General features: G+C 72.5%; 41 protein-coding genes (1 of these 41 running past the window's edge). 28 read left to right on the top strand and 13 right to left on the bottom strand.

Annotated elements, in window-relative coordinates:
* The 8 genes from ACZ3YL_RS26680 to ACZ3YL_RS26645 all read left to right on the top strand — a co-directional run.
* On the top strand, nt 1-513 hold the 3' portion of the coding sequence (locus tag ACZ3YL_RS26680; protein WP_465660105.1) for an enolase C-terminal domain-like protein. Its footprint begins 102 nt before the window's first position; only the last 513 of its 615 coding nucleotides appear in the window; its start codon lies off the left edge, out of view; it ends in the stop codon at nt 511-513.
* The gene (locus tag ACZ3YL_RS26675; RefSeq protein WP_465660104.1) at nt 510-1,274 is read left to right on the top strand and encodes an SDR family NAD(P)-dependent oxidoreductase; all 765 of its coding nucleotides are present in this window, start codon (nt 510-512) and stop codon (nt 1,272-1,274) included. The genes ACZ3YL_RS26680 and ACZ3YL_RS26675 overlap by 4 nt, the downstream gene beginning before the upstream one ends.
* The gene (locus ACZ3YL_RS26670; RefSeq protein ID WP_188304208.1) at nt 1,271-2,269 is read left to right on the top strand and encodes an aldo/keto reductase; all 999 of its coding nucleotides are present in this window, start codon (nt 1,271-1,273) and stop codon (nt 2,267-2,269) included. Before ACZ3YL_RS26675 ends, ACZ3YL_RS26670 begins: the two co-directional genes overlap by 4 nt.
* The gene (locus ACZ3YL_RS26665) at nt 2,269-3,009 is read left to right on the top strand and encodes a (Fe-S)-binding protein (RefSeq protein WP_465660103.1); all 741 of its coding nucleotides are present in this window, start codon (nt 2,269-2,271) and stop codon (nt 3,007-3,009) included. Before ACZ3YL_RS26670 ends, ACZ3YL_RS26665 begins: the two co-directional genes overlap by 1 nt.
* Nucleotides 3,006-4,493 carry a LutB/LldF family L-lactate oxidation iron-sulfur protein gene (locus ACZ3YL_RS26660; protein ID WP_465660102.1) on the top strand — a complete coding sequence of 496 codons (1,488 nt, stop codon included), beginning with the start codon at nt 3,006-3,008 and terminating at the stop codon, nt 4,491-4,493. The genes ACZ3YL_RS26665 and ACZ3YL_RS26660 overlap by 4 nt, the downstream gene beginning before the upstream one ends.
* Nucleotides 4,490-5,185, top strand: a complete 696-nt coding sequence (locus ACZ3YL_RS26655) for a LutC/YkgG family protein (RefSeq protein WP_188304205.1) — start codon at nt 4,490-4,492, stop codon at nt 5,183-5,185. The genes ACZ3YL_RS26660 and ACZ3YL_RS26655 overlap by 4 nt, the downstream gene beginning before the upstream one ends.
* The gene (locus ACZ3YL_RS26650) at nt 5,182-5,529 is read left to right on the top strand and encodes an L-rhamnose mutarotase (RefSeq protein WP_465660101.1); all 348 of its coding nucleotides are present in this window, start codon (nt 5,182-5,184) and stop codon (nt 5,527-5,529) included. The genes ACZ3YL_RS26655 and ACZ3YL_RS26650 overlap by 4 nt, the downstream gene beginning before the upstream one ends.
* Nucleotides 5,530-5,598: 69 nt before the next feature.
* Nucleotides 5,599-7,602 (top strand): alpha-amylase family protein, encoded by a 2,004-nt coding sequence (locus ACZ3YL_RS26645; RefSeq protein ID WP_465660100.1) that lies wholly within the window; start codon nt 5,599-5,601, stop codon nt 7,600-7,602.
* A gap of 21 nt (nt 7,603-7,623) precedes the next feature.
* Here the strand turns inward: ACZ3YL_RS26645 and ACZ3YL_RS26640 are convergent, their stop codons facing one another.
* Together ACZ3YL_RS26640 and xylB are read right to left on the bottom strand one after the other, a co-directional pair.
* Entirely contained in the window at nt 7,624-8,781 is a 1,158-nt protein-coding gene (locus ACZ3YL_RS26640) for an ROK family transcriptional regulator (RefSeq protein ID WP_465660099.1), read from the bottom strand.
* Between the two features lie 72 nt (nt 8,782-8,853).
* Nucleotides 8,854-10,284: a xylulokinase gene (gene xylB / locus ACZ3YL_RS26635; protein ID WP_465660098.1), complete on the bottom strand. Its 1,431-nt coding sequence runs from the start codon at nt 10,282-10,284 to the stop codon at nt 8,854-8,856.
* A 99-nt stretch (nt 10,285-10,383) separates the two neighbouring features.
* On the opposite strand from xylB, the gene xylA reads away from it, so the two are divergent.
* Nucleotides 10,384-11,556, top strand: coding sequence for a xylose isomerase (gene xylA, locus ACZ3YL_RS26630; protein WP_465660097.1), 1,173 nt, complete (start codon nt 10,384-10,386; stop codon nt 11,554-11,556).
* A gap of 61 nt (nt 11,557-11,617) precedes the next feature.
* Here the strand turns inward: xylA and ACZ3YL_RS26625 are convergent, their stop codons facing one another.
* From ACZ3YL_RS26625 to ACZ3YL_RS26605, 5 genes are all read right to left on the bottom strand, one after another.
* Nucleotides 11,618-13,756: an alpha-galactosidase gene (locus ACZ3YL_RS26625; RefSeq protein ID WP_465660096.1), complete on the bottom strand. Its 2,139-nt coding sequence runs from the start codon at nt 13,754-13,756 to the stop codon at nt 11,618-11,620.
* Nucleotides 13,757-13,888: 132 nt separating this feature from the next.
* Nucleotides 13,889-15,871 (bottom strand): glycoside hydrolase family 31 protein, encoded by a 1,983-nt coding sequence (locus tag ACZ3YL_RS26620; protein ID WP_465660095.1) that lies wholly within the window; start codon nt 15,869-15,871, stop codon nt 13,889-13,891.
* Nucleotides 15,872-16,009: 138 nt separating this feature from the next.
* Nucleotides 16,010-18,292, bottom strand: coding sequence for an alpha-xylosidase (gene yicI / locus ACZ3YL_RS26615; protein ID WP_465660094.1), 2,283 nt, complete (start codon nt 18,290-18,292; stop codon nt 16,010-16,012).
* Nucleotides 18,293-18,405: 113 nt separating this feature from the next.
* The gene (locus tag ACZ3YL_RS26610; protein WP_465660093.1) at nt 18,406-19,389 is read right to left on the bottom strand and encodes an acetylxylan esterase; all 984 of its coding nucleotides are present in this window, start codon (nt 19,387-19,389) and stop codon (nt 18,406-18,408) included.
* A gap of 165 nt (nt 19,390-19,554) precedes the next feature.
* Nucleotides 19,555-22,410 carry a glycoside hydrolase family 3 C-terminal domain-containing protein gene (locus ACZ3YL_RS26605; RefSeq protein WP_465660092.1) on the bottom strand — a complete coding sequence of 952 codons (2,856 nt, stop codon included), beginning with the start codon at nt 22,408-22,410 and terminating at the stop codon, nt 19,555-19,557.
* Between the two features lie 300 nt (nt 22,411-22,710).
* On the opposite strand from ACZ3YL_RS26605, the gene ACZ3YL_RS26600 reads away from it, so the two are divergent.
* The 9 genes from ACZ3YL_RS26600 (at nt 22,711) to ACZ3YL_RS26560 (ending at nt 36,899) form a co-directional block, all read left to right on the top strand.
* A complete protein-coding gene (locus tag ACZ3YL_RS26600) occupies nt 22,711-24,327 on the top strand; it encodes a type 2 periplasmic-binding domain-containing protein (protein WP_465660091.1) in 1,617 nt (538 codons plus the stop codon).
* Nucleotides 24,282-25,271 (top strand): ABC transporter permease, encoded by a 990-nt coding sequence (locus tag ACZ3YL_RS26595; RefSeq protein WP_465660090.1) that lies wholly within the window; start codon nt 24,282-24,284, stop codon nt 25,269-25,271. Before ACZ3YL_RS26600 ends, ACZ3YL_RS26595 begins: the two co-directional genes overlap by 46 nt.
* Nucleotides 25,268-26,239 carry a carbohydrate ABC transporter permease gene (locus tag ACZ3YL_RS26590; protein ID WP_465660089.1) on the top strand — a complete coding sequence of 324 codons (972 nt, stop codon included), beginning with the start codon at nt 25,268-25,270 and terminating at the stop codon, nt 26,237-26,239. The genes ACZ3YL_RS26595 and ACZ3YL_RS26590 overlap by 4 nt, the downstream gene beginning before the upstream one ends.
* A 114-nt stretch (nt 26,240-26,353) precedes the next feature.
* Nucleotides 26,354-27,382, top strand: a complete 1,029-nt coding sequence (locus ACZ3YL_RS26585) for a LacI family DNA-binding transcriptional regulator (protein ID WP_188307710.1) — start codon at nt 26,354-26,356, stop codon at nt 27,380-27,382.
* Between the two features lie 27 nt (nt 27,383-27,409).
* Nucleotides 27,410-29,395, top strand: a complete 1,986-nt coding sequence (locus ACZ3YL_RS26580; RefSeq protein ID WP_465660088.1) for a beta-galactosidase — start codon at nt 27,410-27,412, stop codon at nt 29,393-29,395.
* Nucleotides 29,396-29,430: 35 nt separating this feature from the next.
* Nucleotides 29,431-31,572, top strand: a complete 2,142-nt coding sequence (locus ACZ3YL_RS26575) for a glycoside hydrolase family 36 protein (RefSeq protein WP_465660087.1) — start codon at nt 29,431-29,433, stop codon at nt 31,570-31,572.
* A 169-nt stretch (nt 31,573-31,741) separates the two neighbouring features.
* Complete coding sequence (locus tag ACZ3YL_RS26570) at nt 31,742-33,505, top strand: cellulose binding domain-containing protein (protein WP_465660086.1); 1,764 nt, start codon at nt 31,742-31,744, stop codon at nt 33,503-33,505.
* A gap of 83 nt (nt 33,506-33,588) precedes the next feature.
* Nucleotides 33,589-35,100 carry a glycoside hydrolase family 43 protein gene (locus ACZ3YL_RS26565; RefSeq protein ID WP_465660085.1) on the top strand — a complete coding sequence of 504 codons (1,512 nt, stop codon included), beginning with the start codon at nt 33,589-33,591 and terminating at the stop codon, nt 35,098-35,100.
* A gap of 47 nt (nt 35,101-35,147) precedes the next feature.
* On the top strand, nt 35,148-36,899 hold the full coding sequence (locus ACZ3YL_RS26560; RefSeq protein ID WP_465660084.1) for a cellulase family glycosylhydrolase: 1,752 nt from the start codon (nt 35,148-35,150) through the stop codon (nt 36,897-36,899).
* Between the two features lie 285 nt (nt 36,900-37,184).
* Here ACZ3YL_RS26560 and ACZ3YL_RS26555 read toward each other — a convergent pair whose 3' ends face one another.
* The 6 genes from ACZ3YL_RS26555 to ACZ3YL_RS26530 form a co-directional block, all read right to left on the bottom strand.
* The gene (locus ACZ3YL_RS26555; protein WP_317621305.1) at nt 37,185-38,273 is read right to left on the bottom strand and encodes an aldose epimerase family protein; all 1,089 of its coding nucleotides are present in this window, start codon (nt 38,271-38,273) and stop codon (nt 37,185-37,187) included.
* 86 nt (nt 38,274-38,359) lie between these two features.
* Nucleotides 38,360-39,868: an L-arabinose isomerase gene (araA, locus tag ACZ3YL_RS26550; RefSeq protein ID WP_188307704.1), complete on the bottom strand. Its 1,509-nt coding sequence runs from the start codon at nt 39,866-39,868 to the stop codon at nt 38,360-38,362.
* A gap of 11 nt (nt 39,869-39,879) precedes the next feature.
* Entirely contained in the window at nt 39,880-40,548 is a 669-nt protein-coding gene (locus ACZ3YL_RS26545) for an L-ribulose-5-phosphate 4-epimerase (RefSeq protein WP_465660083.1), read from the bottom strand.
* On the bottom strand, nt 40,545-42,251 hold the full coding sequence (locus tag ACZ3YL_RS26540) for a ribulokinase (RefSeq protein WP_465660082.1): 1,707 nt from the start codon (nt 42,249-42,251) through the stop codon (nt 40,545-40,547). Before ACZ3YL_RS26540 ends, ACZ3YL_RS26545 begins: the two co-directional genes overlap by 4 nt.
* A 303-nt stretch (nt 42,252-42,554) precedes the next feature.
* The gene (locus ACZ3YL_RS26535; RefSeq protein WP_465660167.1) at nt 42,555-43,544 is read right to left on the bottom strand and encodes a LacI family DNA-binding transcriptional regulator; all 990 of its coding nucleotides are present in this window, start codon (nt 43,542-43,544) and stop codon (nt 42,555-42,557) included.
* A 441-nt stretch (nt 43,545-43,985) separates the two neighbouring features.
* Nucleotides 43,986-45,470, bottom strand: coding sequence for an arabinofuranosidase catalytic domain-containing protein (locus ACZ3YL_RS26530; RefSeq protein ID WP_465660081.1), 1,485 nt, complete (start codon nt 45,468-45,470; stop codon nt 43,986-43,988).
* 351 nt (nt 45,471-45,821) lie between these two features.
* Between ACZ3YL_RS26530 and ACZ3YL_RS26525 the strand changes: the two genes are divergently transcribed.
* From ACZ3YL_RS26525 to ACZ3YL_RS26480, 10 genes are all read left to right on the top strand, one after another.
* Nucleotides 45,822-46,964, top strand: coding sequence for a substrate-binding domain-containing protein (locus tag ACZ3YL_RS26525; protein WP_465660080.1), 1,143 nt, complete (start codon nt 45,822-45,824; stop codon nt 46,962-46,964).
* 44 nt (nt 46,965-47,008) lie between these two features.
* Nucleotides 47,009-48,517 (top strand): sugar ABC transporter ATP-binding protein, encoded by a 1,509-nt coding sequence (locus tag ACZ3YL_RS26520; protein ID WP_317621304.1) that lies wholly within the window; start codon nt 47,009-47,011, stop codon nt 48,515-48,517.
* Nucleotides 48,514-49,518, top strand: coding sequence for an ABC transporter permease (locus ACZ3YL_RS26515; protein ID WP_188307698.1), 1,005 nt, complete (start codon nt 48,514-48,516; stop codon nt 49,516-49,518). The genes ACZ3YL_RS26520 and ACZ3YL_RS26515 overlap by 4 nt, the downstream gene beginning before the upstream one ends.
* Before the next feature lie 624 nt (nt 49,519-50,142).
* Nucleotides 50,143-51,195: a LysR family transcriptional regulator gene (locus ACZ3YL_RS26510; protein ID WP_465660079.1), complete on the top strand. Its 1,053-nt coding sequence runs from the start codon at nt 50,143-50,145 to the stop codon at nt 51,193-51,195.
* A 407-nt stretch (nt 51,196-51,602) separates the two neighbouring features.
* Nucleotides 51,603-52,697 carry a multiple monosaccharide ABC transporter substrate-binding protein gene (chvE, locus tag ACZ3YL_RS26505; protein ID WP_188307696.1) on the top strand — a complete coding sequence of 365 codons (1,095 nt, stop codon included), beginning with the start codon at nt 51,603-51,605 and terminating at the stop codon, nt 52,695-52,697.
* Nucleotides 52,698-52,812: 115 nt separating this feature from the next.
* Entirely contained in the window at nt 52,813-54,360 is a 1,548-nt protein-coding gene (gene mmsA, locus ACZ3YL_RS26500; RefSeq protein WP_465660078.1) for a multiple monosaccharide ABC transporter ATP-binding protein, read from the top strand.
* Nucleotides 54,361-54,363: 3 nt separating this feature from the next.
* Nucleotides 54,364-55,599 (top strand): multiple monosaccharide ABC transporter permease, encoded by a 1,236-nt coding sequence (mmsB, locus tag ACZ3YL_RS26495; RefSeq protein WP_188307694.1) that lies wholly within the window; start codon nt 54,364-54,366, stop codon nt 55,597-55,599.
* A gap of 350 nt (nt 55,600-55,949) precedes the next feature.
* Nucleotides 55,950-56,480: a SigE family RNA polymerase sigma factor gene (locus ACZ3YL_RS26490; protein WP_465660077.1), complete on the top strand. Its 531-nt coding sequence runs from the start codon at nt 55,950-55,952 to the stop codon at nt 56,478-56,480.
* Nucleotides 56,477-57,256, top strand: a complete 780-nt coding sequence (locus ACZ3YL_RS26485; RefSeq protein ID WP_465660076.1) for a hypothetical protein — start codon at nt 56,477-56,479, stop codon at nt 57,254-57,256. The genes ACZ3YL_RS26490 and ACZ3YL_RS26485 overlap by 4 nt, the downstream gene beginning before the upstream one ends.
* A 115-nt stretch (nt 57,257-57,371) precedes the next feature.
* Nucleotides 57,372-57,590 carry a hypothetical protein gene (locus tag ACZ3YL_RS26480; protein WP_188302760.1) on the top strand — a complete coding sequence of 73 codons (219 nt, stop codon included), beginning with the start codon at nt 57,372-57,374 and terminating at the stop codon, nt 57,588-57,590.
* The last annotated feature ends 81 nt before the right edge of the window (nt 57,591-57,671 follow it).

Here is a 57,671-nt window from a genome sequence, read left to right as displayed (position 1 = left end):
CTGGACGGGTCCGACGCCATGAACCCCGACCCCGACTACTCCGCCGCCTACATCGTCCTGCGGACCTCCGAGGACGGCCCCGAGGGGCACGGCTTCACCTTCACCATCGGGCGCGGCAACGACGTCCAGGTCGCCGCCATCGACGTGCTCCAGCTGGACTCGGCCCGGGTCGGCGGTGTCAACGAGAACCTCGCGATCCTGCTGCTCGCCGCGAAGTTCGGCGTCCCGGTCTGCCCGCACGCCGGCGGCGTGGGCCTGTGCGAACTCGTCCAGCACCTGTCCATGTTCGACTTCGTCGCCCTCACCGGCACCACCGAGGACCGCGTCATAGAGTTCGTCGACCACCTCCACGAGCACTTCCTGGAGCCCGTGGTGATCGACGACGGCCACTACCGCGCCCCCACCGAGCCCGGCTTCTCGGCCGAGATGCACCAGGCCTCGCTGGACACCTACCACTACCCCCACGGCTCCTTCTGGGCCGAGGAGCTGGCACAGCAGGAGGCGACCGCATGAGCACGGCCGAACTCGACGGACTGACGGCGCTCGTCACCGGCGGCGCCCCCGGGATCGGGCTCGCCACCGCGACCCTGCTCGCCGAGCGCGGCGCGCGGGTCGCCGTGCTCGACCTCGACCCGAAGTCGGTACCGGAACCGCTGCTCGGCTTCACCGCCGACGTCACCGACGACGCCCCGGTGCGCACCGCCGTCCAGGCCGCGGCCGACGCGCTCGGCGGGATCGACATCCTGGTCAACAACGCCGGCATCGGCGCGGTCGGCACGGTGGCGGACAACCCGGACGAGCAGTGGCACCGCGTCCTCGACGTCAACCTGCTCGGCGTCGTGCGCACCACCCGGGCCGCCCTGCCGCACCTGCGCCGCTCCACCCGGGCCTCGGTGGTCAACACCTGCTCCATCGCCGCCACCGCCGACCTCCCGCAGCGCGCGCTCCACTCGGCCAGCAAGGGCGCCGTCCTCTCGCTCACCCTGGCCATGGCCGCCGACCACGTCCGCGAGGGAATCCGGGTCAACTGCGTCAACCCCGGCACCGTGGACACCCCCTGGGTCGGCCGCCTCCTGGACGCCACCGACGACCCGGCCGCCGAGCGCACCGCCCTCGACGCCCGGCAGCCGCACGGACGCCTGGTCACCGCCGAAGAGGTGGCCGCCGCCGTCGCCTACCTGGCCTCCCCCTCGGCCGGCAGCACCACCGGAACGGCCCTGCAGGTCGACGGCGGGATGGCGGGGCTGCGGCTGCGGCCGGAGCCCCGGCCGTGACCGCGCGTCAACGGCCGCTCGGACGGAGCGGAGTCGCGGCCACCGAACTCGCCTTCGGCGCCGCGGGCATCGGCAACCTGTTCACCCCGGTGACCGACGCCGACGCCGAGCAGGCCGTCGCCGCCGCCTGGGACGCCGGCGTACGGTACTTCGACACCGCCCCGCACTACGGCCTGGGCCTGTCCGAGCTTCGGCTCGGGCGGGCCCTGCGCGGCCGCCCCCGGGACGAGTACGTGCTGTCCACCAAGGTCGGGCGGCTGCTGCGCCCGGCACCGGAGCCGTCGGGCGACGACCTCGCCCACGGCTTCGCCGTCCCCGCCACCCAGCACCGGGTCTGGGATTTCAGCGCCGTGGGCGTCCGCCGCTCGATCGAGGACAGCCTGGAGCGGCTGGGCCTGGACCGGATCGACGTCGCCTACCTCCACGACCCGGACGACCACGCCGAACAGGCACTCGCCGAGGCGTACCCGGAGCTCGCCCGGATGCGCGACGACGGCTTGGTGGGCGCGATCGGCGTCGGGATGAACCAGGCCGAACTCCTCGCCCGCTTCATCCGCGAGACCGACCTCGACACCGTCCTGCTGGCGGGCCGCTACAGCCTGCTCGACCAGCGCGGGCTCACCGAGCTGCTGCCGCTGGCCGCCGAGCGCGGCGTGGGCGTGGTCATCGGCGGCGTCTTCAACTCCGGCCTGCTCGCCGACCCGAAGCCCGGTGCCACCTTCGACTACGCCGCCGCACCCGAGGAGCTGCTCACCCGCGCCCTGGAACTCCAGACCGTCTGCGAGAAGCACGGGGTGCCGCTGCGCGCCGCGGCGCTGCGCTTCCCGTTCGGGCACCCCGCGGTGGCGAGCGTGCTGGTCGGCACCCGCAGCGCCGCCGAGGTCCGGGACGCGGCCGCCATGCTCCGGCACCGCGTCCCCGACGAACTGTGGGCGGAGCTCAAGGACCGCGCCCTGCTCCCGCCGGACGTCCCGACCCCGCAGGAGGCGAACTGATGCGCATCGCGCTGTTCATCACCTGCGTCAGCGACACCATGTTCCCCGACACCGGGCGCGCCGTGCTGAGCGTCCTCGAACGGCTGGGCCACACCGTCGAGTTCCCGCAGGACCAGACCTGCTGCGGGCAGATGCACGTCAACACCGGCTACCGTACGGACGCCGTCCCCTTGATGGCGCGCTTCACCCGCGCCTTCGCCGGGTACGACGCGATCGTCACGCCGTCCGCGTCCTGCGCCGGGCTGGTCCGGGAGCACCACCCCGTCCTCGCCGAGGAGTACGGCTCCCCGCAGCTGCGCCGGCAGGTCGCCGAACTGGCGCCCCGGGTGTACGAGTTCACCGAGTTCCTGACCGACGTCCTGGGCGTCACGGACGTCGGTGCCCGCTTCCCGCACCGCGTCACCTACCACCCCACCTGCCACTCGCTGCGCGGGCTGCGCCTCGGCGACCGGCCGCAGCGGCTGCTGCGCGCGGTCGAGGGCCTCGACCTGGTCGACCTCCCGGCCGCCGACTCCTGCTGCGGCTTCGGCGGCACCTTCGCCGTCAAGAACGCCGCGACCTCGGGCGCCATGCTCGCCGACAAGGCCGAGGCCGTCCTGGCGACGGGGGCCGAAGTCCTGTGCACGGTCGACAACTCCTGCCTGATGCACATCGGCGGCGGACTCTCCCGCCAAGGCAGTACGGTGCGCACCATGCACCTGTCCGAGATCCTGGCCTCGACCGAAGGCGGACGCCCATGACCGGAAAGGTGCCGACGACCGCGAAGGCGCCCACGACCGCCCCGAGTGGGCGCGGCGTGGTCTGGCTGGGCTCACCGTCCTTCCCCGACGCCGCCCGGGAGGCGCTGGCCAACCCCCAGCTGCGCGCCAACCTCAAGCGCGCCACCACCACCATCCGCGACAAGCGGCTCACCGTCGCCGCCGAGCTCGACGACTGGGAGGCACTGCGCGAGTCCGCCGAAGCGATCAAACGCCGCACCGCCCGCCATCTCGACCACCACCTGGTGCGGTTGGAGGAGTCGGTCACCACGGCCGGCGGGACGGTGCACTGGGCCGCCGACGCCGCCGAGGCCAACCGGATCGTCACCGAGCTGATCCGGGCCACCGGCGAGCGGGAGGTGGTCAAGGTCAAGTCCATGGCCACCCAGGAGATCGGCCTCAACGAGCACCTGGCCGAAGCCGGCATCACCGCCTACGAGACCGATCTCGCCGAGCTGATCGTGCAACTCGGCGACGACCGGCCCTCACACATCCTGGTCCCCGCGATCCACCGTAACCGGACCGAGATCCGCGACCTGTTCGTCGCCGAGATGGGCACGTGGGGCCGCCCCGCACCCGAGGGCCTCGGCGACGATCCCAAGGCACTGGCCGACGCGGCCCGACTGCACCTGCGGGAGAAGTTCCTGACCGCCAAGGTCGCCGTGTCCGGTGCCAACTTCGCCGTCGCCGACACCGGCACGGTCATGGTCGTGGAGTCCGAGGGCAACGGCCGGATGTGCCTGACCCTGCCCGAGACCCTGATCACCGTCATGGGTATCGAGAAGGTCCTGCCCACCTGGACGGACCTGGAGGTGTTCCTCCAACTGCTCCCCCGCTCCTCCACCGGCGAGCGGATGAACCCCTACACCTCCACCTGGACCGGGGTGACCGAGGGCGATGGGCCGCAGGCGTTCCACCTCGTCCTGCTCGACAACGGCCGCACCGACACCCTCGCCGACACCCTCGGCCGCCAGGCGCTGGCCTGCATCCGCTGCTCCGCCTGCCTCAACGTCTGCCCGGTGTACGAGCGCACCGGCGGGCACGCCTACGGCTCGGTCTACCCCGGGCCGATCGGCGCCGTCCTCACCCCCCAGCTCGTCGGCGTGGAGAACGCCGCCTCGCTGCCGTTCGCCTCCACCCTGTGCGGGGCCTGCTACGACGCCTGCCCGGTGAAGATCAACATCCCGGAGGTGCTCACCCATCTGCGGGCCAAGGTGGTCGAGGCCCGTCCGAAACGCGCCGAGGCGCTGGCGATGAAGGCCGCCGCCACGGTGCTCGACTCCCCCCGTCTGCTCGCGGCCGCCCAGAAGGCGGCCTCGCTCGGCGGCCGGGCCCTCGCCCGGGACGGGCGGATCGGGCGGCTGCCCGGCCCGCTGAACAGCTGGTCCGCCGACCGGGACACCCCCGCACCACCCGCGGAGTCCTTCCGCACCTGGTGGCGCAAGAACAGGGAAGGTGACCGATGAGCAGCCGCGACGCCGTCCTGGGGCGCATCCGCGCCGCCCTCACCGACGTCCCCGCGGAGGAGGGCCCGGACGACCTGCCCGTACCCCGCGGCTACCGGCGCGGCCATACCGCCCCCGGCCAGGACCTGGTGGCCCTGTTCGCCGAACGGGTCGCCGACTACCGCGCCACCGTCACCCGGACCGACCCCGCCGGACTGCCCGGGGCGATCGCCGCCGCCCTCACCGCGCAGGGCGCCACCCGGCTGGCGGTGCCGGACGGCTTTCCGGACGGCGCCCTGCCGCCCGGGGCGTGGGAGTGGCACCGGGAGCCCCTGGACGTCCCCGCCCTGGACGCCCTCGACGGCGCCGTCACGCTCGCCGCCGTGGGCATCGCCGTCACCGGCACCGTCGTCCTGGACACCGGCCCGGGCCAGGGCAGGCGGGCCCTCACCCTCGTCCCCGACTACCATCTGTGCGTCGTCCGCGCCGAGCAGATCGTCGACGACGTCCCCGAGGCGCTCGCGCGCCTCGACCCGCGCCTGCCGCTGACCTTCGTCTCCGGGCCGTCCGCGACCAGCGACATCGAACTCTCCCGGGTCGAGGGCGTGCACGGGCCCCGGACCCTGCACGTGGTCCTCGTCGAGCCCGCCGACGCCGCCGACTCCACCGACCAGACCGACCAGACCGACCCCGGGCCTTCGGAGCATCCATGAGGATCGCCCTGCACACCCGCGTCCGTGCGGACCGGATCGAGGAGTACGAGGCCGCGCACCGCGAGGCGCCGGCCGAGCTCACGGACGCCATCAAGGCCGGCGGCGTGACCTCCTGGCGCAGCGGGTCCGAGCTGTTCCACCTCCTGGAGTGCGAGGACTACGCCCGGCTGCCGGCCGAGCGGGGTCCCGTCGGCGGCCTTCCCTGCGGGTGCGCCGAGGCGCGGGCCCGGAGCGGTCGGTGTGGTGACGGCGCCGACGCAGCAGGAGATCCCATGTCCGAGAAGGAAGAGAATCATCCGGTCCACAGCCCGGTCGTCTCTCCGGCCTCCAATGCACCATTCTGACCTGCGGTTTCGGAACTTCTCCTGCCTTCCCCCTGGACTCCTCGGTGCACACCTCCTATAAACCATCCCATGACCCGAGGCAATGTGAACGCTCACACCGAAGCCCGCTTCCCCCGGCGAACCGTGCACCTGGACTTCCACACCAGCCCCGACATCCCCGACGTGGGACGGGACTTCGACCCGGTGGCCTTCGCCCAGGCCTTCCGGGACGCCCGCGTCGACAGCGTGACCGTCTTCGCCAAGTGCCACCACGGCCGCCTCTACTACGGCACCGAACGCCCGGAACGCCACCCCGGCCTCGCCCCCGGCCTGGACCTCCTCGCCGCTCAGATCGACGCCCTGCACGCCGTGGGCATCCGGGCGCCGATCTACCTGTCCCTCCAGGTCGACGAGTACGCCGCCCAGGAGCACCCCGAATGGGTCGCGCACGACGAGAACCTGAAGATCAGCCGCTGGACCACCTCGGCGTTCCAGGCGGGCTGGAACGTCCTCGACATGTCCAGCCCCTACGCCGACCACTTCGCCGACCAGTTGGACGAGGTGCTGCGCCGCTTCGCCCCGGTCGACGGGATCTTCATCGACATGTGCTGGAACCAGCCGAGCCTGAGCCGCTGGGCGGTCGACGGGATGCGCCGCGACGGCCTGGACCCGGCCGACGCCGACCACCGAGCCCGCTACGCGGACCTGGTGGCCCGGCGCTACATGGCCCGCTACTCGGCGATGGTGGAGAAGGCCCTGCCCCCGGACGCCGCCCAGGGCGTCTGGTTCAACGGCCGCCCGAAGACCGGGCTGCCCGACGAGCGGCAGTTCGTCCGGCACGTCGAGATCGAGGGGCTGCCCACCGGCGGCTGGGGCTACGCCTTCCTCCCGTACGTGGCCCGCTTCGTCCGCCCGCTGGGGCTGCCGACCCTCAGCCACACCGGGCGGTTCCACGAGAGTTGGGGCGACAGCGCCGCCCTCAAGCCCCGGGCGGCGCTGCTCTACGAATGCAGCCAGATGCTGAGCCACGGTCTGACCAGCGGCGTGGGCGACGTGCTCCACCCGCGCGGCGCGCCCGCCCCGGCGGTGTACGAGCTGATCGGCTCGGTCTACCGGCACATCGAGGAGTGCGAGCCGTTCCTCGACGGCGGCCGGATCGTCAGCGAGCTCGCCGTGATCGCCGACCCCGGCCTCGGCGACAACCCCGGCGCGAGCAACATCGGTGCCGTCCGGGCGCTCCAGCAACTCCGCGCGCAGTTCGACGTGGTACCGCCGACGGCCGACCTGAGCGGGTACCGGGCCGTCGTGGTGCCGGAGACCACGACGGTCGACGACGCCCTCGCGGAGCGCCTGCGGACGTACCGGCGGGCCGGTGGCGCGGTGCTGCTGGTCGGGCCCGCGCTGCTCCGGAACGGCACCGAACCGGCCCTCCCCGACCTCCCGGTCGAGGACCTGGCACCGGCTCCGGCGGGTGAGGTCTTCCTGGCCTGCGAAGGTGTCCCCGGCGTCCCGGAGGACTTCCCGGTGATCAGCCACGGCGCCCGGCTGACCGCCCGGGCCGTTCCCGGCGCCGACGTCCTGGCCCGGGTGGTGGCACCCTACTTCCCGCGCTCCTGGGACCGGTTCTGCGGCCACTCCTACACTCCCCCGGCCGACCCGACCGAGGAGGTGGCCGTCGCCGTCGGCGCCGGAGTGGCCGCCGTGACCGTACCGCTGCTGGAGTCCTTCCACGAGCACGGCCTGGAGACGTACCGTCAGCTGCTCGACGCCGCCCTGGACCGGCTCCTGCCGGACCCGCTCGTCCGGGCGGGCGGGCCGGTCCACCTGGAGACCACCGTGGTACGGACCGCCACCGGCACCGTGGTGCACCTGATCAGCTTCGTACCGTCCCGGCAGACCCCGGAGCTGGACCTGGTGCACGACCCGTTCCCGCTGGTCGACGTGCCCGTCGCCGTCCGGCTCGCCGCCGCGCCGCGCTCGGTGCGGCTGCAGCCCGCCGGGCAGGAACTCGCCTGGCGGCACGACGGCGAGTACGTCCACGTGCGGGTCACCACCGCGGACGGGCACGCGATGGTCGTGGTCGAGCACGACTGACCGCGGGGCGCGGGCCCCGGGTCAGCCGGCGGGCAGCAGGGTCGGGTCCGCCATGATCCGGCGGACCGTCGTCTGGGCCGCGCCCAGCAGCGGTCCGCGCCGGCCGAGGGCGGACGGCCGCAGCGCCTCCGGGGCCCACGGACGGACGGTGACCCGGGCGGCCAGTTCGGCGCGCACGGAGGGCAGCAGCCACTCGGCCAGTTCGGCGTAGGCACCGCCGAGGACGAGGCCGTCCGGGTCGATGAGGTCGACGGCGGACGTGAGGGCCAGGCCGAGGGCGCGGCCCGCTCGGTCCAGTGCCCGCAGGGTGGGCGGGTGCCCGGCGCCCGCCCGCTCGGCGAGCAGGGCGACCGGATCGCCCGGGCCGTGCGGCGCGAGGCCGGCCTCGCGCAGCACGGCCGCATCGCCCGCGTACTGCTCCAGGCAGCCGCGGGCGCCGCAGGCGCAGCCGGGGCCGTCCGGGTGGACGGGGAGGTGGCCGAGTTCGCCGGCGAAGCCGCGGGCACCCCGGAACAGCCGCCCGTCGATGACCAGGGCGGCGCCGATCCCGGTCTCGGCGGAGACGTGCACGAAGGTCTCCACCGGCTGCTCGGCGTTCCAGTACTCCGCCAGCGCCCCGAGGTTGGCCTCGTTCTCCGGCTCGGGCACGGTGTCCGGGTCGGGCCAGTGGTCGGCGAGCCTGACGGTGTGCCAGCCGAGGTTCGGCGCGCGCTCGACCAGCCCGTCGGCGCCGTTCGGCACCACCCCGGGGACGGCCAGGACGCGGCCGTCGACGCGCAGCCCGAGGGCCGCGGCCTCCGCCTCCGCCTCGGCGGCCAGCGCGGCGGCCTCCGCCAGCACCTGCCCGGCCGGCCGGCCCGCGTTGGCCCGCTCCAGCCGGCGCCACACCCGCGGCTCGCCGCGCAGGTCGACGACGCACGCGCCGAGGTGGGTGACGCCGATCTCCAGGCCGAGGCCCGCCGGGCCCTCGCCGCTCACGGCCAGCGCCCGCCCGGGTCGGCCGACCCGTCCGCTGGCGGTGGCCACGGCCTCGGTCACCGCGCCGCGACCGATCAGCTCGTCGACCAGGGAGGAGACGGCCGCCCTGGTCAGCCCGACGCGGCCGGCGACGTCCGCGCGGGAGAGCGGGGTGTGCGCGGCGACGGCGCCGAGGACCACCGCGAGGTTCTGCCGTCGCATGTCCTGCAGCGACGCGGGCCCGTTCTCCGCGCTCCTGCTCGCCCTGCCGACCACTGTCACGCGCCGTCCCTCCTACCGGTCCCCGGCCGGGGCGCCCTGCAAGGCCCCGGCCCGACGCAGGGTATCCCCGATCCGCGTCAGTGCGTCGTCGTCCTTCTTCACCGGCTCCAGCACCGGTCCGTGGGCCGTCCGCCAGCGGCGCGCCACGGTGTCGGCGGGCTCGCCGGTGAGGAGGGCGGCGGCCTGGGCGGCGGCGCCGAGCGCGACCAGCTCCTGGGCGTCGGGCACCTGGACCGCCCGGCCGGAGAGCCGCCGGACGGTCTGCTGCCAGGCCCGGCCGCGGGCGCCGCCGCCGATCAGCAGCAGCGGCTCGTCGCCCGCCGGGTCCGCTCCGCCCGCGCGCAGCACGCCGTCCAGGGCGGTGAGGAGGGCGTGGGCGGCGCCGTCGTAGGCGGCCTGGAGCAACTGCCCGGGGGTGGTGTCGTGGCGCAGTCCGTGGACGAGGCCGGAGGCGCCCGGGAGGTCCGGTGTGCGCTCGCCGTCCAGGTAGGGCAGGACGACGACGGTGCCGCCGTCCTCGACCTCGTCACGGCCGCGTCCGAGCAGGACGGCGAAGCGGTCGACGGCGAGGGTGCAGTTGAGCGTGCAGGCCAGCGGCAGCCAGCGGCCGAGGGCGTCGGCGAAGCCCGCGACGGTGCCGGTCGGGTCCGCCGGTCTGGTCCGGCCGACGGCGTAGACGGTGCCGGAGGTGCCGAGGCTGAGCACCGGCTGCCCGGGGAGCAGGCCGAGCCCGAGGGCCGCGGCCATGTTGTCGCCGGTGCCGGTGGCCACCGGCGCGCCCTCGCGCAGCGGCGTCCCGGGGCGGACGACGCCGGCCCTCGCCCCCGGGGGCAGGACCTCGGGCAGCAGCTTCGGGTCGAGACCGAGGCGGGCGAGGACGTCCTGGTCGTAGCCGTCCGGCCCCCACCAGCCGGTGCCCGAGGCGTCGCCCCGGTCGGTGACCGCCTCGCCGGTGAGCCGCTCCGTCAGGAAGTCGTGCGGGAGGCGGACGGCCGCGACGCGGTCGGCGGCGGCGGGTTCCTCGGCGCGCAGCCAGGCCCACTTGGCGGCGGTGAAGGCGGCGGTCGGCACGCTGCCGGTGCGGCGGGCGAGTTCCGCCGCACCGATCGCGGCCTTCAACTCGGCGGCCTGGGACGCGGATCGGACGTCGTTCCAGAGCAGTGCCGGGCGGACGGGCGCTCCGGCCTCGTCGAGGGTGACCAGGCCGTGCTGCTGGCCGGCGATCGACACGGCGGCCGCGCGGTCCGCCCAGCCCGTTCGCGCCGCGGCCTCCCCGAGTGCCTCCCACCACTGCTCGGGGTCGCTCTCGCGGCCGACGCCGGTGCTGACGGTGTGCGGGGCGCGGCCCTGGCCCAGGACGGCGCCGGTGTCGATGTCGACGGCGAGCGCCTTCGTGGACTGGGTCGAGCTGTCGAAGCCGATCACGACACGCTGCTCAGCCATGCGTTCCTCCGGTGCGGGGGGGTTACTTCTGACGTTCCGGCATACTAATTTGTTGAGAGCCCTGACAAACACCCCTCGGCACAGATCCGGAGCCGCTCCATGTCCAGCGACGCCCTCACCCCCACCCCCGCGCACAAGTTCACCTTCGGTCTGTGGACCGTCGGCTGGCAGGGGCGCGACCCCTTCGGCGACGCCACCCGCCCGGCCCTCGACCCGGTCGAGACCGTGCAGCGGCTGGCGGAACTCGGCGCCTACGGCGTCACCTTCCACGACGACGACCTGATCCCCTTCGGCGCGGGCGACGCCACCCGCGAGCAGAGCGTCAAGCGCTTCCGCGCCGCGCTGGACGCCGCCGGGCTGACGGTCCCGATGGCGACCACCAACCTGTTCACCCACCCGGTCTTCAAGGACGGCGCCTTCACCGCCAACGACCGCGACGTACGCCGCTACGCGCTGCGCAAGACGATCCGCAACATCGACCTGGCCGTGGAGCTCGGCGCCTCGGTCCACGTCGCCTGGGGCGGGCGGGAGGGCGCCGAGTCCGGCGCGGCCAAGGACGTGCGCACCGCGCTGGACCGGTTGAAGGAGGCCTTCGACCTGCTGGGCGAGTACGTCGAGCAGCAGGGCTACGACCTGCGCTTCGCGATCGAGCCCAAGCCGAACGAGCCGCGCGGGGACATCCTGCTGCCCACGGTCGGCCACGCCCTGGCGTTCATCAACGAGTTGGAGCGCCCCGACCGGGTCGGCCTCAACCCCGAGGTCGGCCACGAGCAGATGGCCGGGCTCAACTTCCCGCACGGCATCGCCCAGGCCCTGTGGCACGGCAAGCTGTTCCACATCGACCTCAACGGCCAGTCCGGCATCAAGTACGACCAGGACCTGCGCTTCGGCGCGGGCGACCTCCGACAGGCCTTCTGGCTGGTCGACCTGCTGGAGACGGCCGGCTACGACGGCCCCCGGCACTTCGACTTCAAGCCGCCGCGCACCGAGGACCTCGACGGCGTCTGGGCCTCGGCGGCGGCCTGCATGCGCAACTACCTGCTGCTGGCGGAGCGTTCCCGCGCCTTCCGGGCCGACCCGGAGGTCCGGTCCGCGCTCGCCGCCTCCCGGCTGCCCGAACTCGCCCTCCCCACCGCGCAGGACGGCCTGGCCGCACTGCTGGCGGACCGCTCCGCGTTCGAGGAGTTCGACGTCGACGCAGCCGCCCGGCGCGGCATGGCCTTCGAGCAGCTGGACCAGCTGGCCCTCGAACACCTCCTCGGCGCCCGCTGACCGTATCCGCGACCGAGCCGGGCCGTGCGGATGGCACGACCCGGCTCGCTCCGTCGTGGGTTCACCCCCGCGAGGCGGGTGGCTGTGCCTGGGCTTCGACCACCAGTGCGTGGCCGGGGTGGTTGGTCAGGCCCGGGGCGGCGAGGCCGACCTCGGCGAGGTACCGGCCGGTCAGGGTGAGCGCGGTCGTACGCCGCGCCCAGGCGGGCCAGGTGTGCTCGGGGGCGGAGAGTTCGGGGCGTACCCGCAGGGCGTAGCGGGTCGTGGGCTCCAGGCCCGGCAGGCGTACGGGCGCGCCGTTCTCGGCGACGGAGGTGTCCAGCTGGACGTAGGCGAAGACGGCGTGGGTCCGGTCACGGGAGACGACGCCGTGGACCCAGGCAGCCGGGTCGGGGTGGTCGGTGCGGACGACGTCGCCACCGTGGAGCAGCGGCCGCAGCTGCTTGTAGGCGCTGACCCACGCGGTGAGCGCGGTCAGGTCCTCCGGTGACCACCTCGCGAGGTCGGACTCGATGCCGGCGTGGCCGAACAGGGCGGTGGCGCAGCGGAAGGCGAGCGTGGTGTCGCGGCGGCTGATGTGGGCGGGGGCGGAGCCGACGTGGGAGCCGATCAGCTCGTAGGGCAGGAGGAGACCGGTCCAGCGCTGGATGGCCTGGCGTTCGATCGGGTCGATGTTGTCCGATCCCCAGATCCGGTCCGTCCGCTCCAGGATGCCGAGGTCGGCGCGGGCCCCGCCGGAGGAGCAGGACTCGATCTCCAGCCCGGGATGGCGGTCGCGCAGCTCGTCCAGGAGTCGGTAGACCGCCGTCGTCTGCGCGTGCACGCCGGGCCGGCCCTCGTGGACGGCGTCGGCCAGGTCGCGGTTGTGGTCCCACTTGAGGTAGTCGATGCCCACGTCCCCGACCAGGGTGCTGATCCGCTCCAGCAGGTGGGCGAAGGCGTCGGGGTGCGCGACGTCCAGGACGTGCTGGTTGCGCTGCTCGAACGGGAGGCGCTCGGCATCGGCGAGGAACCAGTCGGGGTGGGCTCGGGCCAGGTCGGAGTCGGGGTTGACCATCTCGGGCTCGAACCAGAGACCGAACTGCATGCCGAGGCCGTGGACGTGGTCGGCGATCGGGCCGAGCCCGTCGGGCCACACCTCCTGGTCGACGTACCAGTCGCCGAGGCCGGCCCGGTCGTGGCGGCGGTGCCGGAACCAGCCGTCGTCCACGACGAACCGCTCCACGCCGACCGTCGCCGCGGTGTCGGCGAGGGCGCGCACCCGCTCGGGGTCGTGGTCGAAGTAGACCGCCTCCCAGATGTTCAAGGTGACCGGCCGCGCGGTGGACGGGTGGCGGGGCCGGTCTCGGAGCATGTCGTGGAAGCCGCGGCTGATCCCGTCCAGACCTGTGCCGGAGGTCGCGAAGTACACCCACGGGGTCCGGTAGGACCCGCCCTCCGCCAGCCGGACCTCACCCGCGTCCAGCAGTTCGCCGCCGCCGAGGACCGTCGTACCGTCGGCCAGCCGCTCGGCGTACTGGACGTGGTTGCCGCTCCAGGCGGAGTGCACGCCCCAGACCTGGCCGTGCCGGAAGCCGAAGCCCTCGGTGCCGGCGAGCAGCAGCCCGGCGTCGAAGCCGGTCCGGCCACGGCGGTTCTCCCTCGACCACACGCCCTGGCGCAGCGGGGCGCGCTGCGGGGAGCGCTCACGGGCCCAGCGGCCGGCGAAGTCCAGCAGTTCCGCGGCGTGGGCGGGTACCGGCAGCACGCACACCAGTCCGTCCAGCGTGTAGGCGTCGGTCGCCGTGTTGGTCAGGGCGTGGCGTAGCCGTACCACGCCGTGCGCCGTCATCTCCAGCTCGGTGTCCAGTGCGAGCCCCGCGCCACGGTCCAGGGCGCGCACGTGGACGACACCGCCCCGGCCGTCCCGGGCACGCGCGCTGACCGGTTCGGCGAGCTCGAACCGCAGGGGGCGGACCCGGCCGTCGCGGTGCCCGGCCAGGGCCGGCCGTCCGAACCAGCCCTGCCCCTGGAAGGGCATCAGACTCCCGGCCCGGTGGCCCGGGCCGCGGCCCATGGCGTCGAGCACCTGCGCGGCGTCACCGGCGCGGAAGCCGGGATCGACGCCCCAGTGCAGCACGCGGGGCAGCCCGGGGCCGGCGGTGTCGAGCGCGAGGGCCGCATCGCCGGCCGTCAGCACGATGACGTTCGATTCAGTCATGTCGTCCTCGTCAGGGGTGGGTCCTGGTGCGGTGCCCGGCGGGCGCCGAGCTACACCCTGGCAGCACGGCGGCCGTGCGGCGCAGAGGCCGTGCGGTCGCTTCCGCCCTGCGGGGAGGGGCTTCGGCGGGGATCAGCCGAGCCTGGCCGCGACGTCCGCACCTTCCCGGACGAAGACCGGGATGCGTTCCAGCGGGGCTTCGGCGTCGAGCGTCGTACCGCCCTCCAGCAGGCGCCCGGTGACCGGGTCGAGCCAGCGGGCGCCGGACGGCAGGTACACCCGGCGGGCCCGGGCGCCCGCCTCGTAGACGGGTGCCACCAGGACATCGGGGCCGAGCAGGAACTGGTCGTCCGTCTCCCAGGCGCGCTCGTCCTCGGGGAAGTCGAAGAACAGCGGGCGCATCGGCGGGGCGCCGGTGCGGTGGGCGTCCTCGGACAGCCTGCTCAGGTACGGGCGCAGGCGCTCGCGCAGCACCAGGTGCTCGCGCAGGATGCGGTACGCCTCCTCCCCGTACGACCAGACCTCGTTCGGCCCGCCGGTCATGTCCGTGGCGAAGGCGGGGTGGTTGGGCTCCCGGTCCCCGTGCAGCCGCATGACGGGAGTGAAGGTGCCGTACTGGAACCACCGGATCAGCAGCTCGCGGTACGCCGGGTCGTCCGGGTCGCCGCCGAAGAAGCCGCCGATGTCGGTGTTCCACCAGGGGATGCCGCTCATCGCGACGTTCAGGCCCGCCCTGATCTGGCGCCCGAGGGAGTCGAAGGTCGTCGGGATGTCGCCGGACCACAGCAGGGCCCCGTGGGCCTGGCTGCCCGCCCAGGCGGAGCGGACCAGCGACAGCGGCCGGTCCTCGCCCGCCGCGCGCAGGCCGTCGGCGACTCCCCGGACGTGCTCCAGCGGGTAGAGGTTCGCGGCCTCGGCCGCCGGCCCGGCCGCGTAGACGGCGCGCTCGGCGCGGTCAGGGGGAAGGTCGGGTTCGCAGGCGTCCAGCCAGAAGCACGCCACGCCCGGCGAACGGTAGTTGTCGCTCAGCCGCTGCCACAGTGCGGCGCGTGCGCCGGGGTGGGTCGCGTCGTAGTACGCCATGGGGCGGATCAGCGCGTCCCCGCCGTACCGGGACGGCCACGGGTAGGTGAGCAGGCCGCCGTCGGCGTCCCGGACGAGGTGCCCGGCCAGGCGCAACCCGTCGTAGGTGTCGCTGCCGGGCTCGACGGTGGGCCACACCGAGACGGCGAGTCTCACCCCGAGGTCCGTCAGCTCCTTGACCATGGCGGCGGGATCGGGCCACTCCCGCTCCTCGAAGCGCCAGTCGCCCATCCTCGGCCAGTGGAAGAAGTCACAGACGATGACCGACAGCGGCAGTCCCCGCTCCTTGTACTCCCTTGCCACCGCCAGGAGTTCGTCCTGGGTACGGTAGCGCAGCTTCGACTGCCAGAAGCCTGAGGCCCAGTCGGGGAGCAGGGGCGGTCGGCCGGTGGCCCGGGTGTAGGAATCCAGGATCCGGGCCGGGGTGTCGCCGGCGGTGATCCAGTAGTCGATGCGCCCGCCGGCGTCGGCGGTCCACCGGGTGGTGTCGGCGCCCAGGTCGACGCGACCCGTGGCGGGGTTGTTCCACAGCAGTCCGTAGCCGCGCGAGGAGTGCAGGAAGGGGATCGCCGCCACGGTGTTGGCCTGGACGAGGTCGATCACACAGCCCTTCTGGTCCAGCCGCCCGTGCGGGTGCTGCCCCAGGCCGTGCAGCCGTTCACCGTCGTAGGCCTCGAAGGACTGTTCCGTCCGGCCGCCCGCCGCGTGGCGGCGGGAGCCGGCGTGATGTGCGTGCGGGCTGCGCTCGGCGAGGAGTTCGCGGCCCGACCCGGTGTGGCGGAACGTCAGCCGGCCGTCCGCCGAGGCCTCGACGGCGATGCGGCCGTTGACCAGGCGGGCACGGCCGTCGTCCGCCACGGACGTTTCGGCGGGCGGCGAGGGCGGGGGGCTCGCCAGCGCGCCGGGGGCGGCGGGGTCGATGGTCCCGGCCGAGGCCCGCACCCGGACGGCGTCCGGCCCCCAGGGCTCGATGCGCAGGACCTCTGCGGCGGTGTGCCGTTCCAGGCCGCCCGCGCGGATGCTGTAGGGCAAGGGTGATTCCTCTTTCTTCTCCGGTGGCGGGTGTGTGCGGGCCGGCGCCCGAGTGCGCCTCCGGGTGCCGGGAGGAGGAAGCGCGGGGCCCGCGCGCCCTTGCGGTGGCGCCCGGGACCTCGCGTCCGGGGGCCGGCCTCAGGCCGGGTAGGGCAGTTCGGCCTCGAAGGTGCCGGCCGGGCTGACGTGCAGGGCGCCGTCCGGGCCGCCGATCCGCAGCTGCCAGGGGTGCGGGCTGTCGGTGGTCACCCGGAGCCGGTCGCCCGTGCGCCGCAGCTGGAAGCGGGCGCTCTCGCCGGGGCCGTCGGTGCGCGGGATCACGGCGGTGCGCTCGGCGCCGTCGGCGAAGGCGTGCACCCGCAGTTCGACGCCCTCGGCCCAGGCGGAGACCGGGCGTTGGTCATCCGCGCCGAGCGGGACGACGGAGTCCGGGCGGGCGAGCAGCGGCAGGGTGTGGAAGCCGTGTCGTTCGCGCACCCAGCGCGGGCCGGTGATCTGGTCGCCGGTCAGGATGTTGGTCCACGTCCCCTCGGGCACGTAGTACTCGACCGTGCCGTCCTCGGTGAAGACCGGGGCGACGAGCAGGTCGTCGCCCAGCAGGTACTGCCGGTCGAGCGTCGCGGCGGCCGGGTCGTCCGGGAACTCCAGCACCATCGCGCGCATCACCGGGAGGCCGGTGGCGTGGGCCTGCTGGGCGGCGTGCTGGAGGTAGGGCGCCAGGCGGTGCTTGAGCAGGGTGAACTCGCGGGTGACCTCGACGGCCTCCTCGCCGAACTCCCACGGCACCCGGTAGGACTTGCTGCCGTGCAGCCGGCTGTGCGAGGAGAGCAGGCCGAACTGGGTCCAGCGCTTGAAGACCGCGGGGGTCGGGGTGCCCTCGAAGCCGCCGATGTCGTGGCTCCAGAAGCCGAAGCCGGACAGGCCGAGGGACAGGCCCCCGCGCAGCGACTCCGCCATCGCGTTGAAGTGCGATTCGCAGTCGCCGCCCCAGTGCACGGGGTACTGCTGGCCGCCCGCGGTGGCGGACCGGGCGAACAGCAGCGCCTCCCCCTCCCCGCGCTCCTGGCGGAGCAGCTCGAACACCGCCTGGTTGTACAGCTGGGTGTAGTAGTTGTGCATCCGCTCCGGGTCGGAGCCGTCGTGCCAGAGCACGTCGGTGGGGATGCGCTCGCCGAAGTCGGTCTTGAAGCAGTCCACGCCGATGTCCAGCAGGGTGCGCAGCTTGCCGGTGTACCAGTCCCGGGCGGCGGGGTTGGTGAAGTCCACCAGGGCCATGCCCGGCTGCCACAGGTCCCACTGCCAGACGGTGCCGTCCGGGCGGCGCACCAGGTAGCCCTCGCGCATGCCCTCGGCGAACAGCTCCGACTTCTGCGCGATGTACGGGTTGATCCAGGCGGAGATCCGCAGCCCCTGCCGCTTGAGCCGGGCCAGCATGCCGGCCGGGTCCGGGAAGGTGTCCTCGTCCCACGCGAAGTCGCACCACTGGTACTCGCGCATCCAGAAGCAGTCGAGGTGGAAGACGCTCAGCGGGATGCCTCGCTCGGCCATGCCGCCGACGAAGCGGTTGACGGTGGCCTCGTCGTAGTCCGTGGTGAAGGAGGTGGTCAGCCACAGGCCGAGCGCCCAGGCCGGGGGCAGCGCGGGGCGGCCGGTGAGGGCGGTGTAGCGCTCCAGGATCCGCTTGGGGGTGGGGCCGTGGACGATGAAGTACTCCAGCGACTGGTCCTCGACGCTGAACTGCACCTGGCCGACGGCCTCGGAGCCGATCTCGTAGCCGACCTTGCCGGGGTGGTTGACGAAGACGCCGTAGCCCCGGTTGGTCAGGTGGAACGGCACGTTCTTGTACGCCTGTTCGCTGCTGGTGCCGCCGTCCGCCTGCCAGATGTCCACCACCTGGCCGTTGCGGACGAACGGGGTGAACCGCTCCCCCAGGCCGTAGACCAGCTCACCGACGCCGAGGGCGAGCCGGCCGAGCATGTGGTGGCGGCCGTCGGCGTCGGTGACGAAGCCGGTGCCGCGCTCGCCCGCCGTGGTCAGCACCCGGCCGTCGGCGGTGAACTCCAGCTGCCACGGCTGGGCGGTGTCGACCCGCAGGGTCAGTTCGCCGGCGCTGAGCTCGACCACGTCGCCGTCCCGGCGCACCTTCCCGCTGCCCTGCTCGGCGCCGGGCAGCGCGAACTCGGGCCCGCGCCGCACCGAGCCGGCGTGGTGGGTGGTGCGCACCCCGATCACGCCCTCGGCCGGGGACCAGCACTCGACCGTCAGCAGCGGGCTGTTGAGCGTGTCACCGCGGCCGCGCACGTGCTTGACGGGCGCGTAGAGGGTCAGCCGTTGCTCATCGGCGCGGACGTCGGCGACCTCGGTGGCGTAGCGCGCGGTGACGCCCGGGCGCATCAGCCAGTAGCCGTCGGTGAACTTCATCGGGCAGGTTCCTCCGTCCGCGCGCGGTGCGCGGTGATCAGGCCCCGGTACCAGTGGTAGCTGTCCTTGGGGGTTCGGGTCAGGGTGTCGTGGTCGACGCGGACCAGGCCGGGTCACAGCTGCGGCGCCAGCCCGCGCTCGCGCAGCCAGGACAGTTGGACGGGCGGGTTGGAGCCGCAGCCGCCGGCGTGGTCGGCGAACGGCCAGACGGTCATGGTGCGGTCCTCGCCCGCGTAGTGGTTGTAGGCGGCGTAGACCGTCCGGGGCGGGCAGACCGGGTCCATCAGGCCGACGCTGAACAGGGCCGGTGCGGTGGCCCGTTGGGCGAAGTTGACGCCGTCGAAGTAGGCCAGGGTGGCGAAGGTGGGCTGCACCCGGTGCCGGCTGTGCCAGCGCAGGTAGCTGACGAGCTCCTGGTAGGGCCCGTCCAGGGCGAGCTGCGCGGCCTCGCGGTAGTGGCACAGGAACGGGACGTCGGGCATCACCGCGGCCACCCGCTCCCCGGTGAGCCCGGCGGTGGCGAGGGCCAGGCCGCCGCCCTGGCTGCCGCCGGCCAGGACGATCCGGTCGGCGTCGAGACCGGGCAGCTCCGTGACGGCGTCGACGGCCCGCACGCAGTCGGTCATCAGGCGCCGGTAGTAGTAGTTCTCCGGGGAGTCGATGCCGAGGGTCATGAAGCCCCCGACCCACTGGGTGCCGTCGCCCGTGGCCCGGTCCGGGGTGTCGTGGCCCTGTCCCCGGCTGTCCACGACGAGTTGGGCGTAGCCGGCGGCGGACCAGAACAGGTGCTCGCTGGGCAGCCCCCGGCCTCCGGAGTAGCCGATGTAGCTGACGACGACCGGCAGCGGGCCCTGGGCGCCGCGCGGGCGCAGCAGCCAGGCGGCCACCGGCTCGCCGTTCCAGCCCGGGAACCGTACGTCGTCCACCTCGACGGTGCGCAGTCCGTGCTGCGCGGTGACGCGTTCGGCCTTGACCGCCCCGCTGTGCGAGCGGGCCTCGGCGAGGGTGCGCCGCCAGAACTGGTCGAAGTCCCGCGGGATGGTCGACTCGGGCTGGTAGTCGCCGAGTTCGTCGACTCCGAAGTCGGTGGACGGCATGGGTGCTTCCTCCGGGTGGTGCGGGTTCGAGGTCGGGTGGTGGGGCGTGAGCAGTGACACGCGGGCGGCCTCCGGGCGGCGGGTGACTGCGGCGGGGTCGGAACGGATGCGGCGGCGGGCGGTCCGACCCGGCCGGGGAACCGGAAGGGGAGGGGGCGGCAGTCCTCAGCCGGCCGCGGCGAAGCGGTAGGCGGTGAGCCGGAAGTCGCCGTGCAGGGTCAGGCTCAGGTCGTACACGCCGTGGAGCGGGGCGGCGAGTTCGGCGGTGGTGCTGGTCCAGGCGTACCGGTCGCCGGTCACGGGCACGTCGATCGCGGCCAGCACCCGGTCGCCCGACCGGACTTCGAGCCGCGCCCCACCGGTGCCGACGCCCTCGCGGGCGGTCTCGACCTCGATCGCGCGGGCGCCGGAGAGATCGACCTCGCGGAACAGGAGCGTCGCGGGCTGCGCCGGATCGGTGGGCGTGACGGCGTCCCCCTCGGAGCGGGTGGCGTCGACGATGGTGGCGTCCTCGTAGTCGTCGAAGTCGACGGCCAGGATCCGCTGGTCGACGCCCGCCCGGGGTGCGGCGGGCGCCCCGGTCACGGTGAGCGGCGCGGTGAGCACCGGGTGGTCGGCGCTGCGGGCGACGATCACCTCGTAGCGGCCCGGGTCGACGACGAAGGCGCCGGTGGCGACCGACCAGTGGGCGAGTTGCTCGGCCGGCAGCCGGAACGTCAGCTCGCGGCTCCGCCCCGGCTCCAGCCGGACCTTGCGGAAGTCGGCCAGGCGCAGCCGGGGCGCCTCGTAACGGGCGTCCAGGGCGCGGACGTAGAGCTGGACCACCTCGCTGCCGGGCCGCGCTCCCCCGTTCTCCAGGGTGACGGTGACGTCGACCGCGTCGTCCCGGCCGATCGACGGCTGCGACAGCCGCAGGTCGTGGTAGCCGAAGTCGGTGTAGGAGAGCCCGTGGCCGAAGGAGTAGAGCGGGTCGGAGCGGTGGTACTGGTAGGTCCAGCCGGCCTTGATGATGTCGTAGTCGAGCGGGGCGGGCAGCGGGTCGTCGCCCCGGTACCAGGTCTGCGGCAGGCGGCCGGCCGGTTCGGCCTCGCCGAGCAGTACGGCGGCCAGCGCGCGGCCTGTTTCCTGCCCGCCGTGGGAGGTCCACACCACGGCGGGCAGGTGTTCGTCGGCCCAGTCGAGGGCGTAGGGGTAGCTGCTCATCACGACCAGGGCGGTGTCCGGGCGGACGGCCGCGACGGCGCGCAGCAGTTCCTCCTGCCCCTCGGGCAGGTCGATGTCCGCGCGGTCCTCGGTCTCGCGGCCGTTGATCATCGGGTGGTTGCCGAGGACGACCACGGCGAAGTCCGCCGCCCCGGCGGCGGCCCGGGCCTCGGCGGCGCCGTCGCGAACCAGCTCGCGCTGCCAGTGTTCGGCGTCCTCCGCGCTCTCGGCGGTGACGCTCACCCGGCCGTCGAGCGGGTCGACGGCGGCGTAGCGTCCGGTGAACACCGAGCGCAGCAGCACGGTGCCGGGGCCGGCCGGTTCGAGCCGGAAGGTCTCCTTGACGAACCAGCTCTTGATGACGTCCTGGCCGGCCGCCAGCGCGTCGTCGTCCTGGAGGCTCAGGTAGCGGCCGGTGTCGGCGGCGCGCAGGGTGGAGGCGCCGCCGCCCCAGTCGGTCACGTCGAAGGCGGACGTGCCGAGCAGCTCACCCGTGGTGCGCGAGCGCAGGGTGATCCGGTCGGAGCCCTCCACCGGAAGCACCTCGCCACCGTGGGCGCCGAGGGTCTCGGCCAGTCCGTCGGCGATGCTCACCCGGTACGGCATGGTGCCGCTGTACCAGTCCTCGAAGAGGGTGTCGGCGAGCGGGCCGATGACGGCGATCCGCGGCGCGCGGGCCGGGTCGAGCGGCAGCAGGCCGTCGTTCTTGAGCAGCACGGTCGACTCGGTCGCGGCCTGCCGGGCCAGCGAGCGGTGCCCGGGGCTGTCGATCACCTCGGGGCCGGTGCCGGCGTACGGGTCCAGCTCGGGGTCGAACTCGCCGAGGCGGAAGCGCAGTTCGAGCTGGCGCCGGACGGCGCGGTCCACGTCGGCCTCGTCGATCAGGCCGCGCTTCAGCGCCTCGCGAAGGCGGCCGACCGGGATCTCGGTGTCCTCGCCGTGGTCGGTGAAGCTGTCGATGCCGGCCTTGAGCGCGGCCGCGTGGGACTCGGCGTGGTCGTCGAAGTAGTGCTCCGGGTCGACCAGGTTGGAGGGGGCCTCGGCGTCGCTGACCACGAACAGCTCGTGGCCGGTCGGCCGGGCCCAGCGGCGCAGTTCCGCCTCGATCAGCGGACTGACGTGGCAGGGGCGGCCGTTGACCAGGTTGTAGGCGGCCATCGCGCCGGTCGCGGCGCCGGAGGCGATGACGGGCCGGAAGGCGGCGAGGTCGTACTCCTGGAGGACGCGTGGGCGCAGTCCGGAGGAGGTGGTGCAGCGGTCGTCCTCGTTGTTGTAGGCGAGGAAGTGCTTGAGCACCGGGGCGGTCCGCAGGTAGGTCGGGTGGTCGCCGGTGAGGCCGTTGCAGAATGCCTCGCCGACCCGCGCGGTGTGCACCGGGTCCTCGGAGTAGGCCTCCTCGTTGCGTCCCCAGCGCGGGTCGCGCAGCAGGTTGAGCACGGGGGCCCAGGCCTGGAGGGAGTGGGGGCCGCGCTCGGGGGAGCCGATCGCCGGCGGGCGGTGGTAGTGGAAGGCCCGCAGCTCGGTCGAGACGGCCTCGGCGACCTCGCGCACCAGGTCCTCGTCCCAGCTGGCGCCGAGGCCGACGGCCTGCGGGAAGACCGTTGCCAAGCCGAGCCAGGAGACGCCGTGCAGGCCCTCGCTGCCGGTGCGGAAGGGGGCCACGCCCAGGCGCGGGACGGCCGGCGCGTACTGGTGCAGCATCGCGAGCCGTTCGTCGAGCGTGAGCCGGTGGAGCAGGTCGTCGGCACGCCGGCGCAGGGGCAGCGTGGGGTTGCGGAAGTCGGGCAGGCCGGCTGCGGACGCGGGCACGGAACTCACGTGGGGCACCCCTCGGACGGGCTGGGCTCGGGTGGCTGTGCATCGAAGCGCTTCGACGCTGGCACGCCTCGGAAGGACTGTCAACTCCCCTGGAAACAACCGATTTTGCATTTGTTCAGACTCTTGCTCAACCAGTAACGCGTCGTTAGTCTCGCCGAAACATCCAAGCGCTTCGACGCTTTGGTGCCTCGACTGTGCTTCGACTGTGCTTCGACGGAGAGGGGCCACGCCACCATGAGATCCGGGCTGAACCGCAGGAGCTTTCTGAGTACCGCCGCCACGGTCGCCGGAGCCGCCGCGATGGCGCCCCTGCTGTCCGCCTGCGGCGGCGGCTCGACCAGGAAGGCCGGCGCGAACACCAAGGAGGGCCTGAGGGCGGCCCTGCCGACCTACGCGCCGAACGCCAACGCGGTCAAGCCGGACATAGCCCCTGTGCAGGGCGGATCCGACGTCGCGACCGACGCGGGCTACCTCTCCTACCCGGCGTCCCCGCCCGCCACCGTGTCCGGCGTTCCGGGCAGGGGCGGCAGCTACACGGCGGTCACCCCGCTGTGGGGCACCGCCCCGCCGGTCGGCAACTCCTTCTACCAGGCGATGGACAAGGCGCTCGGGGTCGAGCTGACCATGAAACCGGCGGACGGGATCAACTACAGCACCATCATCCCGACGATGACCGCCGCCAAGAAGCTGCCGGACTGGATCAACCTGCCGTCCTGGCTGAACGCCAACTTCAACACCGGCAGGCTGGTCGGCACCCAGCTCGCGGACCTGACCCCGTACCTGTCCGGCGACAACGCCAAGAAGTACCCCAACCTGGCCGCCCTCCCCAGCGGCGCCTGGCAGATGGGGGTCTGGGGCGACAAGCTCTACGGGATCCCCTGCTTCTCCAGCAGCTTCGGCATCCCCGGAGCCACCTTCTACCGCCGGGACATCCTCGATGCCCGCGGCATCACGGCCGACCAGGTCACCTCCGCCGACGACCTGATGAACATCGGCAAGGAACTGACCGATGCCAAGCGGGGCGTGTGGGCCTTCGACGACGTGTGGACCTACCTCCAGTTCTCCTGGGGCGTTCCCATGAACTGGAAGGTCGACAACGGCAAGCTGGTCCACCCGTTCGAGACCCAGGAGTTCCTGGAGGCCCTCGCCTGGCACTACCGCCTGGCCACCGCGGGCTACATGCACCCGGACACCCTCGCCGGTGACGTCGCCAACGGAGCCACCCGCTTCTACAGCGGCAAGGTGCTCATCGGGGGCGGCGGACTGGGCGCCTGGAACCTGGCCGACCACCAGTCCGGCACCGCCGCGGACCCGAACTACCGACGCGGCGCGTTCAACGCCGTCACCGCCGACGGCAAGGGCACGCCGGTGATCTACCTGGGCGCGGCCGCCAGCATGATCAGCTACCTCAACGCCGATCTGAAGCCCGCGCAGATCGAGGAACTCCTCGCCGTCGCGAACTACCTCGCCGCCCCCTACGGCACGGCCGAGTACACCCTGGTCAACTACGGTGTCGAGGGCGTCCACCACACCCGGGTGAACGGCGTGCCGACCTTCACCGAGGAGGGCAAGAAGGACGTCCAGGCGACGACCTTCCCGTTCCTGGCCGCTCCCGGCTCCGTGATCAGCAACCCGGGCGGCGACCAGGTCACCAAGGACTACACGTCCTGGTCCGCCGCCAACGTCAAGTACCTCACCAAGCCGCCCTTCTGGGGCATGAACTTCAGCATGCCGCCGGCCCTCGCCACGGCCTCGGCCGCGCAGAGCGTCAACGACACCATCAAGGACTGCTACCACGGCAAGAAGAAGGTCTCCGACGTGCAGGACGCCATCGCCGGCTGGCGCTCCGGCCCCGGGGAGCGGCTCAAGCAGTGGATGACCGACAACGTCCTCGACAAGTACGGCACCGGCCGGTGAGCACCGCGGCCCCGAAGCGCCCGGCGGGCCCCGCGCGGCTCGGCTGGCGGACCAGGCTGCGGCGCGACAGGTCCCTCCTGTTGATGACGGTGCCCGCGGTCGTCCTGCTCCTGGTGTTCAACTACGTCCCGCTGTTCGGCATCGTCACCGCCTTCCAGGAGTACGACCCGCTGGTCGGGGTCTGGCACAGCGAATGGGTCGGCTTCGACCAGTTCCAGCAGCTGTTCGGCGACCCGGCGTTCTGGGCCTCGATGAAGAACACGCTGTACCTCAGCTTCGTCCAGCTGATCCTGTTCTTCCCCGTCCCCATCGCCCTGGCCCTGCTGCTCAACTCGGTGATCAGCGAACGGATCCGCAACGTCTTCCAGTCCGTGGTCTACCTGCCGCACTTCTTCTCGTGGGTGCTGGCGGTCACGATCTTCCAGCAGATGCTGGGCGGCGCCGGCGTGCTCAACCAGTTCCTGCGCCAGCACGACATCGGCACCTGGGACATCATGACCAACCCGCACACCTTCGCGCTGCTGGTCACCTCCCAGGCGATCTGGAAGGAGGCGGGCTGGGGGATCATCGTCTTCCTCGCGGCGCTGAGCGCGATCAACAGCGAGCTGTACGAGGCAGCGGCGGCGGACGGCGCCGGCCGGTTCCGGCGGATGTGGCACATCACGCTGCCGGGACTGCGCGGGGTGATCGTGCTGATGCTGGTCCTGCGGCTCGGCAACGCCCTGTCCGTGGGCTTCGAGCAGTTCCTGGTCCAGCGCGACGCCGTCGGCCACGAGGCCGCGGACGTCCTGGACACCTTCTCCTTCTACTACGGCATCTCCACCGGCGGCTACAGCTACGGCGCGGCGGCCGGGCTCTTCAAGAGCGCGGTCTCGCTGCTGCTCGTCTGGGGTGCCAACCGGCTGGCGCACGCCTTCGGCGAGGACGGGCTGTACCGCACATGACCAACGCACTCACCATGGCTTCGCGCCGCGAGAAGCGCCGCACGGCGGCGGCCGCCCGCCGCCGGGCCGGCTCCGCCCGCCCACCGTGGGAGGAGCCGCCCACCGCCGTCGGCCAGGCCGCCAAGGGGCTCACGCTCGGCGGGACGCTCGCCGTCATCCTGGTCCCGCTCTGGGTCATCATCCTCACCAGCTTCTCCACACCCGGCGCCATCAACCGGGCCGGCGGCCTGGTGATCTGGCCGGACGGCCTGACCACCGCGACGTACCACCAGATGCTCAGCGACCCGACGGTCGTCACCGCGCTGGGGGTAAGCCTGGGCATCACCGTGGTCGGCACCGCGCTGTCCATGGCCGTCTCCGTCCTGTGCGCCTACGGCCTCTCCCGGCCGCGCTCCCTCGGGCACCGCTTCGTCCTGCTGCTGCTGATCACCACGATGTTCATCAGCGGCGGCCTGATCCCCGGCTTCCTGGTCGTCACCGGCCTCGGCGGCTACGGCCAGTGGTGGTCCCTGATCCTGCCGAGCGCGGTCTCCGTCTTCAACATCCTGGTGCTGCGCGCCTTCTACCAGGAGACCTCCTCCGAACTGATCGACGCGGCCCGGATGGACGGCGCCGGGGAGTGGCGCATCCTGTGGTCCGTCGTCCTGCCCACCTCACGCGCCGTCACCGCCGTCACCGCGCTGTTCTACGCGGTCGGGTACTGGAACTCCTTCTTCAACGTCATGCTCTACATGCCGACGGACAGTCAGAAGTGGCCGCTGCAGTACGTACTGCTCACCTACGTCAACCGGGCCAACGGCCTGCCCGGTTCGGTCAACTCCGGCTTCGGAGAGACCCATGTGCAGACCGCACCGCTGTCGCTGCAGATGGCGGTCGTGGTCCTCACCCTGGTACCACTGGTGATCGTGTACCCGTTCGTGCAGAAGCACCTGCGTACCGGCGTCCTCACCGGTGCGATCAAGGGCTGAGCCGTCCGTGCCGGGCCTGACGGGCCCCGCGGACCGGGAGCGGTCCCACCGCGGGCCCGCCCCTCACACGACCGGGACGCTCCCGAGCGGAACCGACACGAAGGAAGCAGAACGATGGTGACACTCGCCGATGTGGCCAGGCACGCCGGCGTCTCGTCCAGCACGGTCAGCTACGCCCTCAGCGGCAAGCGCCCGATCTCCGACGGGACCAGGACCCGCATCGAGCAGGCCATCACCGACCTCGGCTACCACCCCAACGCGGGTGCCCGCGCCCTCGCCGGCAAACGCTCCCACATCATCGCCCTGGTGGTGCCGCTCCACCCCGAGGTACACGTCCCCACCATGATGGAGATCGCCATCGCCGTCACCGTGGCGGCCCGTGAGCACGGCTACGACGTCCTGCTGCTCACCAACGACGAAGGGCCCGAAGGCGTCCGCCGGGTCGCCGCCACCGGCCTCGCCGACGGCGTCATCCTGATGGACGTCCGGCTGGACGACGAGCGCATCCCGGTCCTGCGCGCCGAGGAGATCCCGGCCGCGCTCATCGGCCTGCCCGACGACCCCGCCGGACTCTCCTGCGTCGACCACGACTTCGCCACCGCGGGCGCCCTGTGCGCCGACCACCTGGCCGACCTCGGCCACCGCGACATCGCCTTCATCGGCTACAGCAGCGGCGTCTACCGGCGCCACGCCGGATACGCCGAACGTACCCTCCACGGCTTCCGCGCCCGCGCCGAGCGGCGGAACCTGCGCTTCCTCCACCGGCCCTGCGCGGGCACCTACGAGAGCACCGCCGGCACCCTGGCCCGGATCCTCGCGGACCGCCCGGACACCACCGGGTTCGTGGTGCAGAACGAGTCGGCGATCGGCCCGCTGCTCAGCCTCCTACGCGCCAGCGGGCGGACCGTGCCGGAGGACGCCTCCGTCATCGCCATCTGCCCCGACCCGATGGCCGAGCAGCACTCACCCCGGCTCACCTCCGTGACCAGTCCGAAGAAGGACCTCGGGCAGGTCGCCGTCGAGCAGGTCATGGCGAGGATCGCCGCGGCCGCCGCGGGCACCCGGCCGGAGGACCGACTCCTCCTGATGCCACCGGAACTGGTGGTCCGTGAAAGCACCGCCCCGGCCCCGCCCCGCAGTTGACCCCACGACGAGAAGGACGGTTCCCAGATGGACATCCGCCGGCTCACCGACCGCCTCGGCGGCCTCGCCTACGGCGGGGACTACAGCCCCGAGCAGTGGGACGCCGAGGTGTGGAAGCAGGACGACGAGTTGATGCGCCGGGCCCGGATCAACCTCGCCACCGTCGGCGTCTTCTCCTGGGCCCTGATGGAACCCGAGGAGGGGCGTTACGACTTCGACTGGCTCGACGCCCACCTCGACCGGCTGCACACGGCCGGCGTCGCCGTCGACCTCGCCACCCCCACCGCCTCCCCGCCGCCCTGGTTCACCCTGGCCCACCCGGACGCCCTGCCGGTCCGCCCCGACGCCACCAGGCTCACCCACGGCAGCCGGGACACCTACTGCCTCGCCTCCCCCGCCTACCGCCGGGCCGCGCGCCACATCGCCGCCGCCCTCGCCGAACGCTACGGCGACCACCCGGCGCTCGCCCTGTGGCACGTCCACAACGAGTACGCGACCCGCTGCCACTGCGACCACACCGCCGCCGCCTTCCGGGTCTGGCTGCGCGCCCGCCACGGCTCCCTCGCAGCCCTCAACGAGGCCTGGGGGACGGCCTTCTGGAGCCAGCGCTACACCGCGTGGGAGCAGGTCCTGCCGCCCCGCGCCAGCCAGTGGCACCGCAACCCCGGCCAGGCGCTGGACTTCAGCCGCTTCTGGTCCGACGAGACCCTCGCCGCCTACCGGGAGCAGCGCGACGCGATCCGCGCCCACAGCGACCGCCCGGTCACGACCAACCTCATGCTGCCCGGCTACCAGAACCTCGACCTGTGGGCCTTCGGCCGCGAGGTCGACGTGGTCTCCGTCAACCACTACCCCAGCGCCCCCGGCGTCGACGCCGCCGCCCACGCCGCCTTCGACGCCGACCGGGCCCGCTCGTTCGCCGGCGGCGCCCCCTGGCTGCTGATGGAACAGGGCACCAACACCGTCTACGCCGCCGGCCGGGTCCTGGCCAAGGACCCGGGGGACATCCTGCGCCACTCGCTCGCCCACATCGCCCGCGGCTCGGAGGGGGCCCTGTTCTTCCAGTGGCGCCAGTCCCGGGCCGGCGCCGAACAGTGGCACTCGGCGATGGTCCCGCACGCCGGGCCGGACAGCCGCACCTTCCGCGAAGTCACCGCGGTCGGCGAGGCCGTCGCCCGGCTCGGCGAACTCGCTGGCTCCGCCGTCCGGACCGAGGTCGCCGTGCTGCACGACTCCGACGCCTGGTGGGCGCTGACGGTCGACGGCCTCCCCTCGTCCGAACTCGACTACTTCGCCGCGCTGCGCCGCGCCCACCGGGCACTGTGGGACGCCGGCCGGACGGTCGACTTCGCCCACCCCGGGCACGACCTCGGCCACTACCGGCTGGTCATCGCCCCGGCCCTTTTCCTGCTGTCCGATGTGAACGCTCACAACCTGCGCCGCTACGTCGCCGCCGGCGGCACCCTGCTCGTCCAGCACTTCAGCGGCATGGTCGACGAGCGCCTCCACTCCCGGCTCGGCGGCTACCCCGCCGCACCGCTGCGCGAGGCGCTCGGCATCCGGGTCGAGGAGTACCGTCCGCTGCGGCAGGGCGAGGAACTGACGCTCTCCGACGGCTCGACGGCCACGTCCTGGACCGAGTCCCTGCGCACCGAGGGCGCCGAGGCAGTCGCCGCCTACACCGACGGCATGCTCGACGGCAGTCCGGCGCTCACCCGCCACGCCTTCGGCTCCGGCCACGGCTGGTACCTCTCCACCCGGCTCGACGACACCGGCTACGCCGCCCTCGTCGGCCGACTGCTCTCCGAAGCCGGTGCCGTCCCGGAGCTGCCGGGGCTGCCGCCCGGCGTCGAGGCCGTCACCCGGCACGCTCCGGACGGCCGCAGCTGGCACGTGTTGATCAACCACGGTGCCGACCTCGTCCCGCTGCCGCAGGCGGGCCATGACCTGCTCACGGACGGGCCCGTGCACCGACTGCCGCCCGGCGGCTGCGCGGTGCTGCGCGCGCACTGACCGCACCTCATGTCCCCCGGACCGAGGAAGGCACCATGAGCGACCCGCACGAGACGATCCGCTGGGGCCACCATGCCCTGGACCTGGAGATCGCCCTGGACGAGCAGGGCCCGCCCCGCCTGGTCCGCCTCGGCGCGCCCGGCGAGAAGACCGCCACCCCGCGCCCAGGAGCACCGCTGCCGCTGGTGGAGGTGACCACCGCCGCCCTCGGCCGCTACTGGTCGGGCCGGCACCTCGTCAACAGCGCCCTCGGCGGACGGCTGCGCCACCGCTCCCACCACGCGACCCGGGACGGCGACTGGCACGTGCTCACCGTCGAACTCCACGACCCGGAGACCGGCCTGACCGCCGAGGCGGTCTACCGCTCCCCGGACGGCCTGCCGGTCTTGCGCAGCGAGGTGCTGCTGCGCAACGACGGGCCGCGCACGCTGCACCTGGAGTCGGTCTCCTCACTCGTGGCGGGCTGCCTCACCGGGGGCGACCCGGCGGCGCTGGACACCGCCGACCTGCTGTGGGCGGAGAACGAGTGGTTCGCCGAGTGCCGCTGGCACCGCCAGCCGCTGAGGGTGTCCTCGCCCGAGCGCAGCGGCCGCGTCCACACCACCTCCGGCCGCAGCGCCCGCGTCGCGGCCGGTCAGGGCGCGTGGTCCAGCTGCGGCCAGCTGCCGATGGGCGGTCTGACGGACCGCACGTCGGGCCGCACCTGGCTGTGGCAGATCGAGCACAACGGCGGTGGCTGGCGCTGGGAGTGCGGTGTTCGCGACGACACCGCGTACGCGGCGCTGTACGGCCCCGACGACGCGGACCACGGCTGGCGCCACCCGCTGGAGCCGGGCGCCGAGTTCCGGACCGTGCCCGTGGCGCTCGCCCTGGCCGCGGACGGCGGCTCGGACGCCGCCTTCGCCGCCCTCACCCGCTACCGCCGCGCCACCCGCCGGCCGCACCCCGACCACCGCCGGCTGCCGGTCATCTTCAACGACTACATGAACTGCCTGATGGGCGACCCGACCACGGCCAAGCTGCTGCCGCTGGTGGACGCCGCCGCCGAGGCCGGCGCGGAGTACTTCGTCATCGACGCCGGCTGGTACGACGACGGCGACAACTGGTGGAGCTCCGTCGGCGCCTGGGAGCCGTCGGCCTCCCGGTTCCCGGGGCCGAAGGGGATCCACGAGGTCCTGGACCGCATCCGGGAGCGGGGCATGGTCCCGGGCCTGTGGCTGGAGCCGGAGGCGGTCGGGGTGAACAGCCCGGTGGCCGGCTCCCTTCCGGAGGAGGCGTTCTTCCGGCGCGACGGACACCGTGTGGAGGAGGGCGGCGGCCGCTACCACCTGGACCTGCGCCACCCGGCCGCCCGGGCCCACCTGGACGCCGTGGTGGACCGCCTGGTCGGGGAGTGGGGCGTCGGCTACCTCAAGCTCGACCACAACACCGACCCGGGCTCCGGCACCAGCAGCCACCCGGCCGAGGCCCCGGCGGCCGGCCTGCTCGGCCACAACCGGGCCCAACTCGCCTGGCTGGACGGCATCCTGGACCGGCACCCGGACCTGGTGATCGAGAACTGCGCCTCCGGCGGCATGCGGATGGACCACGCCCTGCTCTCCCGGCTCCAGCTACAGTCCACCAGTGACCAGCAGGACCTGCTGCGCTACGCACCCATCGCGGCTGCGGCCCCCACCGCCGTCACGCCCGAGCAGGGCGCGGTCTGGTCGTACCCCTTGCCCGAGGACTCCCTCGACGAGGTCGCCCTCACCATGGCCAACGCGCTCCTCGGCCGCATCCACCTCTCCGGCCGGATCACCGATCTCTCCCCGGCGGCACGGGACTTGGTGCACGAGGCGGTAGCCGTCCACAAGTCGATCCGCGCCGACCTGCCGAAGGCACTGCCCGGCTGGCCGCTCGGTCTCCCGGGCTGGGAGGACCCGTGGATCGCCCTGGCACTGCACACCCCGGCCACCACCTACGTCACCGCCTGGCGCCGCTCCGGCGAGGAGACCGTCAGGGATCTCGACCTGCCCCACCTGGCCGGCGCCGAGGTCCGCGTCGAGGTGCTCTACCCGTCGTCCAGCCAGGCCTGCGCCACCTGGCACCCCTGCACCGCCGAACTCACCCTGGCCCTGCCGGCGGCCCCGTCCGCCGTCCTGCTGCGCCTCACCAGGATGTCCGCCGAGAGGAGTTGACGATGCGTCAGGCGACCGCGCGCGCCCCACCGCGCCGGCCCGCATCCGTACGGAACACGCTCAGCGTCCGGGCCAGATCCCGAGCAGCCGCTCCGGCCCCCACCGTCCAGAACGCGGGAGTTCGATCCCCCACCCGAACACCACGCACCCCCACCCCTGGAGGGACGCAGTGAAGTCACCCGTCCAGTCTTGTCGTGAACGCGCCATAGCTGTCGCGGCGGCCCTGGCACTCGCGGTCACCGGCGCGATCGCCGCCGTCGCACCGCCCGCCGCCGCCGCGAACTCCGTGTCGGTGTCCGTCGACGCCGCCCTGCAGCGCGCCACCGTCCCCGCCACCGGCGTCGGCGTGAACATCCCGGTCTACGACGCCGGCATGAACGCCGCCACCACCCCGGGCCTGCTCAGTACGGCTGGCATCAACACCGTCCGCTACCCCGGCGGCAGCCACTCCGACGTCTACCACTGGCAGACCGGCACCGCCGAGGGCGGTGCCTACGTCGCCCCGAACACCGGCTTCGACGCCTTCATGAGCACCGTGCGAGCCGCCGGGGCACAGCCGATCATCACCGCCAACTACGGCTCCGGCACCCCGCAGGAGGCCGCCGCCTGGGTCCAGTACGCCAACGTCACCAAGGGCTACGGCGTCAAGTACTGGGAGATCGGCAACGAGGTCTACGGCAACGGCGAGTACGGCGCCAACTGGGAGTACGACACCCACACCAGCAAGAGCGCAACGACCTACGCGAACAACCTGGTGCAGTACATCTCGGCGATGAAGGCGGCCGACCCGAGCGTCAAGATCGGCGCCGTGCTGACCACCCCCGGCTACTGGCCGGACGGCATCGTCGGCCCGGGCGACACCATGGACTGGAACCACACGGTCCTGTCGATCGCCGGCTCGAAGATCGACTTCGCCATCGTGCACGCCTACCCCACCAGCACCAGCCCGGCCGACCTGCTCACCAAGCCGCAGGCCCAGAACCCGAACATCGCCGGCGCCGTGCGCTCGCTGATCAACCAGTACGCCGGATCCAACGCCCCCAACGTCGGCATCGCGGTGACCGAGGCGAACGCCCAGGCCTACCTGGACACCTCCCCGAACGGACTGTTCGCCCCGGACAACTACCTCACCTGGCTGGAGAACGGCGCGTTCAACGTCGACTGGTGGGACCTGCGCAACGGCACCGACTGCACGAAGGTGACCACCGTCGAGGGCGCCACCGACTACAACGACGGCGGCATGGTCTCCAGCGGCTCCCCCTGCGAGCCGGCCGTCAACACGCCCTTCCCCGCCTACTACGGCACCCAGATGATCTCCAGGCTGGGCGCACCCGGGGACACCCTGGTCAAGGCCGCCAGCTCGTCCGCGCTGCTCTCCGCGCACGCCGTCCGCCGCGCCGACGGCGACGTGGACGTCATGCTGATCAACAAGGACCCGAACAACGACGCCACGGTGAACCTCTCGTACAGCGGGTTCACCCCCTCCTCCGCCGCCCCGACCGTCCACTCCTACCTCAAGAACGCCCACGGGATCGGCACCGCCCAGTCCGGCAGCCCGACCACCCAGACCGTGCCCGCCTACGGCATCACGGTCGTCCAGATGCACCCGACCGACGCGCCCTGCCGGGTCGTCTACGCCAAGAGCCAGTGGTCGGGCGTCACCGTCGCCAACCTGACCGTCGTCAACAACGGCCTCGGCCAGGTCAACGGCTGGTCCCTCGGCTTCACCTTCCCCGGTGACGCCGGCATCACCAACACCTGGAACGCCTCGGCCTCGCAGAGCGGCCCGAACGTCACCGCCCAGAACGTGTCCTACAACGCCTCCGTCCCGCAGGGCGGCAGCGTCCAGTGGGGCTTCAGGGCCACCTGGTCCAGCAGTGACGCCAACCCCTCCGCCTTCCGGTTCAACGGCGCCTCCTGCGCGATCGGCTGAACCGCCGAACCGGTGGTGCCCCTGGCTCCCCGGGGCCCGGGGCGCCACCCCCGACCCATGAAGACCCGAGAGGAACCGACCACGTGTCAGTCCAGCCCGAGCCCGCCGGCACCGTCCCCAACCCGGTGATCCCCGGCTTCCACCCCGACCCCAGCGTCTGCCGCGTGGGCGACGACTACTACCTCGCCTGCTCCAGCTTCGAGTACTTCCCCGGCATCCCGGTCTTCCACAGCCGCGACCTGGTGAACTGGGCGCGGATCGGCAACGCCCTGGACCGGCCGAGCCAGCTGAACCTGCCACTGGAGTCGCCGTCCTCCGGCGGGATCTACGCCCCGACGCTGCGCCACCACGACGGCCGCTTCTGGCTGATCGTCACCAATGTCAGCGGGGAAGGGAACCTGCTCTTCACCGCGACCGACCCGGCCGGCCCCTGGTCCGACCCGGTCCGGCTGCCCGGCGTCCACGGCATCGACCCGGACCTCGCCTGGGACGAGGACGGCACCTGCTTCTGCACCGTCGCCGGCGTCTCCCAGGTCCGCCTCGACCCGGCCACCGGCGAGACCCTCGGCGAGCCGCAGCGGATCTGGTCCGGCGCCCCCGGCGCTGCGGCCCCCGAAGCCCCGCATCTGTACCGGATCGGCGCGTACTGGTACCTGATGATCGCCGAGGGCGGCACCGAGCGCGGCCACGCCGTCTCCATCGCCCGAGGCACCTCGCCCTCCGGCCCGTTCGAGCCCTGCCCGACGAACCCGGTACTGACCCACCGCGGCATCGACAGCCCCGTCCAGAACACCGGGCACGCCGACCTCGTCCAGGCTCCCGACGGCTCCTGGTGGATGGTGCTGCTCGCCGTCCGGCCGCGCGGCGGCACCCCCGCCTGGTACGTGCTCGGCCGGGAGACCTTCCTCGCCCCCGTCGAATGGATGGACGGCTGGCCGGTGGTCGGCCGGGTCACCCCCGAACTGCCCACCCCGGCCTGGCCGTTGCACCCGATGCCCACCGTCCCGGCCCGGGACGACTTCGACCAGGCCGAGCTGCACCCCCAGTGGATCTCCGTACGCCGGCGCACCGAGCAGCTGTGCACCACGAAGGAACGGTCCGGCTGGCTCACCCTGCGCGCCGCCGGCGCCTCCCTCGACGAGAACGACGTGGTGTTCGTCGGGCGGCGCCAGCAGCACCTCGGCTGCCGCGCCCGCACGCTGATCGATCCCACCGAGGGACGCGGCGGCCTCGCCGTCCGCATGGACGAGGACCACCACTACGAGATCGAGGCGGCCGACGGCGAGGTGAAGGTGCTCGCCCGGATCGGATCGCTGCGCACCGAGGTCGCCTCCCGTGCGATGCCCGCCGGAGCCGTGGTGCTCGGTGTCGACGTCGTCCCGCGCCAGACGCGAGGCCCGCGCACCGGCCCCGACGACGTCGTCCTCGGCATCGAGGAGCCGGACGGAACCTTCACCGAGCTCGCGGGCCTCGACGGCCGCTACCTCTCCACCGAAGTGGCCGGCGGCTTCACCGGCCGGGTCATCGGCATGTACGCCGCCGAAGGCACCGTCCACTTCGACTGGTTCGACTACGAGCCCCTTCCGCTCCCCTGACCAGCCGTCGGGGGCTCCCCCACCCCGTTCACCCGAAGGGACGACCCGTGAACACCGCACGACACACCGCCCGACCGCTCGCCCGCCGGCTCCGGCGCACCGCCGGCCTCGTGGTGGCCCTGGCCACCACCGGCGCCCTCTGCGCCGGCACCGCCGTCGCCGCCCCCGCCGAGAAGGCCCCGCCGGCGGCCGAGGCCGCCGGCGTCCGGGTCCCGCAGGACCCGATGGCCGCCGTGGCCCGGATGCAGCCCAGCTGGAACCTCGGCAACACCCTGGACGCCATCCCCGACGAGACCTCCTGGGGCAACCCGCTCACCACCAAGGCCACCTTCGACGGCCTCAAGGCCCAGGGCTTCCGCAGTGTCCGGATCCCCGTCACCTGGTACCCGCACCAGTCCGACACCGCCCCCTACACCATCGACCCGGTGTGGATGAAGCGGGTCAAGCAGGTCGTCGACTGGGCCCTGGAGGACGGCCTCTACGTCGAGATCAACGTCCACCACGACTCGTGGAAGTGGATCGCCGCCATGTCCACCGACCACGACAACGTCGTGGCCCGGTTCAACTCCACCTGGCAGCAGATCGCCACCGCCTTCAAGGACGAACCGCGCAGCCTGCTCATGGAGAGCATCAACGAACCGCAGTTCTCCGACGCGACCGACGCCCAGAAGACCCAGTACCTGCGCGAGCTCAACACCTCGTTCCACGACATCGTGCGCAACACCGGTGGCAGGAACAAGGACCGTCTGCTCGTCCTGCCCTCCGAGGAGACCAACAACGCCCAGCACTGGCTCGACGACCTCTCCACCACGATGGCCTCGCTGCACGACCGCAACCTGGTCGCCACCGTGCACTACTACAGCTGGTACCCGTTCAGCGTGAACATCGCGAACGGCCCGACCTACGACGCGAAGGCCCAGTCGGACCTGACCGAGGGCTTCGCCCGGGTGCACGACACCTTCGTCGCCAAGGGCATCCCCGTCTACCTCGGCGAGTACGGCCTGCTCACCTCGCCCTACTCCGGCGTGGTCGAGCGCGGCGAGATGCTCAAGTACTTCGAGCACGTCAACTACGAGGCGCGGCGCAACGGCATGACCTCCGCCGTCTGGGACGCCGCCAACGACTTCCTGAACCGCGGCACCATGCAGTGGATGGTCCCCGAGATGAAGGACCTGATCCAGACCTCCTGGCGGACCCGCTCGGGCACCGCCTCCACCGACAACGTCTTCCTGCCGAAGTCCGGCCCCATCGCGGCGCAGACCATCACCCTGAACCGCAACGGCTCCTGGTTCACCGGCCTCTGGCAGGGCGACCGCCCGCTGATCCCGTACATCGACTACACCGTCAACGGCGACCAGCTGACCCTGACCGCCGACGCCCTCACCCGGCTCGCCGGCGACCGGAGCGCCGGGGTCAACGCCACCCTGGAGGTCCGGTACTCCGACGGCGTCCCGTGGAAGCTCTTCGTGCGCTCGTACGACAAGCCCGCGATGGCCGACGCCACCGGAACCGCCGACGGGCTCACGATCCCCACCCGGTTCAACGGCGCCCTGATGGCCAACGTGCAGTCCACCTACGCCGACGGCACCGCCGCCGGTCCCGCGTCCTGGACCACCTACCAGTCGTTCGACAACCTCCGTGCCGACTACGGCGCCAACACCACCACCCTCAAGCCCGACTACGTCAAGTCCCTCAAGGACGGCGTCCCGGCGACATTCACCTTCCGCTTCTGGACCGGTGACACCGTCACCTACCACGTGACCAAGTCCGGCAACACGGTCACCGGCACCGCCTCCTGACCCGCGTCCCCTCCGCCCCGGCTGTCGCGCCCGGCAGCCGGGGCTCCCACCCGTTCCGAGGTGCACCCATGGTCCCCCTGCCCCCTCGTGTGCTGTTCGGCGCCGCCTACTACCACGAGTACCAGCCCTACGAGCGGCTCACGGAAGACCTCGACCTGATGGCCGACGCGAGGTTCACCGTGATCCGGGTCGGCGGGGGCGCTGGCCTCCTGACTCGGGAGGGCGGTGGGCCCCGCCGGGCCCACCGCCCCCGCTCACCGACCCCGCTCACCGCCCGGCGCTCCGCTACTCGGCCGAGAAGCGGTACACCGTCCGCGACCGGTACCTCTCCCCCGGGCGCAGCACGGTGGAGGGGTAGTCGGGCCGGTTGGGCGAGTCCGGAAAGTGCTGGGTCTCCAGGGCGATGCCCGCGTAAGCGGTGTACCGGCGGCCGGAGCGACCGGCCAGCGTGCCGTCGAAGTGGTTCCCGGTGTAGACCTGGAGCCCCGGCTCCGTGGTCAGGCACTCGACGTGCCGACCGCTGGCCGGGTGGCTCAGCAGGGCAGCCCGCCGCAGCCCGGAGCCGTCGAGCACCCAGGTGTGGTCGAACCCGCGTCCGGCCGCCCGGATCTGGGGGTGTTCCCCGGTGACGCAGGCACCGATCCGCCGGGCGCGGCGAAGGTCGAAGGGGGTGCCGGCGACCGGCTCGACCGGGCCGAGCGGGATCAGCTCCCCGTCCACCGGAAGGTACCCGGCGGCCTCGACGCGCAGCAGGTGGTCGAGCACCGTTCCGCGGCCCTCGCCGGCCAGGTTGAAGTACGCGTGATTGGTGAGGTTGACGACCGTCGGGGCGTCCGTGGCCGCCTGGTAGGTGATCGAGAGTTCGCCGTCGGCATCGAGCAGGTACGTCACCTCGGCGGTGACCGCCCCCGGGAACCCCTGGTCCCCGGCGGGGCTGCGGAGGCGGAAACGGACGCCGACCTGCCGGTCCGCCCGGACCGGCACGCCGTCCCAGACACGGGTGGCGAAGCCGTCCGGGCCGCCGTGCAGGGTGTGCCCGGTGGGTTGGGTGGCCAGCTGGTACGTCCGGTCGTCCAGGGGCAGCACACCGCCGGCGATCCGGTTGGCGTAGCGGCCGACCGTCGCGCCGAGGAAGGCCGCTTCGCCGAGCAGGTCCTCGACGCTGCCGCCGCCCAGGACCACATTGGCCCGCTGCCCGGTCCGGTCCGGCGCGTTGAGGGCCTGGAGGCGGGCGCCCAGGCTGAGCACCTCCGCTGTGACCCCGGCCCGGGAGCCGAACGTCCAGCGGGTGATGCGCTGCCCGTCCGGCAGGGCCCCGGCGGCCTCCTGGGCCACCGTCAGGTCACCGGGGGAGACGAGTACGTCTCTGGGCACGGGCTGCTCTCCGTTCGGCGGGTGTGCGGGAAGCCGGGGCGACGCCCACCGGGCGGGCGGGCGTCGTCGGTACGGGCTCATCGGGGTCAGAAGCCCTGGGCCAGCCGGTGGTAGGCCTGGTTCCAGCGCAGTTCCTTGGTGAAGCGGCGCATCGTGGTGTCGTCGTCGATCACCAGGAGTTCCACGCCGAGCATCTCGGCGAGGTCGTCCAGCTCCTCGGTGCCGACCGCACCGGAGAGCACGGTGTGGTGCGGCCCTCCGGCGGTCAGCCAGGCCTCGGCGGAGGTCGGCAGGTCCGGTCGCGGCCTCCAGACGGCACGGGCGACGGGCAGGTTGGGCAGCGGCGCCGGGGACGGGACGACGTCGATCTCGTTGGCGACCAGCCGGAAGCGGTCACCGAGGTCGGCGAGTCCGACGACGACGGCCGGGCCGGGTTCGGCGTCGAAGACCAGGCGGACCGGGTCCTCCCGGCCGCCGATGGCCAGCGGGTGGATCTCGCACGAGGGGGTCTGCGCGGCGATGCTCGGGCAGACCTCCAGCATGTGGGCACCGAGGATCAGCTCACTGCCGCACTCCAGGTGGTAGGTGTAGTCCTCCATGAAGGAGGTGCCGCCGGGCAGTCCGGTGCCGGTCACCTTGAGGGTGCGCAGCAGGGTGGCGGTCTTCCAGTCGCCCTCGCCGCCGAAGCCGTAGCCGTCGGCCATCAGCCGCTGCACGGCGAGGCCGGGCAGCTGGCGCAGTCCGCCGAGGTCCTCGAAGTTGGTGGTGAAGGCCTTGAAGCCGCCCTGTTCCAGGAAGCCGCGCAGGCCGAGTTCGATGCGCGCCGCGTAGCGCAGCGAGTCGTGGCGCTCCGCGCCGGCGCGCAGTTCGGGCGCGAGGCGGTAGCTGTCCTCGTACTCCTCGGCGAGCGCGGTGACTTCGCCCTCGCCGGCCGCGTCCACGGCGGCGACCAGGTCGTTGACGCCGTAGGTGTTGACCGAGACGCCGAAGCGGCGCTGGGCCTCGACCTTGTCGCCCTCGGTGACGGCGACGTCGCGCATGTTGTCGCCGAAGCGGGCGAGCTTGAGGCTGCGGAGTTCGGCGCGGCCCGCGGCGGCGCGGGCCCAGGCGGCGATCCTGGCGGCCACGGTGGGGTCGGCGACGTGTCCGGCGACGGTCTTGCGCGCGAGGCCGAGGCGGGACTGGATGTAGCCGAACTCGCGGTCGCCGTGGGCGGCCTGGTTCAGGTTCATGAAGTCCATGTCGATGGACTGCCAGGGCAGTTCGACATTGGCCTGGGTGTGCAGGTGGAGCAGCGGCTTCTGCAGGGCGTCGAGGCCGGCGATCCACATCTTGGCCGGGGAGAAGGTGTGCATCCAGGCGATCAGGCCGATGCACTCGTCCGCGGAGTTGGCTTCCAGACAGATCCGGCGGATGGCGCTCGCGTCCGTGAGGACGGGCTTCCAGACCACCTCGACCGGCAGGGTGCGGTCGCGGTTCAGGGTTTCGGCGATCCGCTGGGACTGCTCCGCGACCTGGCGCAGCGTCTCCTCGCCGTAGAGCCCTTGGCTGCCGGTCAGGAACCAGACCTCGCGGCCTTCGAGTGGCTTGGTCATGGGGTGGCTCCTCACCGGGCCTGGGGCTGGCCGTAGACGTTCTGGTAGCGGAAGTTGAGACTGTCGATGTCCGCCTGGGCGATCGGCAGCGGTTCGCCGAGCTGACGGGAGAGGTGGACGGTGCGGGCCACGTCCTCGCACATCACGGCGGCCTTGACCGCTGACGTGGCGTCCTTGCCGATGGTGAAGACACCGTGGTTCTGCATCAGGACGGCGGGCGAGCGGTGGCCCTTGAGGGTGTCCACGATGCCGCGGCCGATCGAGTCGTCGCCGATCAGGGCGAACGGGCCGACCGGGATCTCGGCGCCGAACTCGTCGGCCATCGCGGTGAGCACGCAGGGGACGGCCTCGCCGCGGGCCGCCCAGGCGCAGGCGTAGGTGGAGTGGGTGTGGACCACGCCGCCGACCTCGGGTAGGTGGCGGTAGACGTAGGCGTGCGCGGCGGTGTCGGAGGAGGGTGCGTGCTCGCCTTCGACGACCGTGCCGTCCAGGTCGCAGAGGATCATGTTCTCGGGCGCGAGCTCGTCGTAGGAGACGCCGCTGGGTTTGATCACCATGAGGTCCTCGCCGGGGACGCGGGCGGAGACGTTGCCGGCGGTCCAGACCACCAGGTGGTAGCGGACCAGCTCCCGGTGGAGGTCGCTGACCTGGCGGCGGATGAGGTCGATGGTCGCGTTCACAGATCCTCGCTCGGTGTGGTGAGGGTGGTGAGGGCGGCGTTGCGGATGTCGCGCAGGCGGTGCAGGAGTTTGTCGGCGCCGAGGCCGAAGTGGTCGTGCAGGGACCGGTATTCGGCGAAGAGCCGGTCGTAGGTGTCGGCGGCGGCCGGGTCCGGCTGGTAGGCGCCCCGGTGCACCCGGCCCATGGCGGCGGCCGCGGCCCGTACGTCCGGGTAGGCTCCGGCGGCGACGGCGGCGTGGATCGCCGAGCCCAGCGCCGGACCCTGCTCGGACTCGGCGACCGAGACCGGGCGGCGCAGCACGTCGGCGTGGATCTGCATCAGCAGGGCGTTCCTCTTGAGGCCGCCGGTGACGATGAACTCGGTGACGGGGACGCCGCCCCGCTCCAGGGCCTCGACGATGACGCGGGTGCCGAAGGCGGTGGCCTCCAGCAGGGCGCGGTAGATCTCCTCGGGGCGGGTGGCCAGGGTGAGTCCGACGATGACGCCGGACAGGTGGTGGTCGACCAGGGTGGAGCGGTTGCCGTTCATCCAGTCGAGCGCCACCAGGCCGTGCGCGCCGACGGGTTGGGCGGCGGCCTTGCGGGTGAGCAGCCGGTGCAGGTCCTCGCCGGTCGCCTCGGCCTCGGCCAGGTAGTCGGCGGGGACGCCCTGGCGCAGCCACCAGGCGAAGATGTCGCCGACGGCGCTCTGGCCGGCCTCGTAGCCGTAGGAGCCGGTGACGATGCCGTCCTCGACCACGCCGCAGATGCCGGGGACGTCGGCGAGGGTGGCACCGTTGACGACGTGGCAGGTGGAGGTGCCCATGATGGCGAGGAGTTGGCCGTTGTCGACGGCTCGGGCGGCGGGTGCGGCCACGTGGGCGTCGACGTTGCCGGCGGCGACGGCGATGCCCTCCGGCAGGCCCGTCCACTCCGCCGCCCGGGCAGTGAGCGAGCCGACCCGGGAGCCGAGCGGGGAGAGCGGGTGCTCCAGGCGGGTGCGGGCGAAGTCCGCGAACTCCGGGTGGAGCAGGGCGAGGTAGTCCTCGCTCGGGTAACTCCCGTCCTGGTGGATGCCCTTGTAGCCGGCCGTGCAGGTGTTGCGGCTCTCGGTGCCGGTGAGCTGCCAGACGATCCAGTCGGCGGCCTCGATCCAGCGCTCGCAGGCGGCGTAGACGGCCGGGTCCTCCTCCAGCACCTGGAGCGCCTTGGCGTACTGCCACTCGGCGGAGATCCGGCCGCCGTACCGGGAGATCCACTTCTCGCCGCAGGCGTGCGCCAGCGCGTTGATCCGGTCCGCCTGGGGCTGCGCGGCGTGGTGCTTCCAGAGCTTGGGCCAGGCGTGCGGGTGGGCGGCCCAGGCGTCCGTCTCGGCCAGCGGGGTGCCGTCGGTGAGCACCGGCAGGACGGTGCAGGCGGTGAAGTCGGTGGCGATGCCGATGACGTGGGCCGGGTCGACGTCGGCGGCGGCGAGCGCGGCCGGGACGGCGGTGCGCAGCACCTCGCGCCAGTCCTCGGGGTGCTGGAGCGCCCAGTCGGGCGGGAGCGGCCCGCCGGTGCCGGGCAGTTCGCGCTCGATGACGGCGTGCGGGTAGTCGTGGACGGCGGTGCCCAGCTCCTCGCCGTCCCGGACCCGGACCACCACGGCGCGTCCGGAGAGGGTCCCGAAGTCGACCCCGACGACGTACTGGTCGGTGTCGGGGTCGGCAGGAGTCACGGTCACTTGCTCATCCTTCGTACGGGAGGCGTGGCGTTGTCGACTGTCGCCGGTGCGGTTCTCGACCGAGGCGGTGGGACCGCACCGGCGACAGGCTTCGTTCCGCTGCCTCCCCCTCTGGAGGGCGGAACGGCTGGCCGTCGGCCGGGCACACGGAAGCGGGATGCGGTGGCTCGGCCGACGGAGTGGGGGGCGTCACTGTTGACGCTCACGGCGATTGTTAACGCTCACAATCACCGTGTCAAGGGAGGTCCACGGCCGAAAGGCCGCGAAACCGCGTGCTCAGGGCGCTGCGGCCCGGCTACCGGCTCAGCGCCGGACGACGGGGCCCACGCTGCGCCGCAACACCATCTCCGCGGAGATCTGCACCTGACTGGGCGGGTGCGCCACGCCCTCCAGCTCATCCACGAGCAGTTCCAGGGCCCTGCGGCCGAGTTCGCCGAAGTCCTGCCGCACCGTGGTCAGCGGCGGAATGAAGTACGCGGCCTCGGGGATGTCGTCGAACCCGACCACGCTGATGTCACCCGGCACCGACCGGCCGGCCTCGTGCAGGGCGCGCAGCAGGCCGAGGGCCATGTGGTCGTTGGCGCAGAACACGGCGGTGACGTTGCCCAGTCCGGCGATCCGCAGACCCGCCTGGTAGCCGGAGCGGGCGCTCCAGTCACCGCGCTCCACGTCCGGCACGGGAGCCCCGGCCGCCTCCAGGGTGCGACGCCAGCCCTCCTCCCGGTCCTGGCTCTCCAGCCAGTTGGCCGGCCCCGCGACGTGGTGCACCGTACGGTGCCCCAGGTCGAGCAGGTGCCCGGTGGCCGCCTCCGCGCCGGAGCGGTTGCCCACCGACACCATGGGCACCTGGGTCTGGTTGCCCGAACCGACCGCGACCACCGGCACGGAGCTGGAGAGCCGGGCCACCGCGCTGACGGTGGAGGTCTGCGGCGCTATCACCATGACGCCCTCCACCCCCTGGTCGCGCAGCCGGTCGACGGCCTCCTGGATCGAACGGCCGTCCAGGGAGCGCAAGCTGGCGACGCTCACGAAGTACCCGGCGCTGCGCGCGGCCCGCTCGATGCCGTCCAGCATCGAGGCGGGGCCGTAGAGGGTCGAGTCGAAGCTCACCACCCCGAGCGTCTGCGAGCGGCGGGTGACCAGCGCCCGGGCGGCGGAGTTGGGCCGGTAGTCCAACTCCCGTATGGCCGCCAGCACCCTGTCCCGGGTGTCGGGCCGGACGTGCGGGGCTCCGTTGAGCACCCGGGACACCGTCTGGTGGGACACACCCGCCAGTTTCGCCACGTCCGCCATTACGGGCTGGCGCTGTTCAGTCCCGGTGCTGTCGGTTCCCACTCGCAGTCCCCTCCTCGGTTGTGGACCACAGTACGCGACCAGGTCCAGTCCAATCCGTCACCCTCGGTTCAACAGACGGCCTCTCTTCATACCAGTCCCCCGGGGCGTCCACATGTGCCGATACCGCCAAGTTAACGCTCACACGCGCTCCACGGGGGTGCTTGCCGAGATCGTCCGCCCGTGGCCCGCGCGGCCGGCAGCGGTCAGTGAGGCGTTCAGCACGGAGCGCGTACCGGCCGGCCGGGACCGGGGCGCTGAACGCCATGCCGTCCTCGGCCTCGCGGGACCTCGCCGGCCCAGCCCCCGACGCACGCGTCGGGGCCGCACCCCCCCGGCCCCGACGGCGGCCGGGCCCCGGCTCCGCAGGTGCGCGGAGCCGGGGCCCGGCCGGGGTGCGCGCTACCCGAGGGTCCACCGCTGGTTTCCGCCGCCCCAGCAGCTCCACAGCTGGACGGGCGTGGCGTCGGCGGTGGCCGCCCCGGCGACGTCCAGGCACCGGCCGGACGGCACGCCGCTGACGCTGCCGTCGGAGTTGAACCGCCACTGCTGGTTGGCGCCGCCGTTGCACGGCCAGGTCACCACCTTGGTGCCGTCGGCCGTCGCGCCGCCGTACGCGTCCAGACACAGCGTGGTACCGGAGACGTTCACCGTGAGCCGGCCGTCGTCGGTGCGGGTCCAGGTCTGGTTCGCGCCTCCGGAGCAGCTGTGGATCTGCGTCTGGGTCCCGGGCATGGTGGAGGCGTTGGGCACGTCCAGGCACTTGTCCGAGCCGGCGCCGCGCAGCGCCCCCGTGGCCGCTGCCGGGGAGTTGGCGTAACCGGCGGCGACGATGTTGGCCTGCACCGCGTTCTCGGTGGCTTCCGACGGGTAGCCGGAGGTCATCACGCCCTCATAGAAGGTGCCCCGGGCACTCTTGCTGTTGTCGCCGCCGATGCCGAGGATGATCGCGCCCTCCTTGTGCATCGGGTGGTACCCGGCCACGTTCGGACGCGGACCGGAGTAGAAGGTCGACAGCCCCCCGGACTGGGCGTCGCCGGCGCGGATCGCCCACTGGTTCGGCGCGCCCTTGACCATGGCCGTCAGGTAGCGGTGGTTCACGGTCGGGTCGTCGGCGTTGTAGCCGGCGTCGACCCCGGAGAACAGACCGTTCTCCAGGTCGGCCATCACCCAGGGGCCCGGTCCGGTGCCGTAGCCCCAGACCTTGATGTTGCCGAAGTAGATGGCTTCCATGTGACCGTTGCCGGTGTCGGTGCTGCTGGTCTCGGCGTTGCCGTAGTCGAAGCAGCAGCCGCCGTTGTCGTGGGTCCCGTCGAGGATCGCGTACATCCCCTCGGGCTGGTCCCCGGTCGCGACGCCCGAGGTGTGGTTGTCGCGGTAGCCGGTGCCGGGCGCCACGTAGACGCCGTAGGCCCGGTGCCCGTTCAGCGTGGTGGGCGCGAGCGCGGCGTCCGCGAGGTTGTCCGGGCCGGGTGCGGCCCCGCCGCCGGGCGCCTGGGTCAGGTGGTTGCCCCGACCGCTCTGGTCGTAGATCACGGTGATCACGCAGGCGGTACCGGCGCAGAAGGCGTCCTGGGCGGCGGCGTCGGCGTAGCCGCCGGCACTCAGCGCCCCGATGTTCCGGAGCGCCTGGTCCGACGCCCGCCGGACCTGGTACAGCGGCCCGCCGTACCCGGAGTACAGCGCGCGGGTGGTGCTGTGCGCGGCCACGCAGGGCGTGCCGCCGGCGGCGTAGAGGTCGCACGGGCCCTGGGTGGCGGCCTGGGCCACGCCGCCCGTCGCGGTGGCACCGGCCAGGGCGCCGACCAGGACGGCGAGGGCCGTCCCGGCCCGGGCGAGGCGGCGCAGCGCACCGCTTCGACGGGTTGTCCTGTTGTTGTCACTCATGGGTGCTCCCTGCTCATCCGTTGAGCGCGGCCAGAGAAGTGTGAGCGCTAACAATCCAGCCCACGACAGCAGGCTGCGGCCGGGGCGGGGGTGGGGGTGGGGGTTCCCGGACCGGTGACAGTGCCCGCACCGGCCGTGTCCCGTCAAGGCTTTCGACAGAACCCGTGACGGAAGGGCCGGTCGAGGACTGATCGCCCGTCAGGGCCGCCACCTTCCGCTTGACGCACGGTGGTTGACGCCGAGCAATGTGAGCGCTCACACTCCACACCGGCGCACCCGCGTCCGGTTCGCCGCGTCCACGCCTTTCACCTGCTCCCCCACCCATCGGCAGCGATCGAGAGGAACCACCCCATGCGCGCACCCTCCCGCAGGCCCTCCAGAGCCACCCGCCTCACCTCCGCCGCGATCGCCGTCCTGGCGCTGGCCGTCGGCTGCAGCAAGCAGGGCGCCGGTGACTCCGGCACCTCCACCGGAGCCTCCTCGGCCGCCGCACCCGCGATCCAGGGCGACATCACCTTCAACGACGACAACCTGACGCGCCTCGACGCCGCCCTCAAGACCGCGCTCCAGGGCAAGGACCTGTCGCAGCTGGACCTGGCCATGGTCGTCAACGTCGCCGTGGACTACTGGAACGCCGGAAAGGCCGGCTTCACCAAGGGCCTCGCCGACCTCGGCGCCAAGGGCACCTTCCAGGCCCCGGCGAACGGGCGGCTCGACCAGCAGCTGTCCATCCTCCAGACCCTGCGCGGCCAGGACATCTCCGCCTTCTCGCTCTCCGCGATCGATCCGACGGCCGTCAAGTCGCCGATCCAGTCGGCTGGTGCGGCGGGGATCCCGGTCCTCGCGATCGACTCGCCACTGCCCGCCGAGGACGGCGCCGCACTCTACCTCGGCACGCCCAACTACCAGGCCGGAAAACGGGCGGGCGAGGCGATGAGGACCGCCCTCGGCGGCCGGGGAAAGGTCGTGGTGCTGGTCGGCTCGCTCACCGCCTCCAACGCCGTCGAACGCATCCAGGGCTTCGAGGACGCGCTCAAGGGCTCCGACGTCACGGTGTCCAACAAGCTCGCCGACACCATGGACGCGGCCAAGGCCCTGACCAACGCGCAGACCGCGATCCAGACCGACCCGGGGGTGACCGGCCTCTACGGCGTCTACTCCTACGACGGCCCGTCGGCCGCGCAGGCGGTGCAGGCCGCAGGCAGGACCGGAAAGGTCAAGGTGATCTCGGACGACAGCGACGCCCAGACCCTGGCGTTCATCCAGCAGGGCGTCATCCAGGCGACCGTCGTCCAGTCGCCCTACCAGCAGGGCTACACCGGCGCCTACCTGCTGGCCGCCCTCAAGGTGCTCGGCAAGGACGCCACCATGGCCGTCGTGAAGCCGTTCCTGGAGTCCGACGGCAGCACCCTGAGCTCCGGTGTGGGCGTGGTGACCCCGGACAACCTGGCCGCCTTCCGGGCCAAGCAGGCCCAGCTCGGCAGCACGGGATGACCGGGGCGGGCACCCCCGGCCGGCCGGCCGCGACCCTGCGCGCCGTGCGCAAGAGCTACGGGCCGGTCACCGTGCTGGACATCCCCGAGCTGGAGCTGATGCGTGGCCAGATCACCTGCGTGGTCGGGGAGAACGGCGCCGGGAAGTCGACCCTGATGGGCGTGCTGTCCGGCACCGTCTCCCCCACCGCCGGCGAGATCCTCGTCGCCGACCACCCCCTCCAACCGGGCCGACCCGACCACGCGAAGGCCCTCGGAGTCGGCCTGGTGGCGCAGGAGTTCCCGCTGGTCGGCCGGATGAGCGTGGCCGAGAACCTGCTGCTCGGCCGGCGCACCCGGCCCGCGCAGGGCGCGGGGGCGCTGCGCCGCGCCCTGTTCGACCGCGCCGGCACCCGGCACGAGGCCCGTGAACTGCTGGCGGACATCGGCGTCGAGGGCGTGGACGTCGACCGACCGGTGGAGCGGCTGCCCGTCCCGCTGCGGCAGATGATCGAGATCGCGAAGGCCTGGGGGAACCGACCCCTGGTCCTGATCCTGGACGAGCCGACCTCCTCGCTGGGGCCGGTCGAGGCCGGCAAGGTCCTCGCACTCGCGCGGCGGCAGGCCGCGAACGGCGGCGCGGTGCTGTTCATCGGCCATCGGCTGGACGAGGTGCGGGACATCGCCGACCGCGTGCTGGTGCTGCGCGGCGGCCGTCTGGTCGCGGACCTCCGCCCGGCCGAGGCCACCGACGTGCGGATGATCCGCGAGATGGTCGGCGGCGAACTCGCCCGCGACATCACCGTCCGCCCCGTCCCCGCCGCGGCCCGCACCGTCCTGACCGCCCGGGGGCTGACCGCGGCCGGCCTCGGCCCGGTCGACCTGGACCTGCGGGCCGGTGAGATCGTCGGGGTGGCCGGCCTGATGGGCTCGGGCCGCAGCCGGTTGCTGCACACCCTGATGGGCGCGCAGCCCAGCACCGGGGGCGAGGTCGCACTGGGCGGGCGCCGGTTCCGCCCGCGCCATCCCGCCGACGCGGTCGCGGCGGGCATCGGTCTGGTGCCGGAGGACCGCAAGGAGCAGGCCCTGCTGCTGTCGCACCCGGTGCGGTGGAACGCCACGCTGGCCACCCTGCGGCGCGACTCCTGGCACGGCGTGCTCACCCCAGGGGGCGACCGGGCGCGCTCCCGCCGGATCGTCGACGCCCTGGGGGTGCGGCTGCACAGCCAGGAACAGCCGATCGGAGACCTGTCCGGTGGCAACCAGCAGAAGGTCGTGTTCGGGCGGTGGCTGCACGCCGCCCCCGAGGTGCTGCTGCTCGACGAGCCGACCCGCGGCGTCGACGTGGGCGCCAAGGCCGAGATCTACCGGCTCGTCGACCGGGCCGCGGCGGACGGTCTCGCCGTCCTGGCCGCCTCATCCGAACTGGAGGAACTGCTGTGGATCTGCCACCGGATCCTCGTGATGGCCCGAGGACGGATCGTCGCCGATCTGCCGCGCGACCGGTTCGAAAAGGAACGGATCATGACGGCAGCCACCAGCCGGCCGACAACGAGCGCGGAGGAAACCGCATGACCACCGAGAGCGCTCCGGCCCGCGAGACGGCCGCAGCCGCCCGGAGCCGACTGCGTGTCCTGATCGACACGCCCGAGGTGGGTGTCGTCCTCGCCTGCGTCGCCGTGTTCGCGGCACTCGCGCTGGCCCGTGACACCTTCGCGAGCGCGGTCAACCTCCAGGGCATGGGCGCCGACCTCGCCCAGTACGGGCTCCTCGCGATCGGCGAGTCGCTGGTCATCCTCACCGGCGGCATCGACCTGTCGGTGGGCGCCCTGATGGGCACCAGCGTGATCCTGATGTCCTGGTTCGACGTCCGGGCCGGCCTCCCCGCAGGCGTGGCGGTGCCGGCCACCCTGGCCGTCGCCGGACTGGTCGGCCTGGTCCACGGGCTGGCCGTCACCCGGCTGCGGATGCCGCCGTTCGTCGTCACACTGGTCACCTACACGGTGGCCCAGGGCGTGACCCTGGCCATCACCTCCGGCACCTCGATCGTCGGCATCTCCCCGTTCTTCGGCGACGTCGGCCAGAGCTACCTGGCCCAAGTCCCGGTGCCGCTGGTGCTGTTCGCGGTGGTCGCCGGCACCGCCTGGTTCTTCCTCGAACGCACCTACGCCGGACGGCAGGTCTACGCGGTCGGCGGCAATCCCGAGGCGGCCAGGCTGGCCGGCATCCGCGGCGACCGACGGGTGGTCTCCATGTACGTGGCCTCCTCGCTGGTGTCGGCTTTCGCCGGGATGCTCGTGCTGGGCCGGATGGGAGTCGGGTCCGCCAGCGGCGTCGGCGTCGGCTGGGAGCTCTCGGCGATCGCGGCCGCGGTCATCGGCGGGGTCAGCCTGACCGGCGGGCAGGGACGCGTCCTGGGAATCGTCGCGGGCGCCGTCCTGCTGGAGCTGATCAACAACGGACTGACCACCCTCCAGGTCAACTCCGACTACACCGACATCGTGCTCGGCTGTGTCCTCGGCCTGGCCATCACGGCCGACCGGCTGCGCGCCAGGCACGTGGCGAGGAGGTCCTGAGCCGTCTCCTCGGCACCCTGCCGATCTCTCCGGCCTGCCGTCGCCCCCGCCATCTCGCCTTCACCTGGCCCTGGTTGGCGGGGCACGCCCCCTCCGCCTGGCGGGGAGAAGGACACGGCGAAGGCCCGTCGGCTCGTCGCCGACCGGATGACCGGCACCGGTGGCGGGACCTGCGCCCACCGCCTGCTGGAACGCGTCGCCGGCGAGGTGCCCCGGCAGTCGGGTCGACCTTCCGGGGCAGCACGCGGCACCCGCCCCGGTAGGCCTGTCCCGGGGCAGGGGAATGTCCATGTGAGCGATAACATCGCATCGCGGATGCGTGCTATCGTCAGCACCGGCCGCCAGTCGGGACAACTCCGCGGCGGCCTCGAAATACCCCCGACAGCGCGTCATGAAATGTGCTGCACGGGACCCTGATCAGGACCCTTCCGGTCTCGTGCACTGCCTTTCCCGCAGCCTCCTGCCCCCGCTGCGCGAAGAGGTCGGCAGCCGCCCCCCTCTCCCCCCCCGGCGGCGACCGGAAGGGTCCCCTTTTCTGCTGAATTCCGACCAAGAAACCGGGCTCCGTCGAATCTTCACTTCGGAAGCTATTCTCAGGCATTACCTGCCGTATAGGTTTGCGCCATGGAGCTGGAGTTTCGTCATCTGAGGATGATCCGGGCCATCGGCGACGCCGGAAGCGTGACCAAGGCAGCGGACCGGCTGGGACTCGCCCAATCGGCGCTCTCCACCCAGCTGAAACGGATCGAGGCGGCCGTGGGCGGGCGGCTCTTCGAGCGGGGCCGGGAGGGCGTACAACCGACCCCGCTGGGCATCCTGGTCCTGGAGCGGAGCCGAGTACTGCTGCCCGCGATGCGTCAACTGCAGGAGGACGCCCGGTGCCTCGCGAACACTGCGCGCAAGGACAGCGCACTGCGCGTGGGGGCGACCCACGGTCCGTTCCTGGGCGCACTGGTGGACCGACTCACGACGGCCCGGCCCGAGCTGGTGGTGAGCACCCGATCGTCGACTTCCGCCTCGGAGTTGGTGGACCGGGTGCTCGACGGGCGGCTGGACCTCGCACTCACCGGGTGCTGCGGACACCGGAAGGCCACGGGAGACGAGCGGCTGGAATGGCGGGAGATCGCCACAGACCCGGTGTTCGTCCTGCTCGCCGAGGAACATCCGCTGGCAGGGGAGCCGGAGGTGGAACTCGGACAACTCGCGGGCGAGCGCTGGGCTCTGCCACCCGGGGAGAGCTGCTTCGGTGAGTGCTTCGCAGCCGCCTGCGTACGCGCGGGCTTCCTGCCCCGGTCGGTCTACGAGGCCGACGCGGCCTCGTGCCTCCACCTCGTCCGCTCGAACCGGGCGGCCGCGCTGTGCCGGGCGACCTTCCCGCCACCCCCTGGCGTCGTGCCGATTCCCCTGGCCCCACCGCAGTTGAGCTGGCGCCAGCTGTTCTGCTGGCGTCCGCTCGCGCTGGCGCGTGGGCTCGCGGACGAGGTGCTCTGCTACGCCAGGGCGGTGCACGCCGACGCGGTGGCCCGCAGCCCGGTGTACTCGGCGTGGCTGCGGCGACAGGAGGAATCGGCGGCGCGACTGGGGGACAACAGTGCTCCTGCGTCGCCGGACCACCGGCCTCACCCGCGCCTGACGGACCCCGATCCGCTGGAGAGCCAACCGGACCCGGCACCCTGAACGACCCTGACCGTCGCCACCGCCGCCCCGGCCGCCGCCCGGACCACGGTCGTCCGCAACACCCTCGCCACCGGCTGACCCAGGAGCAGCAAGGTGCTCCGCTCCCCGGTCCCCGGCGGGAAGCGGGGCACCGTGCTGCGGCGGCCGCCGCTCCCGGACAGCCCCCTCCGGCCGTCCGCACCCCGGCGGACGTGTCGCCGGGGCACCGCTACCCAACGGTGATCTCACGCCCCTTGACGCCACGGTTGTTAGCGTTAACACTTCATTTCACGCCAGGCCAGAGCTACCGCCACCCCGACGTTCCACAGCGCGAGGGACCGCTCCGGCCGGCCCCGCTCGACCACGCCCAGAGCCGCCCAGTCACGGGCGCACTGCGCCGGTCGCGGAACATCATCACTGGAGGAACTGTGCGGAAGCTTTCAGCGGGCCTTGTCGCGGCGGGCCTGACCCTCTCGTTGGCGGCCTGCGGCCAGAGCAGCAACGGCGTAGGGGACGGCGCCGCCAAGGGCGACGCCAAGGGTGGACTCATCGGCATCGCGATGCCGACCAAGTCGTCGGCACGCTGGATCGACGACGGCAACAACATGGTCAAGGACTTCCAGGCCAAGGGCTACAAGACCGACCTGCAGTACGGCGACAACGTGGTGGAGAACCAGGTCTCCCAGGTCGAGAACATGATCACCAAGGGCGCCAAGCTGCTGGTGATCGCCGCCATCGACGGCTCCTCCCTCACCAACGTGCTACAGAAGGCCGCCGACGCCCACATCCCGGTCATCTCCTACGACCGGCTGATCAAGGGCACCGCGAACGTCGACTACTACGCGACCTTCGACAACTACAAGGTCGGCGTCCTCCAGGGCGGCTACATCGTCGACAAGCTCGGCCTCAAGGACGGCAAGGGCCCGTTCAACATCGAGCTGTTCGCCGGCTCGCCGGACGACAACAACGCCAACTTCTTCTTCAACGGCGCGATGAGCGTCCTCAAGCCGTACATCGACCAGAAGAAGCTGGTCGTCCAGAGCGGCCAGACCGACTTCAACCAGGTCGCCACGCTGCGCTGGGACGGCGGTGTCGCCCAGTCCCGGATGGACAACCTGCTCAGCAAGGCCTACACCACCGCGCACGTCGACGCCGTGCTCTCGCCCTACGACGGCATCTCGATCGGCATCCTGTCCTCGCTCAAGGGCGTCGGCTACGGCACCGCCAAGTCGCTGCCCGTCGTCACGGGCCAGGACGCCGAACTGGCCTCGGTGAAGTCGATCATCGCGGGCGAACAGACCCAGACCGTCTACAAGGACACCCGCCAGCTGTCCAAGGTGGCGGTCCAGATGGGCGACGCGCTGCTGACCGGCGGCAAGCCCGAGGTCAACGACACCACCCAGTACAACAACGGCGTGAAGGTCGTTCCGGCGCAGCTGCTCCAGCCGGTCAGTGTCGACAAGGACAACTACCAGAAGATCCTGGTCGACAGCGGTCAGTACACCGCGGACCAGCTCAAGTAGCCTGCGGGGCCCGCTCGGCGGGCCCCGTGCCGAACCGGCGGTGCCGAGCCCGGGCTCCCCCGGGAGCCCGGCGGCTCCCCCACCGCACCGCCCCGAACGATACGGACGCACAACCATGGTTGGACCGGTTCTCGAAATGCGGTCGATCAGCAAGTCGTTCCCCGGCGTCAAGGCGCTCTCCGAGGTCAACCTGACCGTCGCCGCCGGCGAGGTGCACGCCATCTGCGGCGAGAACGGTGCCGGCAAGTCCACCCTGATGAAGGTGCTCAGCGGGGTCTACCCGCACGGCGGCTACGAGGGCGAGATCCTCTTCGAGGGCGAGCCCTGCCGGTTCAAGGACATCCGGGCCAGCGAGCAGCGCGGCATCGCCATCATCCACCAGGAACTGGCGCTGGTGCCGTACCTGTCCATCGCCGAGAACATCTTCCTGGGCAACGAGCACGCCACCCGGGGCATCATCAGCTGGCACCGGACGCTCACCCACGCCGCCGACCTGCTGCGCCGGGTCGGGCTGGACGAGAGCCCGCACACCAGGGTCGCCGACCTCGGTGTGGGCAAGCAGCAACTGGTCGAGATCGCCAAGGCGTTGGCCAAGGATGTCAAGCTGCTCATCCTGGACGAGCCGACCGCCGCGCTGAACGACGAGGACAGCCGCAAGCTGCTCGACCTGATCCTCGAACTCAAGGCGCAGGGCATCTCCTGCATCGTCATCTCGCACAAGCTGAACGAGATCGCCCGGGTCGCCGACGCCGTCACCATCCTGCGCGACGGGCAGACCATCGAGACCATCGCGATCGGCCCGGAGGGCATCTCCGAGGACCGGATCATCCGCGGCATGGTCGGCCGGGACCTGGAGCACCGCTACCCCGAACGCACCCCCGAGGTCGGCGAGGTCGCCTTCGAGGTCGAGGACTGGACCGTCCGGCACCCGATCGACCAGCAGCGCACGGTGGTGGACGGCGTCTCGCTGAACGTGCGGCGCGGCGAGATCGTCGGCATCGCCGGGCTGATGGGCGCCGGCCGCACGGAACTCGCGATGAGCGTCTTCGGCCGCTCGTACGGGCGCTGGGCCGGCGGCCGGGTGCTGCTGCACGGCCGGGAGGTCCACACCCGGACGGTGCCGGAGGCGATCGGGCACGGCATCGCCTACGTCACCGAGGACCGCAAGCAGCTCGGCCTCAACCTCATCGACGACATCAGCCGGAACATCTCGCTGAGCGCGCTCGGCAAGGTCGCCCGGTACGGCCGGGTCGACCGGCACGAGGAGAGCAAGGTCGCCGAATCGTTCCGGCGGACCATGAACATCAAGGCCCCGACGGTGTTCACTCGGACCGGCACGCTCAGCGGCGGCAACCAGCAGAAGGTCGTCCTCAGCAAGTGGATCTTCGCCGAGCCGGAGGTGCTGATCCTCGACGAGCCCACCCGGGGCATCGACATCGGCGCCAAGGCGGAGATCTACACCGTCATCGCCGAACTCGCCGCCCAGGGCAAGGCCGTACTCGTCATCTCGTCCGAACTCCCCGAACTCCTGGGCCTGTGCGACCGGATCTACACCATGGCCGAAGGCCGGATCACCGGTGAGGTCGAGCGCGCCACCGCCACCCAGGAATCCCTCATGCGGCTCATGACCATGAGCGCCGCATCCAGCAGCGAACAGGTGTAAGGCATGGCCCAGACCGAGATCATCCCGGACTCCACCCAGAGCGGCCCGGAGGCCGGCCCCGGCCAGTCCGTCGGCTCCGCACTGGCCCGCGCGCTGCGTGGCAACGTGCGCCAGTACGGCATGCTCGTCGCGTTGGCGTTGATCGTGCTGCTGTTCCAGATCTGGACCGACGGCATCCTGCTCCAGCCGCTCAACATCACCAACCTGATCCAGCAGAACGGCTACATCCTCATCCTGGCGATCGGCATGATGATCGTCATCATCGCCGGGCACATCGACCTGTCGGTCGGCTCCCTGGCCGCCTTCGTCGGGGCCGCCGCCGCGGTGATGATGGTCGAGCACCACCTGCCGTGGCCGGTGGCGATGCTCGCCGCGCTGGTGATCGGGGCCCTCGCCGGGGCCTGGCAGGGCTTCTGGATCGCCTACCTCGGGATCCCGTCGTTCATCGTCACCCTGGCGGGCATGCTGCTGTTCCGCGGCGGCACCCAGATCCTGCTGCAGGGCCAGTCGGTCGCGCCGTTCCCCAAGGGCTTCCAGAGCATCAGCAGCGGCTTCCTCCCCGAGGTCGGACCGCACACCAACTACCACAACCTCACCCTGCTGCTCGGTCTCGCGGTGCTGGCCGTCGCGATCCTCCAGGAGCTGCGCGGGCGGCGGCAGACCGCCTCGTTCGGGCTGGAGGTGCTCCCGCTCGGGCTGTTCGTCGTCAAGCTCGCCGTGATCACGGCGGCCGTGGTCGTCTTCACGCTGCTGCTGGCCAGCTACCACGGGGTGCCGATCGTCCTGCTGATCCTCGGCGCCCTGCTGGTCGGCTTCGGCTACCTGATGCGCAACTCGATCATCGGCCGGCACACCTACGCCATCGGCGGCAACGAGCCGGCGGCCAGGCTCTCCGGGGTGAAGAGCAAGCGGGTCGTCTTCCTGGCCTTCACCAACATGGGAGTCCTCGCGGCGCTGGCCGGACTGGTCTTCGCCGCACGGCTCAACGCGGGCACCCCGCAGGCCGGCATCAACTTCGAGCTGGAGGCGATCGCCGCCGCCTTCATCGGCGGTGCCTCGGCCAGCGGCGGCGTGGGCACCGTCCTCGGCGCGATCATCGGCGGCCTGGTGCTGGGCGTACTGAACAACGGCATGTCGCTGGTCGGTGTCGGCACCGACTACCAGCAGGTGATCAAGGGCCTGGTGCTGCTCGCCGCCGTCGGCTTCGACGTCTACAACAAGCGCCGGGCCGGTTCCTGACCAGCCTGCCCGGCGGGGACGGGCCGCGGTGTCTCGACACTGCGGCCCGTCCTGCCCTGTTTCCACCCCGATCCAGACTGGTTTTCTCTCCCCCGACGGCAGCGGCTGCGGCGGACCGGTCAGGGTCACCGACCGCTACGGCGAGCACCTGAGCGTCGACGGGATCGCGTTGCGGGCGAACGCCGTCCAGCCGACCCGCGTCCCGTTCGCCCGGCATGGACAGCGCCGGCCACCCGTCGGCCCTCGCCGGCCTCCGTCCGAGGCGACCACGGCACCGCCCCGGGACCGGGCACTGCTACGCTCAGGCCGATTGTTAACGCTCACATTGCAGGGAGGAGGCGACCGAGGACATGCTCCTCGATGACGCGTCCGCGGAGTTCCACGACTTCTTCGAACGCCACTACGCCGAACTCGCCCGCCTCGCCCATCTCCTGACCGGCGGGACGGACGCGGCCGACGACCTCGCCGCGGACGCCCTGGTCGCCCTGTGGCAACGCTGGGACCGGCTCCGCGCGGCCGACCACCCGCTCGCCTACGCCCGCGGAGTGGTCGCCAACATGGCCCGGGAACGGATCCGCAGCGCCGTCCGCGAGCGGCGCCGGGTCCTGCTGTTCTGGTCCCGCACCCCGGGGAGGACCTCGGGACCCGACGTGGCGGCCGTCCTGGACGTGCGCGCGGCGCTCGCCCGGCTGCCGTTCCGCAAGCGGGCCTGCGTGATCCTGCGGCACGCCTTCGACCTCTCGGAGAAGGACACCGCGGCGGCGCTGGGCATATCGGTCGGTACGGTGAAGAGCCAGACCTCGAAGGGCATGGCCGAGCTGGAACACCTGCTCGGCGCACGAGCGGTCGGCGAACTGGCGACAGGAAGGAGGAACCGATGAACGAGCACATCACCCGGCAGCTGCGCGAGGCGGCCGAGGCCCACCAGCCCGACCGCGCACGGATGCTGGCCCGCGTACAGCGCGGCGCGGCCGGCCCCGCCGCCCGCCACCGCACGCGCTCGGGCCTGAGGTCGTGGCCCAAGGCCGCGCTCGCCGGCCTCGCCGCCGCCGGCATCCTGGCCACCGGCGGTCTCGCCGTGGCCGGCATCGTCCGGACCCCACCGCCGCCGGAGCCCGCGACCACCGCTCCCGCCACCCCCTCCCCGACGGCCACGTCGACGCCGAAGCCGTCGGCTCCCCCCGCCGCCACCGCCCAGCCACCGGCCCCGGCAGCCACCGCCCCGCCCAGTCCGCACCCGACCCCGTCGGCGAGCAGCCGGGCGCAGAACGGACCGCTGTGGTCCGAGGGATCGATCGACTCGCACAGCACCGTCTACTGGGGGCAGAACAACCTCACCCTCAAGACCACCCAGCCGCTCACCGCACTCACCGTGGAACTGCGCACCGCCCAGACCGGCGACGTACGGAACACCGGCACCTGGCAGACCCTGCCGGGCGACGACTTCAGCGTCACCGTCCAGGAGTCCGGCGGCGCGCTGGTCTACCGCTGGACGCTCAAGCCGGGCCGTACGGTACCGGCGGGGCAGCACGAGTTCGCCGGCCAGTACAACCACGCCACCGGGGTGCGCAGCGCCGCCGGCGACGGCTACCGCGTGGAGGCCCAGTCGGCGGGCGGCGGCGCCTCGGTCGCGGGCGGTTTCACGTCGGCCCGGTAGCCGACGACGGGTCGGGCACGCTCTTCCCCTCGGAGAGGACGGTGCCCGCTATTCGAACAACGTGTACGTGAAACCGGGAGGTCATTGACCGCCACCGGCAATCGCTTCACCCCGGGTGAAGGTCGAGAACGGAGGCGGTGACCGCCTCCACGCGCCGCCGACCATGCATGTGCGGCGTCGAAGGGTCGCATCGCAAACAGGTCACCGGTCTTCCGCCTTCAGCGGCATCGCCGGACGCGCCTGCCGGACCGCGCTGACCACCTGGACCGAGCGGCTCAACGCCAACGCCCCGGAGGCCGTGCGGCTGATCCCCGCCCTGTCCGGTCAGACCTGATCGGGTGCCACGCGGAGGTGGCGCCGTGTCGGGATCCCGACACGGCGGCACCTCCGCACGGGGTGACTGGATCCGCGGGCG

The organism is Kitasatospora sp. NPDC023176, assembly GCF_055560495.1.
This window is presented reverse-complemented; position numbering and strand designations above follow the sequence as displayed.

What these genes read in the sequence shown, in the direction of transcription:
- ACZ3YL_RS26660 (WP_465660102.1), top strand. Translation starts at nt 3,006, where the DNA reads ATGACCGGAAAGGTGCCGACGACCGCGAAGGCGCCCACGACCGCCCCG.
- ACZ3YL_RS26485 (WP_465660076.1), top strand. Translation starts at nt 56,477, where the DNA reads ATGAACGAGCACATCACCCGGCAGCTGCGCGAGGCGGCCGAGGCCCAC.
- ACZ3YL_RS26600 (WP_465660091.1), top strand. Translation starts at nt 22,711, where the DNA reads ATGGCGCCCCTGCTGTCCGCCTGCGGCGGCGGCTCGACCAGGAAGGCC.
- ACZ3YL_RS26655 (WP_188304205.1), top strand. Translation starts at nt 4,490, where the DNA reads ATGAGCAGCCGCGACGCCGTCCTGGGGCGCATCCGCGCCGCCCTCACC.
- ACZ3YL_RS26510 (WP_465660079.1), top strand. Translation starts at nt 50,143, where the DNA reads ATGGAGCTGGAGTTTCGTCATCTGAGGATGATCCGGGCCATCGGCGAC.
- mmsA (WP_465660078.1), top strand. Translation starts at nt 52,813, where the DNA reads ATGGTTGGACCGGTTCTCGAAATGCGGTCGATCAGCAAGTCGTTCCCC.
- ACZ3YL_RS26575 (WP_465660087.1), top strand. Translation starts at nt 29,431, where the DNA reads ATGAGCGACCCGCACGAGACGATCCGCTGGGGCCACCATGCCCTGGAC.
- ACZ3YL_RS26580 (WP_465660088.1), top strand. Translation starts at nt 27,410, where the DNA reads ATGGACATCCGCCGGCTCACCGACCGCCTCGGCGGCCTCGCCTACGGC.
- ACZ3YL_RS26515 (WP_188307698.1), top strand. Translation starts at nt 48,514, where the DNA reads ATGACCACCGAGAGCGCTCCGGCCCGCGAGACGGCCGCAGCCGCCCGG.
- ACZ3YL_RS26645 (WP_465660100.1), top strand. Translation starts at nt 5,599, where the DNA reads ATGACCCGAGGCAATGTGAACGCTCACACCGAAGCCCGCTTCCCCCGG.
- ACZ3YL_RS26640 (WP_465660099.1), bottom strand. Translation starts at nt 8,781, where the DNA reads ATGCGACGGCAGAACCTCGCGGTGGTCCTCGGCGCCGTCGCCGCGCAC.
- ACZ3YL_RS26525 (WP_465660080.1), top strand. Translation starts at nt 45,822, where the DNA reads ATGCGCGCACCCTCCCGCAGGCCCTCCAGAGCCACCCGCCTCACCTCC.
- ACZ3YL_RS26610 (WP_465660093.1), bottom strand. Translation starts at nt 19,389, where the DNA reads ATGCCGTCCACCGACTTCGGAGTCGACGAACTCGGCGACTACCAGCCC.
- araA (WP_188307704.1), bottom strand. Translation starts at nt 39,868, where the DNA reads ATGACCAAGCCACTCGAAGGCCGCGAGGTCTGGTTCCTGACCGGCAGC.
- mmsB (WP_188307694.1), top strand. Translation starts at nt 54,364, where the DNA reads ATGGCCCAGACCGAGATCATCCCGGACTCCACCCAGAGCGGCCCGGAG.
- ACZ3YL_RS26665 (WP_465660103.1), top strand. Translation starts at nt 2,269, where the DNA reads ATGCGCATCGCGCTGTTCATCACCTGCGTCAGCGACACCATGTTCCCC.
- xylB (WP_465660098.1), bottom strand. Translation starts at nt 10,284, where the DNA reads ATGGCTGAGCAGCGTGTCGTGATCGGCTTCGACAGCTCGACCCAGTCC.
- ACZ3YL_RS26590 (WP_465660089.1), top strand. Translation starts at nt 25,268, where the DNA reads ATGACCAACGCACTCACCATGGCTTCGCGCCGCGAGAAGCGCCGCACG.
- ACZ3YL_RS26585 (WP_188307710.1), top strand. Translation starts at nt 26,354, where the DNA reads ATGGTGACACTCGCCGATGTGGCCAGGCACGCCGGCGTCTCGTCCAGC.
- ACZ3YL_RS26535 (WP_465660167.1), bottom strand. Translation starts at nt 43,544, where the DNA reads ATGGCGGACGTGGCGAAACTGGCGGGTGTGTCCCACCAGACGGTGTCC.
- ACZ3YL_RS26625 (WP_465660096.1), bottom strand. Translation starts at nt 13,756, where the DNA reads ATGACTGAATCGAACGTCATCGTGCTGACGGCCGGCGATGCGGCCCTC.
- ACZ3YL_RS26675 (WP_465660104.1), top strand. Translation starts at nt 510, where the DNA reads ATGAGCACGGCCGAACTCGACGGACTGACGGCGCTCGTCACCGGCGGC.
- ACZ3YL_RS26650 (WP_465660101.1), top strand. Translation starts at nt 5,182, where the DNA reads ATGAGGATCGCCCTGCACACCCGCGTCCGTGCGGACCGGATCGAGGAG.
- xylA (WP_465660097.1), top strand. Translation starts at nt 10,384, where the DNA reads ATGTCCAGCGACGCCCTCACCCCCACCCCCGCGCACAAGTTCACCTTC.
- ACZ3YL_RS26530 (WP_465660081.1), bottom strand. Translation starts at nt 45,470, where the DNA reads ATGAGTGACAACAACAGGACAACCCGTCGAAGCGGTGCGCTGCGCCGC.
- yicI (WP_465660094.1), bottom strand. Translation starts at nt 18,292, where the DNA reads ATGAAGTTCACCGACGGCTACTGGCTGATGCGCCCGGGCGTCACCGCG.
- ACZ3YL_RS26490 (WP_465660077.1), top strand. Translation starts at nt 55,950, where the DNA reads ATGCTCCTCGATGACGCGTCCGCGGAGTTCCACGACTTCTTCGAACGC.